This window comes from Micromonospora sp. NPDC005707 (genome assembly GCF_040631005.1).
Classification (GTDB): Bacteria; Actinomycetota; Actinomycetes; order Mycobacteriales; family Micromonosporaceae; genus Micromonospora.
Genome location: NZ_JBEXYR010000002.1, coordinates 392788 through 449793 on the forward strand (window position 1 = coordinate 392788; position 57006 = coordinate 449793).

The following is a 57006-nucleotide window of genomic DNA, read 5'->3' on the forward strand; positions in this document are numbered from 1 at the left end:
CAGCGAGCGGCCGTAGCACGCACCGCAGACGCCCAGCTTCGACTCGCAGGTGAGCACGCTGCGCACCCGCACCGTCTCCACCCCGGCCGCGACGATCGCGTCGACCAGGATGGAGTTGATGTCCTGCCCACGGTGGGCCACCACGGTGCCGTCCGGCCCCTTGATGTCGTCGGCCAGGGTCCGCGCGTGCACGCTGGTCTCGGCGTGCTCGTGCACGACCAGCTTGCCGTCGAGCCGCTCGCCGACCTGCATCGGGATGGCGCGGTCGGTGCCGCAGTCCTCCTCGCGGATGATGACGTCCTGCGACACGTCCACCAGACGACGGGTCAGGTAACCCGAGTCGGCGGTACGCAGGGCGGTGTCCGCGAGACCCTTGCGGGCGCCGTGCGTGGAGATGAAGTACTCCAGCACGGACAGACCCTCCCGGTAGGAGGCCTTGATCGGCCGCGGGATGATCTCACCCTTCGGGTTGGCCACCAGACCACGGATCGCCGCGATCTGCCGGAGCTGGAGCAGGTTACCGCGGGCACCCGAGTTGATCATCTTCCACAGCGGGTTCTCCTGCGGCAGCGCGGTGTCCATCTCCTTGGCGACCTCGTTGGTCGCCCGCGTCCAGATCTGGATGAGCTCGCCGCGGCGCTCCTCCGGGGTCATCAGACCACGCTGGTACTGCTTGTCGATCTGGTCGGCTTCCTTCTCGTACCGGGCCAGGATCTCCGCCTTGCGCGGCGGCGCGATGACGTCCTCCATGCCGATCGTCACGCCGGACCAGGTGGCCCAGTGGAAACCGGCCTCCTTGAGCCCGTCGAGGGTGGCCGCCAGGGCCACCTTCGGGAAGCGCTCGGCGAGGTCGTTGACGATCGCGGAGAGCTGGCCCTTGCGGATCTCGTAGTTCACGAAGCGGTAGCCCTGCGGCAGCGTCTCGTTGAACAGGACCCGGCCCAGCGTGGTCTCCACCGTCACCGGCTCGCCCTCGACCCAGCCCTCGGGCGCGACCCACGGCTCGGCGCCGGCGCCGTTGTCGACCCCGACGATGCCGCGCAGACGGATCTTGACCGGGGTCTGCAGGTGCAGCTCACGGTTGTCGTACGCCATCCGCGCCTCGGCGTCCGAGCTGAACGCCCGGCCCTCGCCCTGCCCACCGGGGGTGAGGTGGGTGAGGTGGTAGAGACCGATGACCATGTCCTGGGTGGGCATGGTGACCGGCTTGCCGTCGGCCGGCTTGAGGATGTTGTTCGACGACAGCATCAGGATCCGCGCCTCGGCCTGGGCCTCGGCGGACAGCGGCACGTGGACCGCCATCTGGTCACCGTCGAAGTCGGCGTTGAACGCGGTGCAGACCAGCGGGTGGATCTGGATGGCCTTGCCCTCGACCAGCTGCGGCTCGAAGGCCTGGATGCCCAGGCGGTGCAGGGTCGGCGCCCGGTTCAGCAGGACCGGGTGCTCGCCGATGACCTCTTCCAGCACGTCCCACACGACCGGCCGCTGCCGCTCGACCATCCGCTTGGCGGACTTGATGTTCTGCGCGTGGTTGAGGTCCACGAGCCGCTTCATCACGAACGGCTTGAACAGCTCCAGCGCCATCTGCTTGGGCAGGCCGCACTGGTGCAGCTTGAGCTTCGGGCCGACCACGATGACCGAACGGCCGGAGTAGTCGACGCGCTTGCCGAGCAGGTTCTGGCGGAACCGGCCCTGCTTGCCCTTGAGCATGTCGGAGAGCGACTTCAGCGGGCGGTTGCCCGGACCGGTGACCGGCCGGCCGCGACGGCCGTTGTCGAACAGCGCGTCGACGGCCTCCTGGAGCATCCGCTTCTCGTTGTTGACGATGATCTCGGGCGCGCCGAGGTCGATCAGCCGCTTGAGGCGGTTGTTCCGGTTGATCACCCGGCGGTACAGGTCGTTCAGGTCGGAGGTCGCGAAGCGGCCACCGTCCAGCTGCACCATCGGACGCAGGTCCGGCGGGATGACCGGGACGCAGTCCAGCACCATGCCGAGCGGCGAGTTGCGGGTGTTCTGGAACGCCGCCACGACCTTGAGCCGCTTGAGCGCCCGGATCTTCCGCTGGCCCTTGCCGGAGCGGATGGTCTCGCGCAGGTTCTCGGCCTCGGCCTCCAGGTCCATGTTCTGGACCAGTGCCTTGATGGCCTCGGCGCCCATGCTGCCGGTGAAGTACTCACCGAAGCGGTCGCGCAGCTCGCGGTAGAGCAGCTCGTCGGTGACCAGCTGCTTCGGCTCGAGCTTGCGGAAGGTGTCGAGGACCTCGTCGAGGCGGTCGATCTCGCGCTGGGCCCGGTCGCGGATCTGGCGCATCTCGCGCTCTCCGCCCTCCTTGACCTTGCGCCGGACATCCGCCTTCGCGCCCTCGGCCTCCAGCTCGGCCAGGTCGGCCTCGAGCTTGGCGGCCCGCTTCTCGATCTCCGAGTCGCGGCTGTTCTCGGCCTGCCGCTTCTCGGCCAGGATCTCGTTCTCGATGGTCGAGAGGTCGCGGTGACGCGCTTCGGCGTCCACGCTCGTCACGACGTACGAGGCGAAGTAGATGATCTTTTCGAGGTCCTTCGGGGCGAGGTCCAGCAGGTAGCCCAGCCGGCTCGGCACGCCCTTGAAGTACCAGATGTGGGTCACCGGAGCGGCCAGCTCGATGTGACCCATCCGCTCCCGGCGGACCTTGGAGCGGGTCACCTCGACGCCGCAGCGCTCGCAGATGATGCCCTTGAAGCGAACCCGCTTGTACTTACCGCAGTAGCACTCCCAGTCCCGCTGCGGACCGAAGATCTTCTCGCAGAAGAGCCCGTCCTTTTCCGGCTTCAGGGTGCGGTAGTTGATGGTCTCGGGCTTCTTGACCTCGCCGTGGGACCACTGACGGATGTCGTCGGCGGTGGCGAGACCGATGCGCAGCTCGTCGAAGAAGTTGACGTCGAGCACTATGTCCCCTATGTCGTCGTCTGTACTGCTTAGCTAACGGGTGAGGTCGGGAGCCGGCGAACCGGCTCCCGACCGCTCACCTCAGACCTCTTCGACCGAGCTCGGCTCGCGCCGGGACAGGTCGATGCCCAGCTCCTCCGCGGCCCGGAACACCTCGTCGTCGGTCTCACGCATCTCCAGGGCAACGCCGTCGCTGGAGAGCACCTCGACGTTGAGGCACAGCGACTGCAGCTCCTTGAGCAGCACCTTGAACGACTCCGGGATGCCCGGCTCGGGGATGTTCTCGCCCTTGACGATCGCCTCGTAGACCTTCACCCGGCCGAGGACGTCGTCGGACTTGATGGTCAGCAGCTCCTGCAGGGCGTAGGCGGCGCCGTACGCCTGCATGGCCCAGCACTCCATCTCACCGAAGCGCTGGCCACCGAACTGCGCCTTACCACCCAGCGGCTGCTGCGTGATCATCGAGTACGGGCCGGTCGACCGGGCGTGGATCTTGTCGTCGACCAGGTGGTTGAGCTTGAGGATGTAGACGTAGCCGACCGCGATCGGGTCCGGCAGCGGCTCGCCGGAGCGACCGTCGAACAGCTGCGCCTTGCCGGTGGCGCCGATCAGCTGCTTGCCGTCCCGGTTGGGCAGGGTCGACGACAGCAGACCGGAAATCTCCTCCTCGCGGGCACCGTCGAAGACCGGAGTGGCCACGTTGGTGTCCGGCTCGGACTCGTGCGCCTCGATCGAGCGGAGCTGGCGCTTCCACTCCTCGTCGTCGCCGTCCACGCTCCAGCCGGTCTTGGCCACCCACCCGAGGTGGGTCTCCAGGACCTGGCCGATGTTCATCCGGGACGGCACACCGAGCGGGTTCAGCACGATGTCGACCGGGGTGCCGTCCTCCAGGAACGGCATGTCCTCGATCGGCAGGATCTTGGAGATGACGCCCTTGTTGCCGTGGCGGCCCGCGAGCTTGTCACCGTCCTGGATCTTGCGCTTCTGGGCCACGTAGACCCGGACCAGCTCGTTCACGCCCGGGGGCAGCTCGTCGCCGTCCTCGCGCGAGAAGGTACGCACACCGATGACCGTGCCGGTCTCGCCGTGCGGCACCTTCAGCGAGGTGTCCCGGACCTCGCGCGCCTTCTCACCGAAGATCGCGCGGAGCAGCCGCTCCTCGGGGGTCAGCTCGGTCTCGCCCTTCGGGGTGACCTTGCCGACCAGGATGTCGCCGGGGACGACCTCGGCACCGATCCGGATGATGCCGCGCTCGTCGAGGTCGGCGAGCATCTCCTCGCTGACATTCGGGATGTCGCGGGTGATCTCCTCCGGGCCGAGCTTGGTGTCCCGGGCGTCGACCTCGTGCTCCTCGATGTGGATCGAGGTGAGCACGTCCTGCTGCACGAGGCGCTGCGACAGGATGATCGCGTCCTCGTAGTTGTGGCCCTCCCAGCACATGAACGCCACCAGCAGGTTGCGCCCGAGTGCCATCTCGCCCTCGTCGGTGCACGGACCGTCGGCGATGACCTGGCCGGCCTCGACGCGGTCGCCCTCGAAGACGACCGGCTTCTGGTTGACGCAGGAGCCGGCGTTGGAGCGGCGGAACTTGTGCAGCAGGTAGGTCCGGCGGTGGCCGTCGTCCTGGTGGACCGTGATGTAGTCCGCGCAGAGGTCCTCGACCACACCGCCGACCTCGGCGACGACGACGTCACCGGCGTCCACGGCCGCGCGGTACTCCATGCCCGTGCCGACCAGCGGCGCCTCGGCCTTGACCAGCGGCACCGCCTGGCGCTGCATGTTCGCACCCATGAGCGCGCGGTTGGCGTCGTCGTGCTCGAGGAACGGGATCATCGCGGTCGCGACCGAGGTCATCTGCCGCGGCGACACGTCCATGTAGTCGACGGCCCCCGGGGCCACGTCCTCGGTCTCGCCACCCTTACGGCGGACCAGGACACGGTCCTCGGCGAACGACCCGTCCGACTTCAGCGGGGCGTTGGCCTGCGCCTTGACGAACCGGTCCTCCTCGTCCGCGGTCAGGTAGTCGATCTGGTCGGTGACCCGACCGTCGATGACCTTCCGGTACGGCGTCTCGATGAAGCCGAACGGGTTGACCCGGGCGAAGGTGGAGAGCGCGCCGATCAGGCCGATGTTCGGGCCTTCCGGCGTCTCGATCGGGCACATCCGGCCGTAGTGGGACGGGTGCACGTCACGGACCTCGAAGCCGGCCCGCTCCCGGGACAGACCACCCGGGCCGAGCGCGCTCAGCCGGCGCCGGTGGGTCAGGCCCGCCAGCGGGTTGGTCTGGTCCATGAACTGGGACAGCTGAGACGTGCCGAAGAACTCCTTGATCGCCGCCACCACCGGGCGGATGTTGATCAGGGTCTGCGGCGTGATCGCCTCGACGTCCTGCGTGGTCATCCGCTCGCGGACGACCCGCTCCATCCGGGAGAGACCCACCCGGACCTGGTTCTGGATCAGCTCGCCCACGGTGCGCAGGCGCCGGTTGCCGAAGTGGTCGATGTCGTCGGCCTCGTAGCCGTCCTCACCGGCGTGCAGCCGGCAGAGGTATTCCACGGTGGCGACGATGTCGTCCTCGGTCAGCGTGCCTGTGGTGATCGGCACGTCCAGCTCGAGCTTCTTGTTGAACTTGTAACGACCGACCTTGGCGACGTCGTACCGCTTCGGGTTGAAGAAGAGGTTGTCGAGCAGGGTCTGGGCGTTCTCACGGGTCGGCGGCTCGCCAGGGCGGAGCTTCCGGTAGATGTCGAGCAGCGCCTCGTCCTGCCCGGCGATGTGGTCCTTCTCGAGCGTGGTCATCATCAGCTCGGACCAGCCGAACTTCTCGCGGATCTGCTCCGCGGACCACCCGATGGCCTTGAGCAGGACGGTGACGGCCTGCCGACGCTTGCGGTCGATGCGAACGCCGACCGTGTCGCGCTTGTCGATGTCGAACTCCAGCCAGGCACCCCGGCTCGGGATCACCTTGACGCTGGAGAGGTCGCGGTCGGAGGTCTTGTCCGGCTGCTTGTCGAAGTAGACGCCCGGCGAGCGGACGAGCTGGCTGACCACGACGCGCTCGGTGCCGTTGATGATGAAGGTGCCCTTCGGCGTCATCATCGGGAAGTCACCCATGAACACCGTCTGGCTCTTGATCTCGCCGGTGGTGTTGTTGGTGAACTCCGCGGTCACGAACAGCGGGGCGCAGTAGGTCAGGTCCTTCTCCTTGCACTCCTCGATCGAGGCCTTGACCTCGTCGAAGCGCGGAGCCGAGAAGGAGAGCGACATGGTGCCGGAGAAGTCCTCAATGGGACTGATCTCCTCGAGGATCTCCGCGAGACCCGAGCGTGCGTGCGGGTCGTCCGACGACCGGCCCTGCCAAGCCTCGTTGCCGACGAGCCAGTCGAAGGACTCGTTCTGGATGGCGAGGAGGTTGGGGACCTCGAGGTGTTCGGTAATCCGACCGAAAGAAACTCGGCGGGGCGCGAAAGCGCTCGACGTACGACTGGTCTTCGCAGGGCGGGAAGCTGCCAAGATGCGTCCTTCCGAGGACCGGTGCTGCAGAACGGCTGGTACGCGTGCACTCCAATGACCCCACCAGAATTATCCGTAAACGGACATTTCCGAGCAGGGGTCAAGTCGGAAGGCAGCGCAAACTAGCAGTGTAGCCGAGAGGCTAACCGCTGTCCAGCCCACCCCGCAGGTCATCGCGGAACTTGCCTCGGGACCTCGGAAAACCGGGTCAACCGGGCTGCTCGGAACGCGATGTCCCTGCCGGTCCGCTCGGGTGCAGCGGCGGTGGTGCTGCCGTTGCCTTACCCGAGAGGTGGCCGTTGCAAGCGCGGAAGGTCTTGCTGGTGTCAGCGTGCCTGTCAGCCGGGTGTCGCGTCAAGGGCCGGTTACCGCTCGGGGTGTCTTTCCCACCGACGGGCTACCGACAGGCGTTGCTGTGAAGCCGGTACGAGCAGCCTGGACGCCCTGCTCAGGCCGCTGCCACCGTTGGCACCAACCACAGCGGGCGGCGATCCGTTCCCGGATCACCGCCCACTGCGAACGCCGTGTGCCCCGGCTCACGTGAGCCGGACGCGCGTCAGGTCAAGCGCAAGGTCACTTGAGGGTGACCTTGGCGCCCTCGCCCTCGAGCTTGGCCTTGGCCTTCTCGGCGGTCTCCTTGTTGGCCTTCTCCAGGACGGCCTTCGGAGCGGCCTCGACCAGGTCCTTGGCCTCCTTGAGGCCCAGGCCGGTCAGCTCGCGCACGACCTTGATGACCTGGATCTTCTTGCCACCGTCGGCGTCGAGGATGACGTCGAACTCGTCCTTCTCCGGCTCGGCCTCGGCGGCCGGGCCCGCGGTGCCGCCGGCGGCGGCGACGGCGACCGGAGCCGCCGCGGTGACCTCGAAGGTCTCCTCGAACTGCTTCACGAACTCGGAGAGCTCGATCAGCGTCATCTCCTTGAACGCGTCGAGCAGCTCGTCGGTGCTGAGCTTCGCCATGTCTGGCGTCCTTTCTGAAAGTGAAAACTAAGAACGTGGGTGCGCCGGGTGGCCTCAGGCCGCCTCGGCGCCCTCCTTCTCGCGCTTGTCCTGCAGAGCGGCCGCCAGACGCGCGGTCTTGGCGAGCGGAGCCTGGAACAGGGCCGCGGCCTTGCTCAGGTTGCCCTTCATGGCGCCGGCCAGCTTCGCCAGCAGCACCTCGCGGGACTCCAGGTCGGCGAGCTTCGTGACCTCGGCCGCGGAAATGGCCTTGCCCTCGAAGACACCGCCCTTGATGACGAGCTTCGGGTTGGCCTTCGCGAACTCGCGAAGCCCCTTCGCCGCCTCGACGACGTCGCCCGAAACGAAAGTCAGCGCGGTAGGACCGGTGAACAGCTCGTCGAGGCCGGAGATGCCCGCCTCGGTCGCGGCACGCTTGGCCAGCGTGTTCTTCGCGACCGTGTAGCTGGTCTCCTTGCCGAGCGAGCGCCGCAGCTGCGTGAGCTGCGAAACCGTGAGCCCGCGGTACTCGGTCAGCACGGTCGCTCCCGCGTTGCGGAAGCTCTCGGTCAGCTCGGCGACGGCCGTGGCCTTGTCGGCCCGGATCGGCTTGTCCGCCATGTCCCTCCTCTCTCGTTGCTCGGAGCTGGTACGCCGGCGACGAGCAGGGCTCGCGACGGCGGCGGAGGCATCACGACAACGAGAAAAGCCCCGGCGCAGGGCGCACGGGGCGAGGGCTGGCGCGAGGGACGCGGTCGGCGGACCACGCACTGCACCGATTTTCGCTTGCCGCCCTGCGCGGGTCGCCCGTTGTCGCGGGACCTTCGACCGTGCCAGGGCACGGTGACCAGCGGTCTTTGGGTGGAACTACGCGCCTAGGTTACGCGACCCGTCCCGAACCGCCAAATCGCCCCCGGAGTGCGCCCGGTCACTCACGCGCGGCTCCGGCGCCCCCAGGCGTAGCCGGCGAGCGCCACGGCCGCCCAGGCCAGCGCCCAGGCCGTCAGGAACAGGCCGGTGGAAGCCGCCAGCGGGCCGGCCAGCGCCCGCGCGGTGGGCAGCACCGGCGGCACCAGCCAGGGCGCCACCGAGCGGGAGAGCCCGAGGACCAGCGCGGCCACCGCGCCGAGGGTGAGCACGACGACGCCGTAGCCGGCGCTCCGGGTGATCGCCCGGCTGGCCAGGGAGCCCAGCGCCACCGCCGCCGGCAGGGCCAGCAGGTGGGCCCAGAGGCCGAGCGCCAGCCCCTCGGCCAGCGGACGGTCCCCCGGCCCGGTCGGACCGGTCACCCCGCCGACCAGCCAGGGGAAGACCAGCGCGACGGCGATCGTGCCGAGGCCCGCCGCGGCCGCCGCGAGCAGGCCGGCGGCCCGCTCCCGGGCCGGGCCGACCACCACCCGGGCCAACCGGCGCTGCACGTCGGGCTCGACGTCGAGCAGGATCTTGGTCTGCCAGGCCAGCACCGGGAAGAGCACCACCGCCGAGACGCCGTAGGCCTCCGCCGGCTGGGCCCGGCCGCCGCCGTAGAGGACCCCGAGGGCCAGCAGGCCGGCCAGCACCGGGGCCAGCGCCCGCCCGGTACGCAGGAAGCCGGCCAGCCGCAGCCGGACCAGGGCGGTCACCGGGCCACCTCAGGAGCGGGACCGGCCACGCCGGGCACCGGGGCGTCGTCGGGAGCGAGACCGGGCACGCCGGGCAGCGGGGCCGGGTCCGGACCGGGGTCGGGCACACCGTGCACCACAGCTCCGTCCGGAGCGAGACCGGACGCTCCGGGCAGCGGGGCCGGGTCCGGAGGGAGGCCGGGCACACCGGGCACCGCAGCTCCGTCCGGAGCGAGAGCGGGCACGCCGGGCAGCTGGTCCGCGGCGGCGGACGGGGAGTCGGAACCGGGTCGCGTGGTGGAGGGCGGGGCGGCGTGGTCGCGTATCCGGAGGACGTGGTGGCCGTCGGCGCGCAACCGGGCGACGGCGGCCGCGACCCCGGCGGCCGGGACCGACAGCTCCACCACGACGGTGGCCGCGGCCCCGGACGGCGCCGCCTCGGTGACCGTGCCGTCGGCGACCGACCAGTGCCGGGCGCCGGGGAGCCGGACCGTCTCGCCGCGGTGGTCGCTGACCAGCACGGCGCCGCCCTCGGCCAGCACCTCGCCGATCACCTCGGGCACCAGCTCACGGGCGGCGGCGTCCAGCCCCTCCCAGGGCTCGTCGAGGACGAGCAGGCCGGGCGGGCGGAGCAGCGCCTGGGCGAGCCCGACCTTCTGCGCGGTGCCCTTGGACAGCTGGGGCAGCCGCACCCCGTGGAAGCGCGCCAGACCGAGCCGGTCGACCCAGCGCCGCACCGCCCCGTCGGCCTCCGCGCCCCGGAGGCCGGCCACGCGGGCCATCGCGGCGAGGTAGGCCCCCACGGTGAAGGGCTGGTCGGCGGGGAAGCGCTCGGGCACCCAGCCGACGGCCGCGGGTCGGTCGACCACCCGGCCCCGGGTCGGCCGGAGCACGCCGGCGGCGAGCTGGAGCAGGGTGGACTTGCCCACCCCGTTGCGCCCGAGCACCACCGCCACCTCGCCGGGGCCGATCGCCACGTCGGTCTGCCGCAGCACCCACGGGCCCCGCCGGTGGTACCGCAGCCAGACGCCTTCCAGCCGCATGCGCCGAGCCTGCCACACCGGACAGACGGACGGGGCCCCGCCACCGGTGGTGGCGGGGCCCCGTCAGGGCAGCAGTGCTCAGGCCTCGGTCGGGGCCTCGCTGAGGTTCTTCACCAGCTTCGGGTCGACCGGGACACCCGGGCCCATGGTGGTGGTGAGGGTGACCTTCTTCAGGAACGTGCCCTTGGCCGCGGACGGCTTCGAGCGCAGCACCTCGTCCAGCACCGCCGCGTAGTTGTCGATCAGCTGGGTCTCGGAGAACGAGGCCTTGCCGATGATCAGGTGGAGGTTGGAGTGCTTGTCCACCCGGAAGGTGATCTTACCGCCCTTGATGTCCGAGACGGCCTTGGTGACGTCCATGGTCACCGTGCCGGTCTTCGGGTTCGGCATGAGGCCGCGCGGGCCCAGGATCCGCGCGATCCGGCCGATCTTGGCCATCTGGTCCGGGGTGGCGATCGCCGCGTCGAAGTCCAGCCAACCGCCCTGGATACGGGCGACCAGCTCGTCGGTGCCCACCTCGTCCGCACCCGCGGCGGCGGCCTCTTCGGCCTTCGCGCCGGCGGCGAAGACGATCACGCGGGCGGTCTTACCGGTGCCGTGCGGCAGGTTGACCGTGCCGCGGACCATCTGGTCCGCCTTGCGGGGGTCGACGCCGAGGCGCATGGCGACCTCGACCGTGGCGTCGAACTTGACGTTGGTGGTCTCCTTGGCCAGCTTCACGGCCTCGGCGGGAGAGTAGAGCTTCGACCGGTCGATGACCTCGGCGGCCTTGCGGTAGCTCTTGCTGCGCTGCATTTCTCGTGACTCCTGTGGTCTATGGCGGGCCCGCGTCCTGCGCGGCCCTCCCACGAACTGATCCGGGTGGAGCGGTTGACCGAGGTCAGTCGGCGACGGTCAGGCCCATCGACCGGGCGGTGCCGGCGATGATCTTCTCAGCCTGGTCGATGTCGTTGGCGTTGAGGTCCGCCATCTTCTTCTCGGCGATCTCGCGCAGCTGGGCGCGGGTCACCGAGCCGACCTTCTGGGTGTGCGGGACGCCCGAGCCCTTCTGCACGCCGGCGGCCTTGATCAGCAGCCGGGCGGCGGGCGGGGTCTTCAGCACGAAGGTGAAGGTGCGGTCCTCGTAGACGCTGATCTCGGCGGGGACGATGTCGCCCCGCTGCGACTCGGTCTGCGCGTTGTAGGACTTGCAGAACTCCATGATGTTCACGCCGTGCTGGCCGAGCGCGGGGCCGACCGGCGGCGCCGGGGTGGCCTGGCCAGCCGGCAGCTGAAGCGTGAACGTCTTGACGAGCTTCTTCTTCGGAGGCATGTCTCTTCCTGGGGCTTGGAACTGGGATTTTCGCCGGCCCGCGGGCGCGCACGGTCAGCGCGGTGCGGACAGCCGACGTTCTAGGGTAGCGCAGCCTTGCGCCACCCTCCCCGCCGAGGTCCGGCGGACGGCGAAAAAGGCGCACCGGCGGCCGGCCGGAAGGCCCACCGCCGGTGCGGACGTGCGTCAGATCTTGGCGACCTGGTTGAAGTTGAGCTCGACCGGGGTCTCCCGGCCGAAGATCGACACCAGGACCTTGAGCTTCTGCTGGTCGGCGTTGATCTCGCTGATCGTCGCCGGCAGCGAGGCGAAGGCGCCGTCGGTGACGGTGACCGAGTCACCGACCTCGAAGTCGAGGACCCTGACCTCGGGCTTGGCCTTCTTCTGCTCGGTCTCGACCGCCGGGGCCAGCCACTTGAGCACCTCGTCGAGGCTCAGCGGCGCCGGACGGTCGGCCCGGTCGGTCGCGCCGACGAAGCCGGTGACCCCCGGGGTGTTCCGGACGCAGGAGTAGGACTCGGCGGTCAGCTCCATCCGGACCAGGATGTAGCCCGGGAAGACCTTCGCCTGGACCTGCGACCGCTTGCCGTTCTTGACCTCGACCTCTTCCCGGGTCGGCACCTCCACCTGGTAGATGAAGTCCTCCATGTCGAGGGAGGTGATCCGGGTCTCGAGGTTGGTCTTGACCTTGTTCTCGTAGCCGGCGTAGGAGTGCACCACGTACCAGTCGCCGGGGGCGTAGCGCAGCTTCTGGCGCAGCTCGGCGACCGGGTCGAAGTCCTCGTCCGGGGCGGGCTCGGTGGTCGGGAACTCCGGCTCGCTGGCGGCCTCGACCGACTCATCGTTGGCCGCCGTCGCGACCGTGGACTGCTCGTCCGTGGTCTCGGCGGTCTCGTCGTACTCAGGCACGCTCGCTCACTTCCGTCACTATCGCTGTCCGCAGGTCAGCTGGGGTTGCCGAAGACCCACAGCACCGCCTTCGCGAAGCCGTAGTCCAGGCCGGCCACGATCGCCAACATCACCGCGACGAAGGTGACCACCACGGCCGTGTAGGTCAGCAGCTCCTTGCGGGTCGGCCAGATGACCTTACGCAGTTCGGCCACGACCTCGCGGAAGAACCGCGCGATGCGGGCGAACAGCCCGATCCGCTCGGAGTCCTTCCGGGTCTTCCGGCCCTCGGTCGAATCGGCGCGGGCCCGCTTGCGGGTGGCGGTGCCGCCCCGGGAGACCGGCTCGTCCGCGTCGGTGGCGTCGTCGTCGGCCACGCCGTCGACAGTAGCGTCGTCGTTCAGACGCTCGTCGCCGTCGTCCTCGCCGCGCCGCTTGCTCTCGGCCACTTCGCCCTCCGTGCGGGATATCGGGTCGCACGCCGGGCGGCGTGCGCGGCGTGTGGTCACGCCGGCCGGACCAACCGTCCCGCGACGGGCCGCGGCCGGCGGACCGACCGGGAGGGCCCCGAATGCCTCGGAACCAACCCCGCCGATGCCACCACCACGGGCCGGGCGCCGCCGTGCGGCGGCGCGACCCACGGGAACGGTCAGGCCTGAGGCGCAGGGGTGACAGGACTTGAACCTGCAGCCTGCGGTTTTGGAGACCGCTGCTCTGCCAATTGAGCTACACCCCTGTGCGGCAACTCACCCCCACGCGGACACGATGTGCCGAGCAGGGGTCACTTGCCCCACGGCGGACCAGTGTACGGGTAGTCGTGCGACTTTCCCAACCGGTCCACCCCTCGCGCGTCGAACGGATCCTCAGCGAGGCGTCCGGATGACGGCCCGGGCCTGCGACAGCACCTTCTCCCCCAGGCACGTCGCGGTGATGTCGAGCCTGGTCAGGCCGTCCTCGGTGACCTCCTTGACCACCGCGGCGACCTCGACCTCGGTGCCCTCGTCGGTGTCCGGCACGACCACCGGACGGGTGAAGCGGACGTTGAAGTCGACCACCGCGTCCGGCGCACCGGCCCAGGTGGTCACCGCCCGCCCGACCAGGGCCATGGTGAACATGCCGTGGGCGATCACCCCGGGCAGGCCGACCTTGGTGGCCGTCCGGTCGCTCCAGTGGATCGGGTTGAAGTCGCCCGAGGCGCCCGCGTAGCGGACCAGGTCCGCGCGGGTCACCCGGAACGTCTGGGTGGGCAGTTCCATCTCTCAGGCCTCCCCGCGTACGACGATCTTGGACCAGACGGCGACCACCGGCTCGCCGGCGACGGTGCTCACGTCGGTGCGGGTGGTGAGGAAGCCGTGCCCGCCCCGGTTCGTGACCTCCTCGATGGTGTTCACACAGACCAGCTCGTCCCCGGCCACCACCGGCCGGGTGTACGCGAAGCGCTGGTCGCCGTGCACCACCCGGCTGTAGTCGACGCCCAGCGCCGGGTCCTCGACGATCTGCTGGCTGGCAGCCATGGTCACGATCACCGGAAAGGTCGGCGGGGCCACCACGTCGGGATGGCCGAGCGCCCGGGCGGCCGCCGGATCGTGGTGCGCCGGGTCGGTCGCGCCGATGGCGGCGGCGAACTCACGGATCTTTTCTCGGCCCACCTGGTAGGGGGCGGTCGGCGGATAGCTCCGGCCGACGAAGGACGGGTCCAGGGACATGCCGCGAACCTACACGGAAAGCACGAACGCCGATCCGTACGGTCGGGCGGCTCGGGAGCCGCCGTCCGTGCGGATCGGCGTTCGGAAGCTGTCTGCGGACCGGCCGGGCCGGCCGCGGGTCAGCGGGTCTCGCGGTGGATGGTGTGCTTGCCGTCCCGGGGGCAGAACTTCTTCAGCTCGATGCGGTCCGGGTCGTTGCGGCGGTTCTTGCGCGTGATGTAGTTGCGCTCCTTGCACTCCACACACGCCAAAGTGATCTTCGGCCGGACATCGGTCGCCTTCGCCACGGCGGAGTGCCTTCCTCGCTCACGGGTAACAACTACGGCGCATCAGACTACGCGCTGAATACGCGGACATGCAAAGTGGGCGCCTACGGCGCCCATCCCACCGACCACCGGGCGGGCCCGGAGGACGAGAGTAGCGGTGGCCGGACTTGAACCGGCGACACAGCGATTATGAGCCGCTTGCTCTGCCATCTGAGCTACACCGCCGTGGCGGGTCCAGCCGGACCCTCTGAGCCCCCTTACGGAATCGAACCGTAGACCTTCTCCTTACCATGGAGACGCTCTGCCGACTGAGCTAAGGGGGCCTACCCGATCACCCCGTGGGGTGTCGCGCAGAGGAAACAGTACACGACCCCGCCGTCGAGGTGAAATCGGATCCCCGGTTGTCGCGTTCCCGCAGCTCAGGGTACGACGCGCAGGCGCGGCAGCTCACCCGCCACGATCGTCTCCGGGTCGACCTGGGCGCCGAACCACGCCTCCAGCCGCTCGTACGGCAGGGGCCGGCTGAACAGGAAGCCCTGGCCGATCTCACAGCCGATGTCCTGGAGCAGCTCCAGCGTCAGCTCGCTCTCCACACCCTCGGCCACCACCGTCAGGCCGAACTGCTGCGAGAGCGTCACCACCGCGTTGACGATGGCCAGGTCACCCGGGTCGGTCGCCATCCCCTGCACGAACGAGCGGTCGACCTTGACCTCGTGCACGGGCAGCCGGCGCAGCTGGGCGAGGGACGAGTTGCCCGTGCCGAAGTCGTCCACCGAGAGCCGGACACCGAGCTCGCCGAGGCGCTTCAGGGTCGGAATGGGACGTTCGGTGCCGTCCAGCACCCCGGCCTCGGTGATCTCCAGGGTGAGCCGCTGCGGCGGCACACCGTATTCTTCGAGCAGGTCCCGCACCAGGGCCGGGAAGTGCTGGTCGGTGAGCGTCCGGGCGGCCAGGTTGACCGAGATGGCGAGCGCCTGCTCGCCGTGGCTCCAGTCGCGGCTGCGCCGCAGGCTCTCCCGCAGCACGAACTCGGTGAGGCGGCCGAGCTGGCCGGTGTGCTCGGCCACCGCCACGAAGTCGTCCGGGACCACCGTCCCGTGCGCCGGGTGCTCCCAACGGGCCAGGCACTCCACCCCGACCAGACGCCGGTCCCGCAGCGTGACCTTGGGCTGGAAGTAGACCTCCAGCTCGCCGTCGTCCAGCGCCCGGCGCAGGTCGCCGGCGAGGCCCAGCAGGCGCAGTGATCGGGACTCCAGGACCGGGCTGTAGAGCTGGACGCTGCCCGGCACCGACTTGGCGGCCGTGGCGGCCAGGTCGACCCGCTGGAGCAGGGTCACCGCGTCGCTGCCGTGGTCGGGGTGGACGGCCACCCCGACGGCGGTGTCGACGTCGAGGGTGAGCGCGTCGAAGACCATCTCGTCGCGGATCTGCTCGCGCAGCTGACCGGCCAGCTCCAGCGCCGCCTCGGTGCTCTCCAGCCGCAACGTCACCAGGAACTCGTCGCCGCCGGCCCGGCCGACCAGGGCGGAGGAGGGCGCGCTGGCGCGCAGCCGCTCGGCCACCTCGACCAGGACCTTGTCGCCGGCCGCGTGGCCGAGCGACTCGTTGACCTGGCGCAGCCGGTCGACGTCGAAGAGCAGCAGTGCCACCACCTCGCCGGGCGCCGCGATCCGGACCGCCTCGGCCACCGCCGCGGTGATCCGCCGGCGGTTCGGCAGCTTGGTGAGCGCGTCGTGCTCGGCGTCGTGCCGCAGCCGGTCGACCAGCCGGGAGTTCTCCAGGGCGACGGCGGCGTGCGCGGCGACGGTCTCCAGCAGCGGAACGTCGGTGCGGCCGAAGGAGTTGCTGGCACCGAGCCGGTTGGCCACCTCCAGGGTGCCGATGACCACGGACCCCGAGCGCAGCGGGACCGCGATGACGTCCTTCACCCGCTGCTCGGAGAGGGCGGTGCGCAGCTCCGCGTCGGACACCGGGCCCCGGCCGAGGACGAGCGTGTGACCCTCCCGCCGGACCCGCTCCCGCAGCGCGGGCGGGGTGGGAGCCACGTCGAGCAGCCCCGAGTCGGCGATCCGGGAGGTCAGCAGGACCTCGGGGTGCCGGCCCTGGGCGGGCAGCCAGAGGGTCGCGTATTCCGCCTGGAGCAGGGCCCGGACCCGGCCGAGCAGGGCGTCGGCGAGCGTGCCGTCCTGCCCGCTGCCGCTGACCGCCCGGCTCAGCTCGTACATGTCGGCGAGGGTCCGGTGCTGCCGGAAGAACTGCGTGTACGCCCGGTAGACCAGCGTCAGCGCGGTGATCAGCGCCGCGAGCAGGAGCAGCGACCACCAGGTGGAGGTGATCAGGATCAGGATGATCAGACCCGCGACGATGTTGATGGACGCGGAGAGGAGCGCCGACGGCGACCTGCGGAACGCGTCCCGGCCGGTCTGCCACCCCTGCAGCAGCGTGTAGACGCCGGCCACCGAGGTGATGCTGACCAGATTGACCATGATCGCGACGGTGAAGAGCGTCAGCCAAGTGCGGGGCCCGATCCCCTCGACCGGCGGGAGGGCCTGCAGCACCAGCACGGCGAGCGACGAGCCCGCGGCCGCGCGGGCGACGTTGAACCAGAGTTTGGTCATGCCCATCCGGTGCCACAGATGGGTGAGAGCCGCCGCCACGGTGTAGATGATCACGACCGTCAACGGGCGGGTCAGGTAGAACGCGAGAACCAGCGGGATCTCGGTGAGGGTGACGCCGAGTGACTGGCGCCGGACGGTGAAGTTGAGCACCGGCAGCCCGGCGGCCACCATGGCCATCAGCAGCAGGATCGCCAGCGGCCAGCCGCCGAACGGCTGGTCGTTGGCCAGCCCGGTGACCGTCGAGCAGACGACGGCGAAGAGAACCAGCGGAGCTGTGATCAGCCAGGCGTGGTCGTTCGAGCGCGAGCCCTTGGGGGGCTGTCCCGACATGCCGCCCCTTCCGTCGACCCGTCGTCCGGCTCAGCTCGGACCGTGACCGTCAGCGGGCGGCGGGCATGTTCCAGATGACGTCGGCGGTCTGCGCGTCTCCCAGCTCAGGGCCAGCGCCGATGAGGATGCCGCTCGCCACGGCGGCGATTGCCAGCAATGAGCCAAGCAGCCGGCCCAGCTTTCGACCAGACATGTCCGCTCTCCTGTCGGGGATCGTTCACAGGGATGGTGGAGGTTCCACGATCGTGCCACAGGGCCGGCACCCAGAAAAGTCGCGGGAGCAGCCCAGATCCGACCGTCGCCAAGGTTCCGCCGTTCGGTCCAGACCGCGGGGGACGCCTAGCCAGATCAGAGGTGTGACAGACCGTCGACCACTCCGTCCACTGCGGATTCCGACCTTCAACGCGAACCGATCAAGCCACCCCGAAAGCCCCGTTCACCCGCTGCGACGCCCGCGACAGCAATCCGTACACCCCGAAGGACGGTATCCACCCCGGGGCATAGACCACCATACCTTCCTCTCGCCGGAACGCCAGAGGATGATCCTGGTCAATTCCATCGAAATGCGCGCCGTCCCGGGCGATCGGTCGGGCATCCGACGGCGCTCGTGCGGTGACGCCGGCCGAGCGGGCCCGAAGCGGGACAAGTGGTCGGGTCAGGACTTCCGCAGCGGCCGGAACGCGGCCCGCACCTCGGTCGCGAACAGGTCGGGCTCCTCCCAGGCGGCGAAGTGGCCACCCTTGTCGACCTCGCTGAAGTACGTGAGGCCGGGATAGACCGCCTCGGCCCAGCTGCGCGGGGCAGCCCAGATCTCGCCGGGGAACGTCGTGAAGCCGACCGGGACCCCGACCGGCGGAGGACTCTGGCCGGCCGCACCGGCCGCGGCCCGGGCCCGCCCGGCTTCCCAGTACCACCGGGCGGCCGAGGCACCGGTGCCGGTCAGCCAGTACAGCGTGATGTTGTCGACGATGCTGTCCCGGGTGAGGTTGCCCGCGGGCTCGCCGTCGACGAACGCTCGGGAGATCTTGTAGTAGCTGTCCGTGTCGTGGTCGAGCATCCAGGCCGCCAGCCCGACGGGCGAATCCAGCAGGGAGTAGCCGATCGTCTGCGGCCGGGTGGACTGCTCCAGGAAGTAGCCGAAGCCGTCCGTCATGAACGTGTTGAGCCGGTCGTGCGCCGCGCGTTCCTGCTCGGACTCCCCCGGCAGTCGGTCCTTGATACCGATCGCCCCGGCCAGCAGATTGACGTGGATGCCGAGCAGGCCCTCGGGCGCCTGACGGCCCATCGCGTCCGTGACGGCGGCCCCCACGTCGCCACCCTGCGCGACGTAGCGCGGGTAGCCGAGGCGGGCCATCAGCTCCGCCCACGCGGCCGCCATGCGGCCGGAATCCCAGCCGGGCTCGGTCGGCTCGCCGGAGAAGCCGTAGCCGGGCAGGGACGGCAGCACCAGGTGGAACGCGTCCTCGGGAGTGCCGCCGTGCGCGGTCGGGTCGGTGAGCGGGCCGACGACCCCGAGCAGCTCGACGACCGAGCCGGGCCAGCCGTGCGTCATGATCAGCGGCAGGGCGTTCTCGTGCCGCGACCGCACGTGGATGAAGTGGATCCCGACGCCGTCGATGTCCGTCGTGTACTGCGGCAGGGCGTTCAGCTTCGCCTCGCACGCGCGCCAGTCGTACTCGGTCGACCAGTAGCGGGCTAGCTCCCGGACCGTCGCCAGCTGCACGCCCTGCGAGCGATCGGTGACCAGCTCACGAGTGGGCCAGCGGGTGTCCGCGATCCGGCGACGCAGGTCGGCGAGCGCTTCTTCCGGCGTGTCGAGCCGGAAGGGCCGGATGTCCTTGTCGTTGGGCATGGTCTCCCCCTGCCAGGTCACGTCGACCGACGCCGGGACGCCGGCGGCGCTGCCACACGCCGATCGTCGCACCGGTCCCGTGACCAGCGGACCGGAACGCGTTTTCGCACCGGCTCGCTGACCTCAGTCGTGGGCCTTCGCCTGTCGATATGAGTTGACCTGCTCGTCGCGCGGGCACAAGGCTGACCGGATGGGGACTGCCATCCGCAACATCGCGTTCGACTGCGCCGACCCGTACGAACTGGCGCACTTCTGGGGCAAGGTCTTCGACTGCCCGGTCGACGCGCAGTTCAAGCCCGACGACGAGGAGGTGGCCATCGAGCCGCCCGCCGGCGCCAGGCTCTACTTCCAGCGGGTACCGGAGCCGAAGACCGTCAAGAACCGTGTGCACATCTGCCTGCAGCCTGAGGTGCTCCGCGACCAGGAGGTCGAGCGTGTCCGCGCCCTCGGCGCCACCGTCGTCGCCGACCGGCGCGAACCGGACGGCAGCGGCTGGGTGGTGCTGGCCGACCCGGAGGGCAACGAGTTCTGCGTGCTGCGCAGCGACGCCGAGCGTGAGACGACCGCATAGGCGTCGCCGGCCTCAGGGTCGGTGGAACTCCGCGCGCCAGCGGAGGCCACCGTCCGGGGCCACGATCTCCTCGATCCGGGCCGGGGCCAGCGGGCCGGCGGCGAAGGCGTCGACCTCGGCCCGGGCCAGCGGCCAGGGCGGCCCCTCGACGACCTCGTCGTCCCGCCGGCCGGCCGCGATCGCCAGCAGCGTCCCGCCCGGCGCGACCAGCCGGCCGACCGCCGGGATCGCCCGCTGCCGCAGCTCGGCCGGCAGTGCCTGCACGTTCATGCTCTCCAGCACGAAATCGAACCCGCCCAGCCACTCGTGCGGCGGGTCGAGCAGGTCGGCGGTCTCGTAGCGGACCGGGGAGTCCGGGTGGCGGCGGCGCGCCGCCCGCACCGCCGTGGGCGAGATGTCGAAGGCGACGGTGGCGAAGCCGAGGCGGGCCAGATGTTCGGCGTCGCGGCCGAAGCCGCACCCGACGACCACGGCGCGCCGGCCGGCCCCGTCCGGCCGGGTCCGGTCGGTCCACTCGCTGAGCAGGGAGTGCGCCCGGTCGAGGTCCCACGGGACGACAGCCTCGCCCCGCTCGGCGTCGGCGTAGAGCTGCTCGAACCGGCCGGTCGGATCGCCCTCGGCGACGGCCGAAGACCGGTGGGTCAGATCGTTGTCGTGCACGTACGCCTCCTCGCCTCCGGGAAGCCCTGGACCCGTGGCGTCGAACCGGCGCGAAAGGCCTCACCGTGCTGGCCGCCCACCCTAGCCTCGATGCGTGCCCGGCACGGGCCCGACGAGACGGATGACCATGGGTGGGAACGGTCGTCAGGCCCCCGGCCACCCTTGACCTCGACCGGGGCGCCGCAGTCCTTGCGCCTATAGGGGGAATGGGGGCGGACCGGCGATCATCCCGAGGCGTCGCTGTGCTGATCGAGATCCGTCTCGTCCTCGTGCTCAAGCTCCGGCAGGCCCAGGTCCTCGCGGGCAGCCGCGGAAAACGCGCGTATGGCGGCCTTCACCTCCTCCATGTCAAAGGGGTTCGCCTCAAGGCCAGCGCCCACCCTGGCAGCTGCCCGCACGACCTCTGGTGGCGACAGGAACACCAGGGCGGCATGAATCTCGAAACACTCGGCGACCAGACCCTGTGCTTTCTTCGCCAAACGGGCCCGCTCACCGCCGTCAGGGCTCTCTGCGTGGTCCTGCGCCGCGTGCATTGCCTCGACGGCCTTGAACCGGAATTGTCCATAGGCAGCCCTGCGAGCCTCCTCGGCCCGATGCGCGTCCTCACGCTCGGCCTGAGCCTTGAAGATCCGATGGCTGTTGCGGCCTTGCAGCCATGCACCGAGACCGCCGCCGGCCAACGTTCCGGCAACCGGGATCGAAAGTTCCCACCAACGGGCCATCGGCACCTCCAGGCGTGCCGTTGCGTGCCCGATGACGCAGTCGATCAGGGGCAACGGCGGTCAACGGCAGCCGGAACGACAAAGGCCCTCGATCCACGTTTCCGCAGGTCAAGGGCCTTGCCATTCCCTGGTGGCGGGTAGAGGATTCGAACCTCTGTAGCTTTCGCGACGGATTTACAGTCCGCTCCCATTGGCCGCTCGGGCAACCCGCCAGGGCACCCCACCGCGTCGCGACGCGGCGGCGGAAGCAAGGATAGCGGTTGTCCCCCGGGCCGCCGCAAGCGGGTACCGTCAGGGGGTCCCACGCTGGTCAGTGAGGGACGGATCAGGACAGACCGCCGGACAGCAGGAGCATGATCATGGCAGCGAACCCGTCGTTCGACATCGTGAGCAAGGTCGACCGGCAGGAGGTCGACAACGCCCTCCGCCAGGCGGAGAAGGAGCTCTCGACGCGGTTCGACTTCCGCGGCACCGGCACCGAGATCTCCTGGTCGGGCGAGGAGGCGATCAGCCTCCAGGCGGAGACCGAGGAGCGGGTCCGGGCAGCGCTCGACGTCTTCAAGGAGAAGCTGATCAAGCGGAACATCTCGCTGAAGTCCCTCGACGCCGGGGATCCGCGTTCGTCGGGCAAGGTCTTCAAGATCGACGCCAAGGTGATCCAGGGCATCGACTCGGACAAGGCCAAGGCGATCAGCAAGAAGATCCGCGACGAGGGCCCGAAGGGCGTCCAGGCGCAGATCCAGGGCGACCAGCTCCGGGTCACCGGTAAGAAGAAGGACGACCTGCAGGCCGTCATCGCGCTGCTCAAGGGCGAGGACTTCGGCGTCGCCCTCCAGTTCACCAACTACCGGTAGGACTCGCCGGGCCGCCGCGGGGATCCACGTCCGGCGGCGGTCCGACGCACCGAGAGCGGGGAGCGGAGATGCCCTACGGCTACCTCGGGTCGATGAAGACCCGGGCGGGTTGCCGGGACGACGTGGTGGCGATCCTGTTGAGCGGCGTCGACGGGCTGCGCGAGGTCGGCTGCGAGCTGTACGTGGTGGGCGTCTCCGACCAGGACGACGTCACGATCTGGGTCACCGAGGTGTGGCGGAGCAAGGAACACCACGACGCCTCCCTGCGGCTTCCCGAGACGAGGGCCGCCATCGGCCGGGCCATGCCGATGCTCACCGGCGAGTTCACCAGTCAGGAACTCACGGTGGTCGGCGGGCTCGGCGTCTGAGCGCCGGTCGCGGTCAGCGCGCGAAGATCAGCAGCAGGATCACGGTCACGACCGCGCTGACCAGGATCGAGCCGAGACAGCCGACCCGGTTCGAGAAGAAGAGGAACATTCGGGGGCTTTACCCGCCCCCGCCGGTTTGATCCCCGCGGCTCAGGCCACGAGCGACTGCTCGGCGCGTACCGCGGTGGCTTCGGCGCGGGCGATCGGCCCGGCCGGCGGCGCGGCGACCGCGGCACCGACGGCGACCGCCGCCCCGGCGAAGAGGAAGGCCCACGGCACGCCGCCGGCGTGGTCGACGATGAGCCCGGCCACCGCTCCCCCGGCGGCGCTCGCCGCCACCGACATGGTCACCACCCAGGTGTACGCCTCGTTCAGCATGCCGGCCGGGGCGATCCGGCCGACCAGGGTGTTCTCCAGCGTCAGCGCGGGGGCGATGGTGGCGCCGCCGAGCACCAGCGCGACGCCGAGCGCGGCCGGGGTGGGCATCACGGCGAAGACGGCGAAGCTGGCCGCGACCGCGCCGAGCAGCCAGGCGAACTGGCGGGTCATGTTGGCGGCGGGCTTGCGTACCCCGAACCAGAAGCCGCCGAGGGCGCTGCCGATGCCCCAGACGGCGAGCAGCACGCCGGCGAGGCTCTCCGGGTCGTCGGCGGTGGCGTTCCCGGCGAAGGCCGGCACGATCACGCCGGCGGCGCCGAAGGCGATGCCGATGCTGGCGACGCAGAACAGCAGGGCCGGGAAGCCGCCGACCCGCAGCGGGCCGAGGCCCTTGGCGTGGTGCTCCCGGGGGTGCGGCCGCCAGCCGCGCATGACCCGGCCGAGTGCCACGGCGGTGGTGCCGGCCAGGGTGACCACGGCGGCGCCCACCAGCGCGGCGGCGGCGTCGGCGACCAGGACGAAGCCGGCCACCAGCAGCGGGCCGAGCACGAAGACGACCTCGAAGAGGGAGGTCTCGGCGGCGAGCGCGGTGTTGCGCAGCTGCGCCCGGCCGGTGGCGGGGGCCGTGAGGTCGTTCCAGGCGCCCCGGATGGCGGCCGTGAGCGGCGGGTACGTGGCACCGGCGACGCCGGCGGCCAGGTAGATCAGGGCGAGGCTTCCGGAGCCCGACCGGCTGGCGCCGAGCAGCCCGAAGAGGGCGAGCGGGTGGGCCACGGCGGTGGCCAGCAGCACCGGGGTGGGGCCGACCCGGTCGGCGACACGCCCGGCGATCGGGCTGAGCGCGGCGCCGGAGAGCGCGTAGATGCCGCCCGCGACGGCGGCGAGCGAGTACCGGCCGGTGACCTCGGCGACCACCAGCAGCAGCGCCAGCGGCGTCATGCCGATCCCGAGCCGGCCGATGACGCCGAGGATCAGCAGCATCGGGGCGCCGGGGATGCGCCAGACGCCCAGGTACTGGCGCAGTGCGGCCAAGGGTGCACCTCCGGGTACGGGAAAGGTAACGAGTGAATTCCCCTCCGACCCTAACGCCGCAGGCCGCCGTGGGGGTGGTCGCCTCGCTCACACAGGAGCGGCCGGGCGGGGCTGACCGGCCGGCGAAGAACGGGTAGGTTGCTGATCGAATCAGGTCCATGTCTCTCGCGGACTCCGCCCATCGCCGTACGGAGGGCCGATGACCGGCACCGTGGAACCGCTGCGGGTCGAGATCTACTCGCTGTACGCCGACGCCCGCCCCGCCGAGGCCGCCTCTCCCAGCCTGGGGGGCTCGCTCCCGGTGCGGGCCGTGCGGCAGTGCCCGCCGGTGGCCGTCGGGTCCGGTCTCGGCTGGTACGTCCACCCGCCCGCCGACTTCGCGCTGCGCTGGGACGGGCACGAGACCGAGTGGAGCCTGCTGGAGGAGAACGAGCCGGTCCGCTGGCGTTCGCTGGCCGGTGGATACGACGGCAAGCTGCCGGATGCCGCCGCCCATCTCGCGAAGGCGCCCGAGAAGTTCCGCGACGGCCTGGACATCTTCGACCGGTACGGCGGGGAGATCCCGTTCGTCGACGTCGACCCGCGGGCGGCGAACATGGTCGAGCTGGTGACCGGCGTGGTGGCCCGGACGTCGCCGGGTTGGTGCCTGCTGGCCCGCGGCGCGCCGAACTGGCCCGCTCCGGCGGGGCTTCAGGTCTACGAGGGCGTGGTGGAGACCGACTGGTACACCTCGCTCCTGCCCACCATCCTGCGGCTGACCGAGCCCGGCCGGGTGGTGCGCTTCTACCGCAGGCTCCCGCTGATGTGCCTGCAGCCGGTGCACCGCTCGGTGCTGGAGGCCGCCGGCCGGGCCGAGCTGGTGACCGGGCAGGGCCTCGGCGAGTGGCCGGACGACGTGTGGGAGGACTTCGTGGCGTTGCGCCGCCGCCGCCAGGACCCGGAGATCCGCAGCAGCTACCGCCGGGAGCAGGCGCGCCGGTTGCGCGAGCACGCCACCTACCAGCCGATCGGCGTGGACGAAGGGGACCGGCCGAGCTGATGACCGACGCCGACGAACGACTCGCGCCCCCGCCCGGCTACCGAGCCCTGTTCCGCCATCCGGTCGCCTCCCGGCTCGTCATCGCCCGCGGCATCTCCGAGCTGGGTGACTTCGTCGGGCTGGCCGCGCTGCTGCTGCTCGCGTACGACCAGACCCAGTCGGTGCTCGGCCCGGCCGCCGTGTACGCCGCCCGGACGCTGCCCGCCCTGCTGGTCGCCACCGTGTTCAGCGGCTGGCTGGACGTGCCGGCTCGGCGCACCATGCTGGTCGGGCTGTCGCTGGCCGGCGCGGCGCTGATCGCGGTGCCGACCGCCGTGCCCCGGCCGCTGCCGGCGATCGTCGCGGCCGGCCTCCTGGGCGCGGTCCGGGCCGCGTACTCCAGTGTCAACGTGGCGATCGCCGCCGAGGCGGTGGACGGCCCGCTGCGGCTGCCGCTGTTCGGCCTCTCCGCCTTCGCGAACCAGCTCGGCCAGGTGACCGGCCTGCTCGCGGGGGCCAGCGTGACCGTGGCGCTCGGCCCGCGGGCGGCGCTCCTGATTGACCTGGTGTCGTTCCTGCTGGCCGCGGTCGTCCTGGCCGGGCTTCCGGGCGGCCGCGGGGAGCGCCGGAAGGCCCGCCCGCCGGCCACCGCCGGCGTACGCATCATCGCCGGCCACCCGGTGCTGCGCGGCGTGGCTCTGCTCACCCTGGGCACGGTGCTCTCCGGGGCGTTGCCGGAGACCCTGGCTCCCGACCTGGCCGGCGGCGGGTGGCGACCGGTCGTGCTGGCCGCCTCGGCGCTCGGCGGCGCGGTCTTCGTGCTGGTGGCGGCGCGGCGGGCCTGGCTGGCCCGGGTGGCCGGTCAGGTGGCGGCGGCCGCCGCGCTGGCCGGTGCGTTGCTGCTCGCCGGCCTGCTCGCCGCGGTCCACGCCCCGGCCTGGGCGCTGGCGGGGGCGAACGCGCTGATCGGCGCGGGTGGCGGCTGGCTCATCGGGGCGCAGGCGACCTTCGCCCGGCTGGCGCCCAGGGACCGGATGGGACAGGTGGAGGCGACCATCGTGGCCGGGAACATCGTCGTCTCCGGCTGCGGGATCTTCCTGCTCGGCACCACCGCCGAGCTGTTCGGTCCGGCCACCGCGTACCTGGTCGCCGGGGTGCTGCTGCTCGGCGTCGTGCTCTTCGCCCGGCCCGACCGGCTGCCCGAAGCCACCTCCTGAGACGCGTCCGCCCGCGTCCGGCTGGACGCGGGCGGAGGCGGTCGGAGCGGGTCAGCGCTGGAACTGCACCGGCCCGGAGTTGCGGGCCAACTGCTCCAGCCGGGCCACCCGCTGCTCCATGGGCGGGTGGGTGGCGAACATGGCGGCGAGGCCGCCGCCCCGCTTGAACGGGTTGTCGATCATCAGGTGCGCGGTGCTGGTGAGCTGGCCCTGCGGCGGCAGCGGGCGGGCCTGCGTACCCAGGTGGATCTTGCGGAGGGCGCTGGCCAGGGCCAGCGGGTCGCGGCTCAGCTCGGCGCCGGACTGGTCGGCCTGGAACTCCCGGCTCCGGCTGATCGCGAGCTGGATCAGGGTGGCCGCGATCGGGCCGAGGATCAGGGTGAGCAGCAGCACCGCCGGGTTCGGGGCGTCCTCGTCGTCGGAGGAGCCCAGCGGGATGAACCAGGCGATGTTCGCCAGCGCGGTGATGATGCCGGCCAGGCCGGCCGCCACGCTGGAGATCAGGATGTCCCGGTTGTAGACGTGGGACAGCTCGTGGCCGATAACGCCCCGCAGCTCCCGGTAGTCGAGGATCTCGACGATCCCCTGGGTGACGCAGACGGCCGCGTGCTCCGGGTTACGCCCGGTGGCGAACGCGTTGGGCTGCGCCGTCGGGCTCACGTAGAGCCGGGGCATCGGCTTGCCCGCCTGGGTGGAGAGCTCCCGGACCATCCGGTACAGCTCGGGGAACTGTGCCTCGGTGACCGGTTGCGCCCGCATCGAGCGCAGGGCGAGCTTGTCGGACCAGAAGTAGGTCACGCCGTTCATCAGCAACGAGAGGACCACGGCGATGACGAGACCGCCGCTACCGCCGAACCAGTAGCCGACCGCGAGGATCAGCGAGGTCAACAGGCCGAGCAGCGCTGCGGTCTTGAGACGGTTGTGATGCACGATCGCTCCTTCGGTGCGCGGGCCGCGCGGGGCCCGCTGACCGGTTCAACAACACCGGTACCCGCCAACCATCCTGCTCATGGCTGAAAGTTGGCTGGGGATTCCTGTGAGCGCGCTGTGCCGGACGCCCACCAGGGGACGAACCCGTCAGCGGGCCGCCACGTCGAGCACCAGCTGCGGGGCGAACCCGAGCACCACGGCCAGCGCGGTGGCGACCCCGAGCGCGACCACCACGATCCGGGCCGGGCGGACCGCGACCCCGCCGGGAGCGGCGTAGAGGGTGGCGGCCAGGCGCAGGTAGTAGGCCAGGCCGAGCACCGCGTTCAGCGCCACCACGAGGGCCAGCCAGCCGGCGTGCCCGGCCAGCAGCGCGCGGACCACGGTCACCTTGGCGAACAGGCCGGCCAGGCCGGGTGGCAGCCCCGCCAGCCCGATGAGGGCCAGCGCGAACGCGCCGCCCACCCACGGGTGCCGGCGCGCCGCGCCGCGCAGGTCGGCCAGGGTGCCGCCGTCACCATCCGCCGGCCGCAGCGCCACCACCGCGGCGAACGCGGCCAGCTCCAGCAGCACGAAGAAGACGGTGTACGCGACGGCCGCGGCGTACGCCCCGGCGCGGGCGTCGGCGGTGCGCCCGGCGGCCAGCGCGAGCGCGCCCAGCGGGGCGAGGATGTAGCCGGCCTGGGCCACCGACGACCAGGCGAGCAGCCGGACCGTACGCCGCTGGCGCAGCGCCACGAGGTTGCCCACGGTCATGGTGAGCACCGCCAGCAGGGCCAGGACCGGGCCGGTCACGGTGGCCGGCAGCGCCCGCTGCACCACGGCGAGCAGCGCCACCACGCCACCCAGCTTCGAGGCGGTCGACAGGTATGCCGCCACGGGCAGGGGCGCGCCGTCGTAGGTGGCCGGCGCCCAGGCGTGGAACGGCACCGCGGCGACCTTGAACGCCAGCCCGGCCACCACCAGCGCCACGGCGACCGTGGTGAGCGGCAGGTCGAGCAGGCCGCCCCGGTCGGCGGCGAAGGCCGCGCCGAGCCGGTCGAGGTGGACGGTGCCGGTCACCGCGTAGAGCAGCGCCGCGCCGAGCAGGGTGACGGTGGTGGCCACCACGCTGACCACGAAGAAGGTCACCGCGGCCTCGGCCCCGGCCAGGCTGCCCCGGCGCAGCCCGACCAGCACGTAGAGCGGCAGGGTGAGCGTCTCCAGCGCCACGACCAGGGTGATCAGGTCGCCGGCCGCCCCGAGCACCACGCCGCCGGTCATCGCGCAGGCGAGCAGGAAGCAGTATTCCCCGACCGGGACGCCGCCGGCGCGCAGCAGCGGGCCGGAGAGCGCGAGCACGCCGAGGGTGAGCAGCGCGATGACCACCGCGACCAGCGCGGCCCGCCCGGTCCAGAGCCAGGAGCAGTCCGCCCCGACGCAGAACGTGCGGCGCTCGCCGGCCGCGCCGACCAGCGCCGCGCCGAGCGCCGTGCCCGCCGCGCCGAGGGCGGCCACGGTCACCGTGGCGGCGGCCCGCGCGGCCAGCAGGTCGACCAGGAGCACCAGCACGGCCGTGCCGGCGGCCAGGTAGGCCGGCAGCAGCGCCACGTTGTCCACGCTCTGCACGACGCTCATCTGGTCACCACTCCCACGAGGGCGTCGACCGCGCCGGACGCATAGGACAGGACCAGTGCCGGGGCCAGGCCGACGGCGAGGGCGAGCAGCACCAGGGGCGCCCAGGCGGTCAGCTCCGCCCCGGCCAGGCCCGGCGCGAGCGGGGCCACCGCCGGGCTGGGCCGCCCGTGGGTGACCCGGCGCAGCAACCGCAGGAGGTACGCGGCGGTCAGCGCCCCGCCCAGCGCGGCCAGCACCGCGAGGGTGGTCCACAGCCCGCCGCCCCGCCGGACGGCGGCCACCACGGCGAACGCCTCGCCCCAGAAGCCGGCCAGCCCGGGCAGCCCGAGCGAGGCGACCGCCGCGAAGCCGAGCAACCCGGCCAGCCGGGGCGCGGTCTCCCGCAGCCCCGACAGCTCGGCCAGCGACCCGGTGTGCGTCCGGTCCTTGACGGCCCCGGCCAGGAAGAACAGCAGCCCGGTGATCACGCCGTGGGCGATGTTGCCGATCAGCGCGGCCTGGAGGCCGGTGGCGGTGAGCGTGGCGACCCCGAGCAGCACGAAGCCCATGTGCCCGACGCTGGAGTAGGCGATGAGCCGCTTCAGCTCGTCCTGGGCGAGGCAGACCAGGCCGCCGACTCCGATCGCCGCGACGGCGAGCACGCCGAGCACCGGCGCGGCCCAGCGGGCGCCCTCCGGGGCCACCCCGACCGCCACCCGGATGAGCCCGTACGTGCCCATCTTGAGCAGCACCCCGGCCAGGATCACACTGCCGACCGTGGGTGCCTGGGTGTGCGCGTCGGGCAGCCAGGAGTGCAGCGGCCAGAGCGGGCTCTTCACGGCGAAGGCCAGCGCCAGCAGGGTGAACGCGGCGAGCTGGGTGCCCCGGGACAGCCCGGCGCCGCCGGTCAGCGTCACCAGGTCGGCGGTGCCCGCGGCGGCGACCACCACGTAGACGCCGACCAGCAGCAGCACCGAGCCGAAGAGGGTGTAGAGGGCGAACTTGCGGGCCGCCCGGCGCCGGTCCTCGCCGCCCCAGCCGGCGATGATCGCGTACATGGGCAGCAGGACGACCTCGAAGAACAGGAAGAACAGCACCAGGTCGAGGGCGAGGAAGGTGCCCAGGATGCCCACCTCGACCACCAGCAGCAGCGCCACCAGGGCCCGCCCGCTGCCGCCCCCGGCGGGCACCCGCCAGAGCGTGTAGCCGCAGCAGAGCAGGGTGAGCAGCGCGGTGAGCACCACCAGCGGCCAGGAGATGCCGTCCACCCCGAGGTGGAAGCGCAGGTCGAGGCCGGGCACCCAGGACACGTCCACCTGGTGCCAGGCCTGCACGGCCGGCCGGGGGCCGTAGCCGAACCAGCCGTGGTCGCCGCCGACCAGCGGCAGCGTGGCGAGCAGGGTCAGTGCGGCGGCGGCCGTGCCGACCACCCGGCCGGCCCGGTCGCCGGGGACGGCGGCGGCCGCGACCGCCCCCAGTGCGGGGATCGCGAGGACCGCGACCAGCAGGAACTGCCCGAACGTCATGAGGTCACTCCGATCAGGGCGACCGCGAGGCCGATCAGCAGCGCGCCGGCCAGCACCCCGGCCGCCGCGCGGGGCAGCGCGGCCCGGTGCAGCGCGGCCAGCCCGCCGCCCAGCTCGACCGCGGCCCGGCCGCTGCCCTCCACGAGGCCGTCCACCCCCAGCTCGTCACCGGTCCGCACGACCCGGGCCAGGGCGGTGGTCGGGCGTACGACGAGGGCCTGCTGGACGTCGTCGAGCCGGAACGCCCGGGCGAAGACCGGCCGCAGCGGACCCAGGTAGCGCGCCGGGTCGGCCGCCGGGTCGCGGCGCCAGCCGGCCCAGGCGACGCCCGCGCCGGCCAGCAGCAGCAGGAACGGCAGGACCAGGTTCGGCGCCAGGTGGACCAGCTCGACCGCCTCGCCGGAGGAGTCGGCGGGCACCCGCAGCCGGTCGGCGAACCACGGCGCGAAGGCGGCCAGGCCGAGCAGGGCGGCGGGCACCGCGAGCAGCAGCACCGGCCAGCGCAGCACGGCCGGCGGGTCGTGCGGGTGCGCCAGCGGGATCCGGGTCGCGCCGAAGAAGGTCCGCAGGAGCAGGCGGGTCGCGTACCAGGCGGTGACCGCGACGCCGAGCAGCCCGGCCAGCCAGACCAGCCAGCCCACCCAGGCCGGGGCCGGGCCGGCGCCGTCCAGCGCGGCGGCCTGCGCGGCGGCGAGCACCCCGTCCTTGCTCCAGAAGCCGGACAGCGGCGGCACCCCGGCCAGCGCGCCGAGGCCGATCAGCATGCACCAGAAGGTCACCGGCATGGCGGCGCGCAGCCCGCCCATCCGCGACATCAGGGTGGTCCCGACGGCGTGGATGACCACGCCGGCCGCGAGGAACAGCAGCGCCTTGAACGCGGCGTGGGTGAGCAGGTGGAACAGGGCCGCCGCGGGAGCGCCGACGGCGAGCGCGCCGGTCATGTAGCCGATCTGGGAGACCGTCGACCAGGCCAGGACCCGCTTGATGTCGTCCTGTGCGGTGGCCGCGAACGCGCCGAGCAGCAGGGTGACCGCCGCCATCACCCCGAGCACGGCGAGGGCAGCCGGGGCCTGCGCGAACAGCGGGAAGAGCCGGGCCACCGCGTAGACCCCGGCGGCGACCATGGTGGCCGCGTGGATGAGCGCGGAGATCGGGGTGGGGCCGGCCATGGCGTCCGGGAGCCAGGTGTGCAGCGGGAACTGCGCGCTCTTGCCGGCCACCCCGGCGAGCAGCAGCAGGCAGGCCGCCGTGAGCGTGCCGGTGGAGTAGTCGTGGGCCAGCACGTCGGCGATCCGGAAGCTGCCCGCGCCGACGCCGAGCAGCGCGATGCCGAGCAGGAAGCCGACGTCACCCACCCGGGTGACCAGGAACGCCTTCACGGCGGCGGCCGGCGCCTCGGGCAGCCGCCGGTCGTGGGCGATGAGCAGGTAGGAGCAGATGCCCATCACCTCCCAGCCGACCAGCAGCAGGATCAGGTCACCGGAGACCACCACGGTCAGCATCGCGGCCGTGAACAGGCTGATCTGGGCCGCGTAGGGCGGGTAGCGGTGGTCCACCTCGACGTCGTCGTGCGGGCCGCGCCGCAGGTAGCCGATCGAGTAGACCTGCACGGCCAGGGCCACCGCGGCCACCGCCACGGCGACCAGCACGGCCACGCCGTCCAGCCGGTAGCCGAGGGTGACCCTCAGCCCGCCCAGGTCGACCCAGTCGGTGCCGCCCTCGACCGGCCCGTCCACCCGGAGCAGCAGGCCCACCGCCGCCAGCAGCGCGAGCGCCGCGCCGGCCACGCCGAGCGCGACGGCCGCCCGCCGGGCCGGGCCCTCCCCGGTGGCCGCCCCGCGCGGCGACGGCGGCAGGAGGAGGCCGAGCAGGCCGGCGACCAGGGGTACGCCGGGCAGCGCCACCGCGAGCAGTCCGGTCACGTGTCCCCCTCGCCCCGGTCGGCGGCGACCCCGGCGGGCGCCTCGGTCAGCGGCACGTCGTCCACCGTGACGCTGGCCCGCAGCCGGTAGAGCTGGAGCACGATGGCCAGCCCCACGCCGATCTCGGCGGCGGCGAGCACGATCACGAAGAGCGCGAAGACCTGGCCGGAGTGCGGCAGCGCGGCCCGGACCGTGGTGTCGGCGGTGACGAGGATCAGGTTGACCGCGTTGAGCATCAGCTCGACGGCCATCAGCACGAGGACGGCGTTGCGGCGGCGCAGCACGCCGTAGACGCCGAGGCCGAACAGCAGCGCGGCGGTGACGTACGGGATGACCGGCCTCACGCGCGCCCGCCCTCGTCGGCGGCGACGACCGGGCGGGCCGGCTCGACGCCCCCGGCCGGCCCGGCGGCCGGGGCCGCGCCGGGGCGGCCGATGTCGGGTCGGGAGAGCACGATCGCGCCGACCAGGGCGGCGAGCAGCAGCACCGACAGCACCTCGAAGGGCAGCACCCAGGAGCGGAACACCTGCTCGCCGAGGCGCTCGGCGGTGCCCGCGGCGGGCAGGTCCACCCGGGACCAGCGGAACGCGTCGACCAGCAGCACGGCCAGCCCCAGGCCGCTGCCGGCGCCGATCAGCGCGGCCGGCCAGCCGGGCCGGTCGAGGTCGTCGGAGGGGCCGATCGGGGCCCGGGTCAGCATCACCGCGAACAGCAGCAGCACCACCACCGCGCCGACGTAGATGAGCACCTGCACCCAGGCCACCAGCTCGGCGCTCAGCACGAGATAGTCGCCGGCCAGCGCGCCCAGGCAGACCACCAGCCAGAGCCCGGCCCGGACCAGGTGCCGGGTGCCCACCACCAGCGCGCCCGCGCCCACGGCCACCGCGCCGAGGGCGAGCAGCAGCACGTCCGCACCCGTCATGACGGGTCGCCTCCGCCCTGCTCGGCGCCGGGTTCCGGGCGGGCCGGGGCCGGACGCGCGGCGGGGGCCGCGGCCTTGCGGGCGGCGGTGGTCTCCTCCTTCGAGGGGTCGCCGTGCGGGTCGTGGGCGGGCGGCGGCGGGACGGTGACCATCCACTCGCCGAGATGATCCTTGTCGTGCAGCAGGTCCTTGATGTCGTACTCGGCGTACTCGAACTCGGGCGACCAGTAGAGCGCGTCGAACGGGCAGACCTCGATGCAGATGCCGCAGTACATGCAGAGCGAGAAGTCGATGTCGAACTTGTCGAGCACGTTGCGCTGGCGGGGGCGGGCGGCGCCGGGCACCGCCACCTCCTCCTTGTGCGAGTCGATGTAGATGCACCAGTCCGGGCACTCGCGGGCGCAGAGCATGCAGACCGTGCAGTTCTCCTCCAGCAGCGCGATCACGCCACGGGAGCGGGGCGGCAGCTCGGGGACGACGTCCGGGTACTGCTGCGTGGTCGAGCGGCGGGTCATCGTCTTCAGCGTGACCGCCAGGCCCTTTACCAGCCCCTCGCCGGGCACGCCGCTGCGCTCACTCATGCCGCCCATCCTGCCCTGTGGCCCACCCGCGCGCGACCACCACCCGGCCGATCGCCCGCCGGCACACCGCCGGGCCGGTCAGGCGTCGGTGGCCGGCAGCGGCGGGAGCATCTCGACGCCGAGTTGCTGGAGGAGCTGGAACAGCTCGTTCACGCTCCACACGTCGACGATCCGGCCGGTCTCGTCGAAGCGGAGGAAGCTCGCCCCCGAGTAGCTGACCACCCGGCCGGTCGGCGGCACCGGACCGAACTGCCCGGCCTGGGTGCCGGCGGCCCGCCAGTGCACGGCCACCCGGTTGCCGGCGGCCACCACCTCAACGACCTTGTAACGCAGGTCCGGGAAGGACGCCCGCCGGTCGCGGTGCCAGGCCAGCGTGGCCTCCGGGCCGGTGCCGCCCAGCCCCGGGCAGGCCTCGGCGACGAGGTCGTACGCGCTCTCCTCGCGGCCGGCGTTCCACACGTCGGCGATGAAGCGTCGGGCCGCCGCCTCCACATCCGTCACCGCGGCAGCCTAGCCCCGGTCGTGCCGACTCGGCCTGCCGGAAGCCGGCGGAGCGACCATGATGGGACCGGACAGCGACATCCTCGGGAGGCCGCGTGGGCGGCAACGGCGACGAGATCCTCGACCGGACCGGCGGCAAGTACGTCGAGCCGGGCGGCGAGTTCACCCGGGACCAGCGGTACATCGCCACCCGGATCACCGCGGACGGTTCGAGCGGCTGGCCGGTGGAGCCGGGCCGCTACCGGCTGGCGGTCAGCCGGGCCTGCCCGTGGGCGAACCGGCTGATCATCGTCCGGCGGCTGCTCGGGCTGGAGGACGCCATCTCGATGGCGGTGGCCGGGCCCACCCACGACAAGCGCAGCTGGACCTTCGACCTCGACCCGGGCGGCCGGGACCCGGTGCTCGGCATCGAGCGGCTGGCCGACGCCTACTTCGCGCGCTTCCCCGGCTACGAGCGGGGCATCACCGTGCCGGCCATGGTGGACGTGCCGACCGGTCAGGTGGTCACCAACGACTACGCGCAGATGAGCCTGGACCTGTCGACGGAGTGGACCGCCCACCACCGGCCGGGCGCGCCGGAGCTCTACCCGGAGCGGCTGCGCGGCGAGATCGACGAGGTCAACGCGGCGGTCTTCGCGGACGTGAACAACGGCGTCTACCGGTGCGGCTTCGCCGGCAGCCAGGAGGCATACGAGCGGGCGTACCACCGGCTCTTCGACCGGCTGGACTGGCTGACCGAGCGGCTGACCGGGCAGCGCTTCCTGGTCGGTGACACGATCACCGAGGCGGACGTCCGGCTGTTCACCACGCTGGTCCGCTTCGACCCGGTCTACCACGGCCACTTCAAGTGCAACCGGCAGAAGCTGACCGAGATGCCGGTGCTCTGGGCGTACGCGCGGGACCTGTTCCAGACCCCGGGCTTCGGCGACACCGTCGACTTCGACCACATCAAGCGGCACTACTACGAGGTGCACCTGGACATCAACCCGACCGGGGTGGTGCCGCTCGGCCCGGACCTGGCGAACTGGCTCACCCCGCACGGGCGGGAGCAGCTCGGCGGCCGCCCGTTCGGCGACGGCACGCCGCCGCTGCCCGCGCCGCCGGACGAGCGGGTCGACCCGGAGCACACCCCGCTGCGCGACGCCGCCTGAACCCGCCCGTCCTCAGATCGCCAGGCGGACGGCGGCGGTCAGCACGAGCTGGGCCAGGGCCAGGGGGACGAGCACCAGCCAGCACAGGCGCTGGAGCTGGTCCTCGCGCAGCCGCGGGTAGCTCACCCGGAGCCAGATGATCACGAACGCGACGGCGAACACCTTGAGCAGGGTCCACAGCCAGCCGAGCTGGGCGTCGGCGAACGGGCCCTGCCAGCCGCCGAGGAAGAGCACCGTGGTCAGCGCGGCGATCACCACGATGCCCACGTACTCGGCGAGCAGGAAGAACGCGAAGCGCAGGCCGGTGTATTCGGTCATGTAGCCGAAGACCAGCTCGGAGTCGGCCACCGGCATGTCGAACGGGGGCCGGCGGATCTCGGCCAGCCCCGCCACGAAGAAGATCACCATGGCCGGCGCCTGCCAGAGCAGCCACCAGGGGCGCCACGCCTCCACGATGCCGGGCAGGCTGAGCGTGCCGGCCGCCATCGCCACCGAGGCGGCGGCCAGCACCAGCGGCAGCTCGTAGCCGAGCAGCTGGGCCGCCCCGCGCAGGCCGCCGAGGAGGCTGTACTTGTTGGCCGAGGCCCAGGCCGACATGAGCACCGCGAGCACCCCGATGCCGACCACGGCCAGCACGAAGAACAGGCCGATGTCCAGCGGCTGCCCGACCAGGTCGCCCGGACCGAGCGGGATGACCAGCAGGGCGAGCAGGTAGGGCACCAGGGCCACGGCCGGGGCCAGCCGGAACACCGGCCGGTCCGCCTCGCGCGGGGTGACGTCCTCCTTCTGCACAAACTTGATGCCGTCGGCGACGAGCTGCGCCCAGCCGTGGAAGCCGCCCGCGTACATCGGGCCGAGCCGGCCCTGCATGTGGGCCATCACCTTGTGCTCGGCCTGGCCCACGATCAGCGGCAGGGTGAGGAACGCGACGAGCACGCCCACCACCCGGAGGACCAGCTCCAACCAGTCCGGCATCAGGCCTTCCCCTCCTCGGCGTCGGTGCCCGGCGCCGGACGCTCCCCCGCCGGCTCCTGCCGCGCGGGACCCGCCGGCCGGTCGGGACCGGTGGACCGCTCCCCCGCCGGCTCCTGCCGCGCGGGACCCGCCGGCCGCTCGCCGGGCACCGGACGCCCGAGCGGGCCGGGCTCCTGCGGCGGAGGGGCGGGCTCCCGGCGGGCCGGACCGGTCGGCCGGCTCGCGGCGGGTTCGTCCGGTCCCGGACGCGCCGGACGCTCTCCCGGCGCGGGACGCTCGCTCGTGGGACGGGCCGGACGCTCGCCCGGTGCGGGGCGCGCCGGGCGTTCCCGGGTGGGGCGGGCCGGCGTACCCCCGCGGGGGCCCTCGCCCACCCTGGCCGCGCCGGCCGGCGTGGGCGTCGTCCCCCACTCCCCCGGCGCCGGGACGCCCGGCGGCCGGATCGGCCGGCGGCCGCCGCCGGCCTCCGACTCGCCGGGTTCCTTGGCGCCCGGCCACGGCTTGGCGACCCGGGAGGCGAGGACGAACTCCTTGCGCAGCGGGTGACCCTCGAACTCCGGCGGCAGCAGCAGCGGCCGCAGCTCGCCGTGCCCGTCGAAGCCGATGCCGAACATCTCGTGGGTCTCCCGCTCGTGCCAGGCCGCGCCGGGGAAGACGTCGACCACGGAGGCCACGACCGGCGTCTCCCGCGGCACCCGGGTGCGCAGCAGCAACCCGTGCCGGTGGCGGATCGACCAGAGGTGGGCCACCACGTCGAAGCCGTCGGCCAGCTCGTCGACGGCCGACAGCCAGTCGAAGAAGTCGCAGTCCAGCTCGGCGTCGTCGCGCGCCGCGCGCACCGCGTCGCGCCAGCTCGCCAGGGGTACGTCGACGGTGGCGCGGGCGTGGCCCTGACCGCCGGAGACCGACACGGTGGCCGCCACGGGCGCGAGCAGCGCGACCACCCGCCGGCCGACCTCTTCCGGAGTCATGCCGCTGATCCTAGGGCCGCCGGCCGGGAGGCGTGTCGGGCCGTCCGCGCTCCCCCGGGCCGGATCCGCCGCTTTGCCGGGCGAGCGGGCCCGCGGCGGGGAAGGATGAACATCGTGCGCGCTGTCACTGTGGCTCCCGGAGTTCGCGACTCGCTGCGCCTCGACGACGACTGGCCCGAGCCGGCCGCGGAGGAGGGCGCGATCCTGGTCCAGGCCGTCGCGGTCGGCATCTGCGGAACCGACCAGGAGATCATCGCGGGCGAGTACGGCGAGGCCCCGCCCGGCCAGGAGCGGCTGGTGCTCGGGCACGAGTCGCTCGGCCGGGTGCTGGAGGACCCGTCAGGCACCCTTCAGCCCGGTGACCTCGTGGCCGGGATCGTCCGGCACCCCGACCCGGTGCCCTGCCCGAACTGTGCCGTCGGCGAGTGGGACATGTGCCGCAACGGCCGCTACACCGAGCACGGGATCAAGGGGCTGCCCGGCTTCGCCCGGGAGCGCTGGCGGGTGCAGCCGAGGTTCGCCGTACGCCTGGACCCGGCGCTCGCCCCGGTCGGGATGCTGCTGGAGCCGACCAGCGTGCTGGCGAAGGCGTGGGACCACATCGAGCGCATCGGCAGCCGGGCCGTGTGGCAGCCGCAGAGCGTGCTGGTCACCGGGGCCGGCCCGATCGGGCTGCTGGCCGCCCTGCTGGGCATCCAGCGCGGGCTGTCGGTGCACGTGCTGGACCGGAACAAGACCGGTCCGAAGCCGGAGCTGGTCCGTGCGCTCGGCGCGACCTACCACACCACGACGGTCGCGGAGCTGGACTTCGCGCCGGACGTGGTGGTGGAGTGCACCGGCGCCCCGGTGGTGGTGCTGGACGCGATGACCAAGGCCGGGACCAACGGCATCGTCTGCCTGACCGGGGTGTCCAGCGGCGGCCGGACGATCGAACTCGACGCGGGGGCGCTGAACCGGGAGCTGGTGCTGGAGAACAACGTGGTCTTCGGCTCGGTGAACGCCAACCGGCGGCACTGGGAGCTGGCGGCGGAGGCGCTCGCCCGCGCCGACCAGTCCTGGCTCAGCTCGCTGATCACCCGCCGGGTGCCGCTCTCCTCGTACGCCGACGCCTACGCCTCCACGGGCGAGGACATCAAGGTGGTGCTCGACTTCGAGCAGTGAGGCGGGGCACCGGAGCGCGGGCTCCGGCGCCCCGCGACCTCAGATGCCGGGCAGCCGGCCGTTGCGGAACAGGTCCACGAAGAGCTGGTGGTCCTCGCGGGCCCGGATGCCGTAGGTGTGCGCGAAGTCGATCAGGTAGTCGACGAAGCGCTCCGCGTCGGCGTCCACGACCGCGACGATCGCCTCCTCGGTGGAGTAGTCCACCAGGTCGTGACTGGACTCGTCGTCGGCCACCGAGTGCATCCGGGCCACCGCCCGGCCCAGGTCGGTGAGCACTCCGGCGAGCTCCTCGGGCTCGTTGACGTCGGCCCAGTCGAGGTCGGCCGCGTACGGGGAGACCTCGGCGACGAGCTGCCCGGCCCCGTCCAGCTCGGTGAAGCCGAGCCACGGGTCGGCGTGCGCCTGCAACGCCCGCTGCGACTCGGCGGTCCGGTGCCCCTGGTGCCGGAAGTACGAGCGGACCCGCTCGTCGTCGATGTGCCGCGCCACCGCCGGCACCTGCGCCTGCTTCATGTAGATGACGACGTCGTTCTCCAGCGCCTGGGTGTGCCCCTCCAGCAGCAGGTTGTACGAGGGCAGCCCGGCGGAACCGATGCCCACCCCCTTGCGCAGCACGACGTCCTTGATGTTCGCGGCGACCGGGCGGAGCCGGGCGGTGGCCGTCGGCAGGGTGCCCAGGTAGTCCTGGAACGCGGCGCAGACCTGCTCCCGGGTCGCGGCGTCGACCTCGAAGACCCCGTCGACGAGGGAGAACCGGCGCTCGTAGTTGTCGATGGTGGTCTGCGTGGCGAGCAGGTCGACCCGGGTGTTCAGCCGGGCCTGCTGGAGCACCCGGCGCAGCACCCCGTCGGCGTTCTCCAGGGTGATCGAGCCGATGGCGTCGTCGCCGCCGGCCGCGATGGCCCGCAGCTCGGCCAGGTACGACCGGGCGAAGCCGGCCACCAGCTCCCCGATCACCCGGTCGGAGAGCGCCTTGGCGTAGCCGAGCAGGGCCACGCTGGCGGCGAAGCGCTTCAGGTCCCAGGAGAACGGCCCGACGTACGCCTCGTCGAAGTCGTTGACGTTGAACACGAGCTGCCCGGAGCCGTTCATGTAGGTGCCGAAGTTCTCCGCGTGCAGGTCGCCGTGGATCCACACCCGGCTGGTCCGGTCGTCGAGGAACCGGTCGCTGGCGAAGTCACCGCGCTGGTCGGCGTAGAAGAGCGAGGCGCTGCCCCGGTAGAAGGCGAACGGGGAGGCGGCCATCTTGCGGAACTTGCGGCGGAACGCCGCCGGGTCGATCGCCATCGACGCGCCGAACTCCGCGGAGAGCACGTCGACGATGAAGGCGGAACGCTTGTCCGCGGACTGGGTCATGATCGCAGGCTAGCCCCGCGCCGCCACCTCGCGGCTCAGCCGGCCGGGGGACGTACCGGTGGCGCGGTGAGGGATTCCACCGGCCGGGGGGTGCTCTCCGCGGGCCGGGGGTCGACCGGTGGGGCGAGCCGGTCCGGGCGCGGCACGCCGCCGACGCCGGACTGCTCGGCGGCGATCTTCTCCTGGAGGCGGAGGATGCCGTGCAGCAGCGCCTCCGGGCGGGGCGGGCACCCGGACACGTAGACGTCGACCGGGATGAGCTGGTCGACACCCTTGGTCACCGAGTAGGAGTCCCAGTACGGTCCGCCGCAGTTCGAGCAGGCGCCGAACGAGATCACGTACTTCGGTTCGGGCATCTGGTCGTAGAGCCGCTTGACGGCCGGGGCCATCTTGTCGGTGACCGTGCCGGAGACCACCATGAGGTCGGCCTGGCGGGGGCCGTGGGCGAACGGGATCACGCCGAGCCGCATGAAGTCGTGCCGGCCCATGCTGGTGGCGATGAACTCGATGGCACAGCAGGCCAGCCCGAAGTTGAACACCCAGAGCGAGTAGCGGCGGCCCCAGTTCAGCACGAACCGGATCGGCTCGCCGAGCACGGCCGGCACCTGCACCTCGGGCCTCCCTCGCAGATCCCCCTGACGTGACAGTCAATCACAGCACGACGGTGGCCTCACCAGGTCGGTCGTTGCAGCAGCCCGACGAACTCCACGAGCAGCCGCTCCCGCAGCCGGACCGGGGCCGCCTCGAGCAGGGTGTTCACCGCCGCCATCCGGTCCGCCGGCCCGGCGCCGAGCCCCAGGCCGGCGGCGAGCCCGACGATCAGGTCGGGGGTGAGCGCCTCCGGGGTGAGGCTGCCGGCCAGCGCCAGCAGCTCCGGCGGCAGCACGACCGGCCCGGCCGCCCGGGCGGCCGCCACGGCCTCGGCCAGCGCCGGGCCGAACTCGGCGACCCGCGGGGCCACCGCGGCGGTCACCGTGAGGTGCACGCTGGCCGGCAGGCCGGCGTACGCGAGTTGCGGCTGGGTGTGCCAGCCCCGGGCGGTCAGCTCGTCGACCAGCACGAACAGGTCCAGCCCCGGGTCGTCGGCGGTGAAGCAGACCACCGTCGACTCCGGCTCGGCCAGCAGCCGCAGCCCGTCGACCGCGCGGACCGCGTCGGCCAGCCCGGCGACCGCGTCCCGGGTCAGCGCGGCCAGCCGCAGGTAGCCGTCCTCGCCGAGGTGCCGCAGGGTGGCGTACGCGGCGGCGATCGGCCCACCCGATCGGGTCGAGGCGATCACCGGGTTGACCATCGTGTAGCCGGGCCAGTCGGCGTACGCGAAGAACTGCGGTGCGCGCAGCCCCGCGTCCCGGTGCAGCAGCACCGACACGCCCTTCGGGGCGTACGCGTACTTGTGCAGGTCGACCGAGATCGAGGTGACCCCGGGCACGGCGAAGTCGAACGGGGGCACCGGGGCGCCGAGCCGGCGCAGCCAGGGCAGCGTCCAGCCCCCGAAGCAGGCGTCCACGTGGCATCGCACCCCGGCCGCCGCCGCCACGGCCGCGATCTCCGCCACCGGGTCGACGACGCCGTGCGCGTACGACGGCGCGGAGGCGACCACGAGCACGGTCTCGGGCCGGATCGCGGCGGCCACGTCGGCGACCGCCGGGCGCAGGGTCGCCGGGTCCACGGGCACCGGGTCGAGGGCCACCCGCAGGTAGTGGGCCGCCTTGGCGAACGCGGCGTGCCCGCTGACCGGCACCACGATGCGCGGCTCCGCGAGGTCGGGCCGGGCGTCCCGGGCCGCCTTGACGGCCAGGATCAGCGACTCCGTGCCGCCGCTGGTGACGCTGCCGACCACGTCCGGCGCGGACGTGCCGGGGCCGCCGCCGAGCAGCCGGGCGGCCGCGCCGACGACCGCGTTCTCCATGGCCAGCAGGGACGGGAAGGCGGTCGGGTCCAGGCCGTTGACGTGGGCGCTCTCGGCGTGTGCGGCCTGCGCCAGCTCGTCCAGCCCGGCCACTCCGGGGTCGTAGACGTAGGCGAACAGCCGCCCGCCGTGCGTCGGGCGGTCGGCCGCCCGGAGGGCCCGGATCTCGTCGAGCACCCGTGCCGCGGGCACCCCCTCGACGGGCAGCGCGCCCGTACCTGCCGTGTCGGTCATCGTGCTCGGGGTTTCCTCTCGTGACGGTCCGGGCGGACGGACGCGCGTGCCTCAGGCCCGCGCCGCCGGCGCGACCCCGCCGGGTGCGGACGCGGCGGCCAGGTGGGCCGGGGTCAGGGTGTAGCCGCGCAGCAGCACCACCGGGGCGGCGACCAGCAGGGCCGGCAGGACGGTGAAGCCGAGCAGCACGCCGAGCCGGGCGGTCGCCGACTGAGCCGCCGCGACCCCGGTCGACGAGGAGACGTAGCCGGAGAGCTGGAGGACCAGGCCGTAGATGCCGGGGCCGAGGGCCAGGCCGAAGGTCTCCCCGGCGGTCCACAGCCCGGTGAACACGCCGGCCTGCCGCCGGCCGGTGCGGGCGGTGTCGTAGGCGATGCAGTCCGGCAGCATGGCCAGCGCGAAGACCTGCTGGCCGGCGTAGCCGACGCCGATGAGGGCGACCACGGCGTACACCCCGGCGGCCGGCAGCGCGGGGGACGCGACCAGGGCCAGCGCGCCGGCCGCGAAGATCAGCGAGGCGGCGATCAGCGAGGCGCGCTTGCCCAGCCGGGCGCCGGCCCGGGTCCACAGCGGCATGACCAGCAGCGCCGGGCCGACGAAGCAGGCGAAGAGCAGGGTCGGGCCGCTGTCCGGGGCGCGGAGTACCTGGCCGGCGAAGTACTTCACCCCGGCCAGCACGGTCGCCACGCCGGCGGACTGGATCACGAAGCAGACCAGCAGCACGCGGAACGGCCGGTTCCGGCCGGCGACCGCGAGCTGGGCGCGCAGGCTCGGCTCGCTCTCCCCCACCGTGCCGGCCGGCGCGGACCGGGTGCCGAGGAATGCGCCGATCGTGCCGGCCACGATGAGCGCCGCCACGAACAGGCCCATCCAGCGGTGCCCGGGCACGCCGTCACCGCCGGCGGTCACCACGGCCGGGGCCACCGCCCCGGAGACCAGGATGGCCAGCGCCAGCACCGCGATCCGCCAGCTCATCAGCCGGGTACGCTCCGCCGGGTCGTCGGTCAGCTCGGCGGGCATGGCCACGTAGGGCACCTGGAAGAAGGCGAACGCGGTCGCGGTGGCCAGGAACGCCACGGCCACGTACGTCCCGGCGGCCGGGCCGGACCCGAACGGCGCGGCGAAGATCGACGCGAAGAGCGCGGCCAGCGCCAGCCCGCCGCCGAGCAGCCAGGGCCGGCGTGCGCCCCAGCGGGACCGGGTCCGGTCGGAGATCCGCCCGGCGACCGGGTTGACGAGCACGTCCCACGCCTTCGGCAGGAGCACCAGCAGGGCGGCCACCCCGGCCGCGACGCCCAGCGTGTCGGTGAGGTACGGCAGCAGGAGCAGCCCGGGCACCGTGCCGAACGCGCCGGTGACCAGCGAGCCCAGCGCGTATCCGGCGTGCACCCGGCGAGGCAGGCTCCCGCCCGTTCCTGTCATGGAGCCGAATGCTACTCACGTTATGTCGGCGGTCACATCCCCTCGTCGGGCGACCACGCCGCCGCCATGTCCACGCCCGAGGGGCGCAGGGGACAGCCCTCGGCACGCAGCCGGGCCCGGGCCTCCACCTCGTGCCCCGGCGGCAGCCGGCCGGCCGAGTTCACCACCCGGTGCCACGGCACCCCGCCACCGTGCCGGGCCATGATCGAACCGACCAGCCGGGCCGACGCCCGCCCCGACCGCTCGGCGAGGGCGTCGGCCACCGCCCCGTACGACATCACCCGGCCCGGTGGGATCCGCTCGACCAGGTCCAGCACCGCCTCGACGTACTCGTCAGGTGTCACGGGCTGCCACGATATGGGAACGCGCCGGGGTGCGGCGGACCGCAGCGCGCAGAATGGTCCGGTGCGCGAAGCAGTCACCTCGGCCCGCCGGATCGTCGTCAAGATCGGCTCGTCCTCGCTGACCACCCCGGCGGGCGGCCTGGACGACACCCGCGTCGACGGGCTGGTCGACACGCTCGGCGCGCTCGCCGCCGCGGGGCGCGAGGTCGTACTGGTCTCCTCCGGTGCGATCGCCGCCGGCCTGGCCCCGCTCGGGCTGCCCCGGCGCCCCCGCGACCTGGCCACCCAGCAGGCCGCCGCCAGCGTCGGGCAGGGCCTGCTCATCGGCCGGTACGCGGCGGCCTTCGCCCGGCACCGGCTGACCGTCGGGCAGGTGCTGCTCACCGTCGACGACGTGACCCGGCGGGCGCACTACCGCAACGCGTACCGGACCCTGCGCAAGCTGCTCGACCTGCGGGCCGTGCCGATCGTCAACGAGAACGACACGGTCGCCACCGAGGAGATCCGGTTCGGCGACAACGACCGGCTCGCCGCGCTGGTGGCCGCCCTGGTCGACGCCGACCTGCTGGTGCTGCTGTCGGACGTGGACGCGCTGTGGACCGGTGACCCGACCCGCGCCGGCAGCACCCGGATCAGCGAGGTGCACGGCGAGGGCGACCTGGCCGGCGTCGACATCGGCGGCGCCGGGCGGGCCGGGGTGGGCACCGGCGGCATGGTCACCAAGGTCGAGGCGGCCCGGATAGCCACCGGCTTCGGCGTACCCGTGGTGCTCACCGCCGCGCCGCTGGCCGGGCCGGCGCTGGCCGGCGAGCCGGTCGGCACCTTCTTCCACCCGAGCAGCCGGCGCCCGGCCGCCCGGCTCTTCTGGCTGGCGCACGCCACCGCGCCGCGCGGCCGGCTGCACCTCGACCCCGGCGCCGTGCAGGCCGTGGTCGGGCGGCGCAAGTCCCTGCTCCCGGCCGGGATCACCGCGGTCGACGGCGCGTTCACGGCCGGGGACCCGGTGGACCTGGTCGACACCGAGGGCGCGCCGGTCGCCCGCGGGCTGGTCAACTACGACGCGGTCGAGCTGCCCGGGCTGCTCGGCCGCTCCACCTCGGAACTCGCCGCGGCGCTCGGCCCGGCGTACGAACGGGAGGTCGTCCACCGCGACGACCTCGTCCTGCTGTGAGGAGTACGCGATGAGTGTGGTGGAGCAGGCCCGCCGGGCCCGGGGCGCGGCGGAGGCCCTCGCGGTCGCCACCCGTACGGTCAAGGACGCCGCGCTGCACGCGATGGCCGACGCGCTCGTGGCGCGTACCCCCGAGATCCTGACCGCGAACGCGGCGGACCTGGCGGCCGGCCGGGAGGCCGGGCTGAGCGCGGCCGTGCTGGACCGGCTGGCCCTCGACGAGGCCCGGGTGGCCGGCATCGCCGACGCGCTGCGGCAGATGGCCGCGCTGCCCGACCCGGTCGGCGAGGTGGTCCGCGGCGCGACCCTGCCCAACGGGCTGGAGCTGCGCCAGGTCCGGGTGCCGTTCGGGGTGGTCGGCATCATCTACGAGGGCCGCCCCAACGTGACCGTCGACGCGGCCGGGATCTGCCTGAAGTCCGGCAACGCCGCGCTCCTGCGCGGTTCCTCCTCGGCGGCGCACTCCAACGCCGCCCTGGTCGCGGTGCTCCGCGACGCGGTCGCCGGAGCCGGCCTGCCGGCCGACGCGGTGCAGCTCCTCGACGCCAGCACCCGCGACTCGGTCAAGGAGCTGATGCGCGCCCGGGGCCTCGTCGACGTGCTGATCCCGCGCGGCGGCGCGTCGCTCATCCGGACCGTGGTCGAGGAGTCGACCGTGCCGGTGATCGAGACCGGGGTGGGCAACTGCCACGTCTACGTGGACGCCGCCGCCGACCTGGCCAAGGCCGTGGCGGTCACCCTGAACTCCAAGACGCAGCGCCTGTCCACCTGCAACACGGCCGAGTCCCTGCTGGTGCACGCGGGCGTCGCGGACGCCTTCCTGCCGGCCGTGCTGGCCGCCTTCGCCGACGCCGGGGTGACCGTGCACGGCGATGCGCGGGTCGCCGCCTACTCCGACGCGGTGGTGCCGGCCACCGACGAGGACTTCGACACCGAATACCTCTCCGCCGACATCTCGGTCGCCGTTGTCGACTCGCTGGACGCGGCGGTCGCGCACATCCGGCGGCACGGCACCGGCCACACCGAGGCGATCGTCACCGACTCCCAGCCGGCGGCCCGCGAGTTCGTGGCCCGGGTGGACGCGGCCGCGGTGATGGTGAACGCCTCCACCCGGTTCACCGACGGGGGCGAGTTCGGCTTCGGCGCCGAGATCGGCATCTCCACGCAGAAGCTGCACGCCCGCGGCCCGATGGGGCTGCCCGAGCTGACCAGCACCAAGTACGTGGTCACCGGCGACGGCCACCTGCGCTGAGCGGGCCGGCTCAGGCGGTGGGCGCGGCCGGCTCCGGTGGCGCCGACTCCGGTGGCGGAGCGGACGGCGGGGCCGGCCTCGGCAGCGGCACGACGGGCGGCAGGACCAGGTCGCCCGAGGGCGCCGGACGTGGCGCGGGCACCAGCGGCGGCGCGGCCGGCTGCGGCGCGACGAACGGCGCGCCGGAGACCGGAGCCTCCGGGGTGGTGGGGCGGCAGGCCCGGATCGCCCGCAGCGTGGTGTGCACGTCGAACTGGTGGCCGTCGTCGCTGTCCCAGCCGCCGTCGCTGCGCTGGGTCTCGGCGAGCCGCCGCCGGGCCGAGACGAGCAGCCACTGCTCCTCGCCCACGTCGACCCGGCGCAGCGTGGCGGCGAGCCAGGCCACGTCGGCCGGCGACATCTGCGGGATCCGCTCGGCCAGCACGGCCTGGATCCGGGCGGACTCGTAGTAGAGCTGCTGGCGGTGCAGCACGGCCGCGGCGAGCCAGCCGGCCGGGAGGAACGACGGCCAACTGCCGTCCGGCGCGAGCTGCGCGGCGAGCGCGTGGGCCGCCGCCTGCACCACACCGGCGTACGCCCCGCCGACCCGGTGGTCGAGCGGCCCGGCGGCGCGGGCGTCCAGCCCGGCCACGGTGAGCCAGAACCCGGCGTTGGCGGTGAGGAAGAGCCGGGCCTCCGGGTCGCCCGGGGTGGCCCACTCGGGGGCGAACCCGGCCAGCGACGGGTCCTCGTCCCAGCCGCCGTCGGCGAGCTGGCGGGCGGCCAGCCAGTCCAGGGCGTGCCGGGCGGCCGGGCGGCCCAGCGCCCCGAGGTCGTCCAGCTCGGACAGGCGGTAGCAGGTGGCGTCGACCGAGGCGACCTCGCCGTCGAGCACGGCCGGCCACCCACCGCCGGATGCCTGCCCGGCCTCGGCCGCGTCGAGCAGGTCGGGCGGCACCGGTGCGCCGGTGCGCAGCCGGGAGAGGCGGGCGCGGTCCACCGCGTCGCCGTGCGCCACGACGAAGCCGATCGCCGCGTCCAGATCCACCACGGCAGTCACGCTACCGGCGCAAACGTGGTTACGCCTCGGTAGCTCGGCCAGGGGTGGCCCGGCCCACCGGCGGTACGCGAAGGGCCCTCCCGGCACACCCGGGAGGGCCCTTCGACGTGACCTCAGTAGGCCGGCAGCGCCGGGTCGATCTGCTTGATCCAGGAGAGCACGCCGCCCTGGACGTGCACGGCGTCCTTGAAGCCGGCCGCCTTGAGCGCGGCGAGCGCCTCGGCGGAGCGGACACCGGACTTGCAGTGCAGCACGATCTGCTTGTCCTGCGGGAGCCTCGCCAGCGCCCCGCCCGAAATGATCTCGCCCTTGGGGATCAGGGTGGCGCCGGGGATCCGGACGATCTCGTACTCGGCCGGCTCGCGGACGTCGACCAGGAAGAAGTCCTTGCCGGCGTCCTGCCACTCCTTCAGCTCCAGGGCGGTGATGGTCGAGTCGACCACCGCCTCCTGCGCCTCGTCGGAGACCGCGCCGCAGAAGTCCTCGTAGTCCTCCAGCAGGTCGGTGACCGTCGGGTTCTCGCCGCAGAGCACGCAGTTCGGGTCCTTGCGGACCTTGATCTTGCGGTAGCTCATCTCCAGGGCGTCGTAGACCATCAGCCGGCCGACCAGCGGCTCGCCGATGCCGGCGAGCAGCTTGATCGCCTCGTTGACCTGGATCGACCCGATGGACGCGCAGAGCACGCCCAGCACGCCACCCTCGGCGCAGGACGGGACCATGCCGGGCGGCGGCGGCTCCGGGTAGAGGCAGCGGTAGCAGGGACCGTGCTCGGCCCAGAACACCGACGCCTGGCCGTCGAACCGGTAGATCGAACCCCAGACGTACGGTTTGCCGAGCAGCACCGCCGCGTCGTTGACCATGTAGCGGGTGGCGAAGTTGTCGGTGCCGTCGACGATCAGGTCGTAGCCGGAGAAGATCTCCCGGACGTTGTCCCGGTCCAGCGCGGTGTTGTGGATCTCCACGTTGACCAGCGGGTTGATCTCGCGGATCGAGGCGGCGGCGGACTCGGCCTTGGACCGGCCGACGTCGGACACGCCGTGGATGATCTGGCGCTGGAGGTTGGACTCGTCGACGGTGTCGAAGTCGATGATGCCGAGGGTGCCGACACCGGCGGCGGCGAGGTACATCAGGGCCGGCGAGCCGAGACCACCGGCGCCGACGCAGAGCACCCGGGCGTTCTTCAGCCGCTTCTGCCCCTCGACCCCCACGTCCGGGATGATCAGGTGGCGGGAGTAGCGGCGGATCTCGTCTACGGTCAGCTCGGCGGCGGGCTCGACGAGCGGGGGCAACGACACGGTGGACTCCCCGGGATCGGCGGTGGGACCGCGCCATTGTCGCTCGCCCCGGTGGGGATCGGCCATGATGAGGGCCACGTCGCCCGACATGCGGGAGCGGGAATAACTCAGACCCCGTCGGTCGGCTCGCCGGAGTAGCGAACCCCGTCGACGTACGGCCAGGCGTTCGCCACGCAGCCGTCCAGCCCGTACGTCTGCTGCTGCATCACCGGGGCGGCGGCGCCGGGCTCGGGGCAGGCCTGGTGCAGTTCGCCGAACTCGTGCCCGACCTCGTGGTTCACCACGTACGTCCGGTAGACGTCCAGCGGGGCGCCGTAGTCGGGCACCGCCTCCATCCACCGGGCCAGGTTGATGACCACCCGGCCGGGCAGCCGGCAGGAGGTGTACCGCTCGGTGCTCAGCCCGCCCTCGGCGCACATCCGCTCCGAGGTGGCCGGGGTGGCCAGGTAGATGGTGAAGTCGGCGACGGCCGCCTCGGGCACCCGCTGCACCCGCAGCTCGCCCGAGGCGATCCAGCTGCGCGGGTCGCCGAGCACCGCGTCCACGGTGGCGGCGAACTCGTCCACGTCCTGCCCGGCGTCCTGCTCGACCTCGACCCGGTAGCGGCGCAGCGGGCCGTCGTAACCGCGTACCGGCGAGCGGCCGTCGGCGGCGGCGAAGCTGCCCGGGCCGGCGGTGGGGTATCCGCCCGGCTCGGATCGGGGCCCGTCGCCGGCGCCGTTGGCCAGGGAGGGGTTGGCTGCGGCCAGCGGATGCCGGCCGGACAGGTGCACCAGCCCGCCCGGCCCGGCCAGCCGGGTCACCCCGGCCGCGCCGGCCACCGCGACGAGCAGCGCCACCAGGAGCAGCACGGCCCGCCGGCGGCGCCGCCGCATCCGGCGCAGGCCGGGACGGGCCGGCGGGGCGGTTCCCGGGTGGGCCGGCGGGCGGGCGAAGTCGAGCCGGGGCGGGCGGGGATCGTCAGGCGGGTCGTAAGGGGACGACGACGTCATGCCCTCAGCGTGCCACGTCAATTCGGGCAATTAGCCCTTTTTGCCGCTTCTCCCACGGAATACTTCTCATCGCCACGATCAGGTCTTTCAGACCGGCGGACCGGTGTACCGCTTCCCGTCCACGTACGGCCACGGATTCGGCCGGCAGCCGTTCAGGAAGAGCGTCTGCTGCTGCATCACCGGCGCCACCCGGCCCTTCCCCGGGCAGGCCTCGTGGTGGTGCCCCAACTGGTGACCGACCTCGTGGTTGATGACGTAGAGCCGGTAGGTGTCCAGCGGGAGCTTCGCCGCGACCAGGTGCGGCACCGAGATCCGCCACCGGTCCAGGTTGATCACCACCTTGCCGGTGACCCGGCAGGACGTGTACGGCACGCCGCCCACCCGGATGTCGATGCCACCGGCGCGGCAGAGGCGGCCCGCGGTGTCCCGGGTCGCCAGGTAGATCGTGAAGTCCGACCGGCTGCCCGGCCCGACCCGCTGCAGTCGCAGCTGGCCACTGTCCACCCAGCTCCCCGGCCCCGCCAGCGCCCGCTGCACGGCGTCACCGAAGGCGTGCGCGTCCTCCCCGGAGCCGTTCTCCACCGCCACCCGGAACCGGCGCAGCACGCCGGCCCGGCCCAGCACCCCGCCGGTCCGGTCGTCGTAGCCGAAGCTCCCCCGGCCGTGCGCGGGCACCGGACCGGGCATCCGCAGCACCGGCGTGCTCGGCACCGGATCCGGCGACGGTGAAGGCGACGACGACGGCGACGCGCTCGACGGCGCCGGCCCCCCGGCCGGCTGAGGTGGCTGGGTCGTCGAGCCGGAACTGACGAGCGCCTCGGCCCCGACCAACGGATGTTGCAGCGCGACCCCGATGCCGACCGCGGCGGCGACGAGGAAGGCGCAGATCACCACGGCGGACCGCCAGCGGCCGGCGGGCGGGGCGGTGGGCCGCGCGGCACGCGGACGGACGGAGGTGGGCATCCGGCTCAGCCTGCCATGTCGCGGCGCCGCCCGCTCTCCCCCGTTTCGGTGATCAGTGCCCTGGCCTGGGCATCCGGCCGTTCCCCACCCGGCGGCGACCCGTCGGGGGACGCCTCGGCGAGCAGCGCCAGCACCGCCCGTGCCACGGTCCGGGGCACCTCCAACTGGGCCACGTGCCCGACGCCGTCGAGCGACAGCAGGCGGCTGTCCGGGATCACCCGGGCGGCCTGCGGCGCCACCCGCACGTCGACGAGGCGGTCCTGCCGCCCGCCCACCACGAGCGTCGGCACCCGCACCCGCGCCGCCAGCCGCCACAGCGACCCCGACCCGGGCAGGTACGACCGCAGGAAGCTGGAGACCAGGCCACGGAAGGTGCGGACGTAGGCGGCGGCGTAGTGGGCCGCCTCGTAGCGGATCCGGATCTCCTCGATCGCCTCCTGCCGGCGCTGCTCGCTGATCCGGGTCAGGTCGGCGATGCACGCCTCCATCACCTGCTCAGCCATCACCTCGGGGGCGACCTGGGCCAGCCGCCAGGCGGCCAGCCGCTCGCCCCGGGGGATCGCCAGCAGTGGCAGCATCCGGCCCTGCAGCGAGCGCCGGAAGTCCAGGAACGGCAGGGCCGGGGAGATCAGGGTCAGCGTCCGGACCAGGTCCGGACGCAGCGCCGCCACCCGGACGCAGACGGCGCCGCCGAGCGAGTTGCCGAACAGGTGCACCGGCCCCCGGTCGCTGTGCTCGATCCACCGCACCACCCGGTCGGCGAACGACGGCACCGTGTAGCGCCGGCCCGGCTCGCTGCGCCCGAAACCCGGCAGGTCGATCGCCTCGCCGTCGAGCCGGTCGGCGAGCAGGCCGGCCAGGTCCGTCCAGTTCTGTGACGAGCCGCCGAGGCCGTGCACGTACAGCGCCGGCTCCGCGCCACGGGCGGTGGCCGGGGTGTCGCGCACGTACGTCACCGTGCCGTCGAGACGGACGTTGCGGCCGGGCCAGGGCGGCGGGACGTGGTGCGCGGGCAGGAGGTGCTCCGGCCAGAGGGCGGCGGGCTTCATGGCTCCAGTCTTCCCGGACCGGCGCGGCCCGACACCGGCTCAGGCGAGCAGCGCCTCCAGCCGGCGGTTCACCGCGGCCAGGGTGGCCCGGACCACGGCCTGCCGGGGATCCCCGGCGACCAGGGCGGAACCGGCGAGCTGCTCCACCCAGCCGTCGCAGACCAGCAGCACCACCACGGTCGCCACCTCGCAGTTGCCGAACGGGACCACGGCGGTGTGCTCGACGAAGCACCGCCCCCGGTCCCCGGGCGACGCGGCCTGGCCGAGCAGTTCGTCCACCGCGGCGGCCGCGGCGACCGCGCAGAGCCGCAGCACGTAGCCGTCGACGGCCGGCCCGGTGGAGTGCCCCTCCGCCGTGCGGTCCCTGGCGAGCAGGCGGACCTCCACGGTGGCGTCGAGGCCGAAGGTGCTGACCTGGACGTGGTCGATCACCACTCGGGGCCCCGGCAGCCCGCCGGTGTCCAGCGGTCGCGACGGCGCGGTCTCCGTCGTGCTCATCTGCCCGCCGGAGTACGACGTGCCGAGCGTGGCCGGGCTGCCGGTGGCCGTGCCGGCCGGGGCGGTGGCGAGCGAGGACTCCTCCACGGCGGCCCGGCCCCGGTGGCCGCCGGCCTGCCGGCGGCGGCGCGGCGGCTCGGCCCCCGGGTCGGCGCCCTCGGCCGGCGCCTCGGCGAGCCGGCCGGCGCGCGCCTCGGGCGCCGCGAACCGACCCTCGCCGGACCGGTTCTCGGCCGGCCGGTTCGGGCCGGACCTCGGACCGGCCGGGTCCCCGGCCGGTCGGGACCGCGGGCCGGTCAGGTCCTCCGCCGGGCCGGACCGCGCGCCGGTCACGTCCTGGGCCGGACGGGGCTCAAGGCCGGCCACGTCCTCCGCCGGACGGGACTGGCGGCCGGCCACGTCCTCCGCCGGACGGGACTGGGAGGCGGACCAGGCCGCGGCCGGCACCTCCTCGGCCGGGCGGGACTGCGGAGCCGACCAGGCCGAGCCCGGCACCTCCTCGGCCGGGCGGGACTGCGGGCCGGACCGGGCCGGGCCGGGCAGGTCCTCGGCCGGGCGGGGCTCGGCGGGACGGTCGGCGCGCGGCTGGGCCGACCGGCGGCGCACCGGGGGCGGCGGGGTCGCCGGGGCGCCGGGCAGGTTCTGCGGGGCGGCGGCCAGCCCCATGCGCTCCTGGAGCAGCCGGGCGACCACCCGGCTCACCTCGGCCGGGTCCGCACCGTCGGCGAGGTCCAGCCGGAGGCTGTGCGCCCCGGCCGGGGTGCGGCGCAGCGCCGCGTCCCGGACGCCGGCCACCTCGCGGACGGCGTCGAGGATCGCGTTGACGTCGAAGCCCTCCGGCCGCTCGCGCAGCGGCGCCGGTTCGTCGTCCCGGCGCAGGTGGGTGGCGATGCGGGCGAGTTCCGGGGTCTCGGCGGGTGGTTCCACGGCGGGTGGCTCCGGCACGACGGGCACATCCGGCTCGGCGGGGACGCGCTGCGGCAGCACCGGAGTGAGCTCGGCCGCCTCGGCGGCCGGCGGCGGCTCCGGGGCGGACCGGCGGGCCGCGTAGGGAGGTGCGCTCGTCGGGGCGGGCGCGGGCGCGCGGTCGACGGGGGCGGGCGGCGGGCCGGCCGGCAACCGCTCCGCGCCGCCCGGCAGCCGGTACGGCCTGGCCTCCCGCTCCTCGGCGGCGCGGACGGGCGGCGCGGGCGGGTAGCCGGTGGGTGGCGGGCCGGTGGGCGCCTCGTGGGGCACGGGCGGCGCGCTGGTCGGGGTGGTGTGCGGGGGTGCGCTGAACGGAGCCACGGGCACGGGCGGTCCGGCCCAGGTGGGCCGGTCGGGGATCTCCCGGGCGGCCGGCTCGTGCCCGGGGCGGGACTCGGGCACCTCGGACGGCCGGGACGGCTCGGAGCGCGGCGCCTCGTAGCCCGCGGGCGACTCGGCCCGGACCGGCTCGTAGGGGCGGACCGGCTCCGGTCGGGGCGGGTCGTAGCCGGCGGGCGGCTCGACCCGGGCCGGCTCGTAGGGCCGGACCGGCTCGGGCGCCCACTCCTCGCGGGCGGCCCGGCGGCCGACCGGCTCGTCCTCGCGGGCGGCGCGGCGGCCGGCGGGCTCCTCCTCGCCGGCCGGGCGGCCGGTCGACTCGTCCTCGCGCGCCCACGGCGGCGCCCAGCCCCCGCCCCAGCTCTGGCGGTTCCAGGCCGGGCCGGACCACGGCGGTTCCCCGGCCGGCCCGGCGCCCCGCTCGTCGGCCGCGGCGCGCGGCTGCTCGGCGGCGGGCCGTCGCTCCGGGGCACCGGCGTCCGGGCCGGCGGGCGGGGCCGAGGTCGGCCGGTCGGCCCAGCCACGGGAGAGCGACGGCGCCTCGGCCGGGGGCTGGTCCGCCGGGAAGTGGTCGGCCCGGCCGGCGGCCGGCGGCGCCTCAGCGGGAGGCTGCTCCGGCGGACGGCGGTCAGCCCAGCCACGGGAGAGCGACGGTGCGGATTCGGACCGTTCGGCGGTCGGCGCGTGGAAGCCGGGGGGCACCTCGAAGCCGGAGGCGGTGGCGCCGACCGGGGGCACCTGGAGGGCCGGCGGCCCGGAGGTCGGGCCGCTCTCCGCCCAGCGCGCGGCGCGCCCCGGCGACGGGTCGTCGGGGGCGTGCCGGGAGGCACCGGGATCCGCCTCGGCGGTCGGCTGCTCGACCGCGGGCGCGGGCCGCTGGGCCGGCACGATGAGCCGGTCGGCGCCGGTCTCCCGGCGCGGCTCGTCCGCGGGCGGGGCACTCACCGGCGCCTCGCGGGTCACGGGCGGCTCCTCCCCGGCGTGGTGCACGCCGTTGACGTGGCGGCCGTTGACCCGCCCGGGCGGCTCCTCGGCGGTCAGCCCGGGCAGTGGGGCCGGGAGGTCGCCGTGCCGGGGGGACGAGGCGCCCCAGCCGGTGGTGAGGTCGGCGCGGGGCCAGCTGCCGGGCGCCGGAGCGCCGCGGGCCCAGCCGGTCGCCGGGGGCGCCCACCCGCTGCCGGCGCGGGCCAGGTCGTCCTGCTGACCCGTGCCGTCGCCGTGCTCTCCCGGGGTGGCGGCTCCGGGTTGCCCTGATTCACTCACCGCGCGCTCCTTGGTCGCCCCCGCTGAGGCTACCGTGTGGTGACAGTGGCGATAAGTTACAGCGGCGGGCCAATTCCGCGACGGGTTCACCAACCCGGACCGGTTCGGGTGATAAGTGCCGGCTCGTACAGAGAAACTCGGAGGTTCCCATGACCGCTGTGGGGAACGGTGCGCAGACCGCCGGCCGGCCCACCCGCCTGCCCCGCTCGGCGCGGCGCAAGCAGCTGCTCGCCGCAGCTCAGCAGGTGTTCGTCGCGCAGGGCTACCACGCCGCCGCGATGGACGACATCGCCGAGCGGGCGGGTGTCTCCAAGCCCGTGCTCTACCAGCACTTCCCGGGGAAGATGGAGCTCTACCTGGCGCTGCTGGACACGCACTGTGACGCCATCGTGGCGAAGGTGCACGACGCGATGCGCGGCACCAACGACAACAAGGAACGGGTCGGCGCCTCGGTGCGCGCGTACTTCGACTTCGTCGACCACGAGAGCGAGGCGTTCCGGCTCGTCTTCGAGTCGGACCTGCGCAACGACCCGGCCGTGCGGCAGCGCGTGGAGCGGGTCGAGCAGGGCTGCATCGCGGCGATCACCGACACCATCATCTCGGACACCGGGGTGAGCCGGGCGCACGCCGAGCTGCTCGCCTCCGGCCTGGTCGGCGCCGCCGAGACCGCCGCCCAGTTCTGGCTGGCCGGCGGCCGTCAGGTGCCCAAGGCCGAGGCTGAGGCGCTGGTCGCGGCCCTGTCCTGGCGGGGCATCGCCAGCTTCCCGCTGCAAGGTGAGTCAGCCTGAACATCGGGCCGCCAGATCGGATAGCCTTCCCACGGTGGCTTTTTCGCCCCAGTTGAGGAGGCACAGTGGAGGTCAAGATCGGCGTGCAGTACGCGCCGCGGGAGCTGGTCCTGGAGAGCGCTCAGTCGCCGGCCGAGATCGAGCAGATCGTGACCGACGCCGTCGCCAAGGGTGAGGGCACCCTCTCCCTGACCGACGAGAAGGGCCGGCGGGTCATCGTGCCGGTCACGAAGGTCGCCTACGTCGAGATCGCGGAGGCCTCGCCCCGCGCGGTCGGGTTCACCGTCCGCTGATACCGGTCGGCCCGCCTCCGCGGGCCGCCATCCCCGGCCGGCCCGCCGTGGCGGGAAGCCCGTCACGGCGGCGCCCGGCGTTCAGTTGTTCAGCCCCGCGGCGGTCATCCGGGCGGTGTGCGCGTCGGTCAGCCGGCGGAAGAGCGCCGGCACGTCCACGCCCTCCCGGGAGATCAGCGCCGTGAGCGCGCCCCGGTCGGCGGCCGCGACCCGGCCCGCCTGGGAGAGCGCCTCGCCGACCAGCCGCCGGGCCCACATGGAGAGCCGGTTGGCCACCCGGGGTTCGGCCTCGATGGCGGCCCGGATCTCGGCGGCGGCGAACCCGGCGTACCGCGAGTCGTGCAGCACGTCGAGGATCAGGCGCTGGTCCGGCCCGTCGAGGCCGCCGGCGATCCCGCGCAGGAAGTCGTCGCTGATGGCGTCGCCCACGTACGCCTTGGTCACCGCCTCCAGCCAGTCCTTCGGCTCGGTCGAGTCGTGGTAGGCATGCAACGCCTCGACGTAGGGACCCATGGCCTCGTCGGGGGTCACGCCGAGCGCGGTGATCCGGTCGGCGATCCACCGGTAGTGCGCGATCTCGGCGGCGGCCATCTCGCTCAGCGCGGCCCGGCGGCGCAGGTCGGGGGCGAGGCGGGCGTCGGCGGCCAGCCGGTCGAAGGCGAGCAGTTCGCCGTAGGCGACGAGGCCGAGCAGGTCGACCAGGGCGGGGTCGGGGGCGGACACGAGCGCAGGCTACCGCCCGCACGCAAGGACGCCTTAAGGTGACCCAGGTCACACCGATCACCCCCGGGCGCGGTGCCGTCACCCGGAATCAGGACGGCTCCGAGGCAGTTCAGGTAGGATGAGACAGTTGCCGTGGGCACCGATTCGTTCAGCTCGGCTGATCAGCACCGGTCCCCGGCGCGCGTGCGGCCCGGTCCGGCTCGGCGAAACCGCCGCCGACCGTGTGGCCCGCGCCATACCGTTCGCGCCCTGAGGACATGACGGGGCGCACCACGAGAGGGCACCCCCAAATCCATATGAGCGAGCAGATCCAGGGCCACGAGCTGGCCCCCACCGCTCCGGTCCGTCCGGAGGCTCCCACCTTCGCCGAACTCGGCGCCCGCCAGGAGACCGTCGAGGCGCTGGCCGCCGCCGGGATCACCCGCGCCTTCGCCATCCAGGAGTACGCGCTGCCGATCGGGCTGCGCGGCGTCGACCTGATCGGTCAGGCGCCGACCGGCACCGGCAAGACCCTCGGCTTCGGCATCCCGCTGCTGGAGCGCGTCTTCGCGCCCTCCGAGGGCAGCGACGGCGTGCCGCAGGCGCTGGTCGTCGTCCCCACCCGCGAGCTGGGCCTCCAGGTCGCCAAGGACCTCGACGCCGCGGGCCGCACCCGGGGCGTCCGGGTGCTGCCGATCTACGGCGGCGTCGCGTACGAGCCGCAGATCGACGCGCTGCGCAAGGGCGTCGAGATCCTGGTCGGCACCCCCGGCCGCCTGCTGGACCTCGCCAAGCAGAAGCACCTCCGGCTCGACCGGGTGCACGCGCTGGTGCTCGACGAGGCCGACCGGATGCTCGACCTGGGCTTCCTCGACGACGTCGAGAAGATCCTGGCGATGCTGCCGGAGGACCGGCAGACCATGCTCTTCTCGGCCACCATGCCGGACCCGATCGTCGCGCTGTCCCGGCGCTTCCTGCGCCGGCCGGTGACGATCCACGCCGGGCACACCGCCGAAACCGGCCCGTCGCCGCAGACCCAGCAGCTGGTCTACCGCACCCACTCGATGAACAAGGTCGAGATCGTGGCG

At 73.3% G+C, this 57006-nt stretch carries 51 protein-coding genes, 4 tRNA genes and 2 pseudogenes (2 of these 57 cut by a window edge); 12 read left to right on the plus strand and 45 right to left on the minus strand.

Annotated elements, in window-relative coordinates; translation table 11 throughout:
* The 19 genes from ABZ452_RS04405 to ABZ452_RS04495 all read right to left on the minus strand — a co-directional run.
* On the minus strand, positions 1–2922 hold the 5' portion of the coding sequence (locus ABZ452_RS04405; RefSeq protein WP_357938794.1) for a DNA-directed RNA polymerase subunit beta'. 966 nt of this gene lie to the left of the window's left edge; 2922 of the gene's 3888 nt are visible here — the first part of the coding sequence; it begins with the start codon at positions 2920–2922; the stop codon falls past the left edge of the window.
* An 81-nt stretch (positions 2923–3003) separates the two neighbouring features.
* Complete coding sequence (locus ABZ452_RS04410) at positions 3004–6435, minus strand: DNA-directed RNA polymerase subunit beta (RefSeq protein ID WP_357938796.1); 3432 nt, start codon at positions 6433–6435, stop codon at positions 3004–3006.
* Between the two features lie 573 nt (positions 6436–7008).
* On the minus strand, positions 7009–7395 hold the full coding sequence (gene rplL / locus ABZ452_RS04415; protein WP_357938798.1) for a 50S ribosomal protein L7/L12: 387 nt from the start codon (positions 7393–7395) through the stop codon (positions 7009–7011).
* A gap of 54 nt (positions 7396–7449) precedes the next feature.
* On the minus strand, positions 7450–7995 hold the full coding sequence (gene rplJ, locus ABZ452_RS04420; RefSeq protein WP_091198320.1) for a 50S ribosomal protein L10: 546 nt from the start codon (positions 7993–7995) through the stop codon (positions 7450–7452).
* Positions 7996–8306: 311 nt separating this feature from the next.
* Positions 8307–8996, minus strand: a complete 690-nt coding sequence (locus ABZ452_RS04425; protein WP_357938801.1) for a hypothetical protein — start codon at positions 8994–8996, stop codon at positions 8307–8309.
* Positions 8993–10018, minus strand: coding sequence for an ATP-binding cassette domain-containing protein (locus ABZ452_RS04430; RefSeq protein ID WP_357938803.1), 1026 nt, complete (start codon positions 10016–10018; stop codon positions 8993–8995). The genes ABZ452_RS04425 and ABZ452_RS04430 overlap by 4 nt, the downstream gene beginning before the upstream one ends.
* Before the next feature lie 78 nt (positions 10019–10096).
* A complete protein-coding gene (gene rplA, locus ABZ452_RS04435; RefSeq protein ID WP_357938805.1) occupies positions 10097–10813 on the minus strand; it encodes a 50S ribosomal protein L1 in 717 nt (238 codons plus the stop codon).
* An 85-nt stretch (positions 10814–10898) separates the two neighbouring features.
* A complete protein-coding gene (gene rplK, locus ABZ452_RS04440; protein WP_091570017.1) occupies positions 10899–11330 on the minus strand; it encodes a 50S ribosomal protein L11 in 432 nt (143 codons plus the stop codon).
* 186 nt (positions 11331–11516) lie between these two features.
* Positions 11517–12239 carry a transcription termination/antitermination protein NusG gene (nusG, locus tag ABZ452_RS04445; protein WP_357938807.1) on the minus strand — a complete coding sequence of 241 codons (723 nt, stop codon included), beginning with the start codon at positions 12237–12239 and terminating at the stop codon, positions 11517–11519.
* Between the two features lie 35 nt (positions 12240–12274).
* Complete coding sequence (gene secE / locus ABZ452_RS04450; protein WP_357938809.1) at positions 12275–12667, minus strand: preprotein translocase subunit SecE; 393 nt, start codon at positions 12665–12667, stop codon at positions 12275–12277.
* A gap of 214 nt (positions 12668–12881) precedes the next feature.
* Positions 12882–12954 (minus strand) — tRNA-Trp (locus ABZ452_RS04455).
* A 127-nt stretch (positions 12955–13081) separates the two neighbouring features.
* A complete protein-coding gene (locus tag ABZ452_RS04460) occupies positions 13082–13474 on the minus strand; it encodes a MaoC/PaaZ C-terminal domain-containing protein (protein ID WP_357938811.1) in 393 nt (130 codons plus the stop codon).
* Between the two features lie 3 nt (positions 13475–13477).
* A complete protein-coding gene (locus ABZ452_RS04465; protein ID WP_357938813.1) occupies positions 13478–13924 on the minus strand; it encodes a MaoC family dehydratase N-terminal domain-containing protein in 447 nt (148 codons plus the stop codon).
* A gap of 119 nt (positions 13925–14043) precedes the next feature.
* Positions 14044–14211, minus strand: a complete 168-nt coding sequence (gene rpmG, locus ABZ452_RS04470) for a 50S ribosomal protein L33 (protein ID WP_067301359.1) — start codon at positions 14209–14211, stop codon at positions 14044–14046.
* 131 nt (positions 14212–14342) lie between these two features.
* Positions 14343–14415: transfer RNA gene (locus tag ABZ452_RS04475), tRNA-Met, on the minus strand.
* A gap of 25 nt (positions 14416–14440) precedes the next feature.
* A tRNA-Thr gene (locus ABZ452_RS04480) sits at positions 14441–14513 on the minus strand.
* Positions 14514–14609: 96 nt separating this feature from the next.
* Positions 14610–17138, minus strand: coding sequence for a bifunctional diguanylate cyclase/phosphodiesterase (locus ABZ452_RS04485; RefSeq protein WP_357938815.1), 2529 nt, complete (start codon positions 17136–17138; stop codon positions 14610–14612).
* A 49-nt stretch (positions 17139–17187) separates the two neighbouring features.
* On the minus strand, positions 17188–17331 hold the full coding sequence (locus ABZ452_RS04490; RefSeq protein ID WP_192579813.1) for a hypothetical protein: 144 nt from the start codon (positions 17329–17331) through the stop codon (positions 17188–17190).
* Between the two features lie 462 nt (positions 17332–17793).
* Positions 17794–18990: an epoxide hydrolase family protein gene (locus tag ABZ452_RS04495; protein ID WP_357938817.1), complete on the minus strand. Its 1197-nt coding sequence runs from the start codon at positions 18988–18990 to the stop codon at positions 17794–17796.
* A 190-nt stretch (positions 18991–19180) separates the two neighbouring features.
* Here ABZ452_RS04495 and ABZ452_RS04500 point away from each other — a divergent pair, with 190 nt between their 5' ends.
* A complete protein-coding gene (locus ABZ452_RS04500; protein WP_357938819.1) occupies positions 19181–19561 on the plus strand; it encodes a VOC family protein in 381 nt (126 codons plus the stop codon).
* A 12-nt stretch (positions 19562–19573) separates the two neighbouring features.
* On the opposite strand, the gene ABZ452_RS04505 is transcribed toward ABZ452_RS04500, so the two are convergent.
* From ABZ452_RS04505 to ABZ452_RS04515, 3 genes are all read right to left on the minus strand, one after another.
* Positions 19574–20221, minus strand: a complete 648-nt coding sequence (locus ABZ452_RS04505; RefSeq protein WP_357938821.1) for a methyltransferase domain-containing protein — start codon at positions 20219–20221, stop codon at positions 19574–19576.
* 224 nt (positions 20222–20445) lie between these two features.
* Positions 20446–20997 (minus strand): hypothetical protein, encoded by a 552-nt coding sequence (locus ABZ452_RS04510; protein WP_357938823.1) that lies wholly within the window; start codon positions 20995–20997, stop codon positions 20446–20448.
* A 74-nt stretch (positions 20998–21071) separates the two neighbouring features.
* Positions 21072–21155, minus strand: a tRNA-Tyr gene (locus ABZ452_RS04515).
* A 147-nt stretch (positions 21156–21302) separates the two neighbouring features.
* On the opposite strand from ABZ452_RS04515, the gene ABZ452_RS04520 reads away from it, so the two are divergent.
* Both ABZ452_RS04520 and ABZ452_RS04525 read left to right on the plus strand, forming a co-directional pair.
* Positions 21303–21797 (plus strand): YajQ family cyclic di-GMP-binding protein, encoded by a 495-nt coding sequence (locus tag ABZ452_RS04520; protein ID WP_357938825.1) that lies wholly within the window; start codon positions 21303–21305, stop codon positions 21795–21797.
* A gap of 68 nt (positions 21798–21865) precedes the next feature.
* On the plus strand, positions 21866–22165 hold the full coding sequence (locus ABZ452_RS04525) for an antibiotic biosynthesis monooxygenase (RefSeq protein WP_357938827.1): 300 nt from the start codon (positions 21866–21868) through the stop codon (positions 22163–22165).
* A 150-nt stretch (positions 22166–22315) separates the two neighbouring features.
* Here ABZ452_RS04525 and ABZ452_RS04530 read toward each other — a convergent pair whose 3' ends face one another.
* On the minus strand, positions 22316–23575 hold the full coding sequence (locus ABZ452_RS04530; RefSeq protein WP_357938829.1) for an MFS transporter: 1260 nt from the start codon (positions 23573–23575) through the stop codon (positions 22316–22318).
* Between the two features lie 199 nt (positions 23576–23774).
* On the opposite strand from ABZ452_RS04530, the gene ABZ452_RS04535 reads away from it, so the two are divergent.
* The gene (locus ABZ452_RS04535; RefSeq protein WP_357938831.1) at positions 23775–24614 is read left to right on the plus strand and encodes a DUF6065 family protein; all 840 of its coding nucleotides are present in this window, start codon (positions 23775–23777) and stop codon (positions 24612–24614) included.
* Positions 24614–25810, plus strand: coding sequence for an MFS transporter (locus ABZ452_RS04540; protein WP_357938833.1), 1197 nt, complete (start codon positions 24614–24616; stop codon positions 25808–25810). The genes ABZ452_RS04535 and ABZ452_RS04540 overlap by 1 nt, the downstream gene beginning before the upstream one ends.
* Positions 25811–25861: 51 nt before the next feature.
* Here the strand turns inward: ABZ452_RS04540 and htpX are convergent, their stop codons facing one another.
* The 8 genes from htpX to ABZ452_RS04580 form a co-directional block, all read right to left on the minus strand.
* Positions 25862–26740: a zinc metalloprotease HtpX gene (gene htpX, locus ABZ452_RS04545; protein WP_357938835.1), complete on the minus strand. Its 879-nt coding sequence runs from the start codon at positions 26738–26740 to the stop codon at positions 25862–25864.
* Positions 26741–26887: 147 nt separating this feature from the next.
* Complete coding sequence (locus ABZ452_RS04550; protein WP_357938837.1) at positions 26888–28354, minus strand: proton-conducting transporter membrane subunit; 1467 nt, start codon at positions 28352–28354, stop codon at positions 26888–26890.
* Positions 28351–29859 (minus strand): NADH-quinone oxidoreductase subunit M, encoded by a 1509-nt coding sequence (locus ABZ452_RS04555; RefSeq protein ID WP_357938839.1) that lies wholly within the window; start codon positions 29857–29859, stop codon positions 28351–28353. Before ABZ452_RS04555 ends, ABZ452_RS04550 begins: the two co-directional genes overlap by 4 nt.
* Positions 29856–31781, minus strand: coding sequence for an NADH-quinone oxidoreductase subunit L (locus tag ABZ452_RS04560; protein WP_357938841.1), 1926 nt, complete (start codon positions 31779–31781; stop codon positions 29856–29858). The genes ABZ452_RS04555 and ABZ452_RS04560 overlap by 4 nt, the downstream gene beginning before the upstream one ends.
* Positions 31778–32125, minus strand: coding sequence for an NADH-quinone oxidoreductase subunit NuoK (gene nuoK, locus ABZ452_RS04565; protein WP_357938843.1), 348 nt, complete (start codon positions 32123–32125; stop codon positions 31778–31780). Before nuoK ends, ABZ452_RS04560 begins: the two co-directional genes overlap by 4 nt.
* Complete coding sequence (locus ABZ452_RS04570) at positions 32122–32703, minus strand: NADH-quinone oxidoreductase subunit J (RefSeq protein WP_357938845.1); 582 nt, start codon at positions 32701–32703, stop codon at positions 32122–32124. The genes nuoK and ABZ452_RS04570 overlap by 4 nt, the downstream gene beginning before the upstream one ends.
* On the minus strand, positions 32700–33293 hold the full coding sequence (locus ABZ452_RS04575) for an NADH-quinone oxidoreductase subunit I (protein ID WP_357938847.1): 594 nt from the start codon (positions 33291–33293) through the stop codon (positions 32700–32702). The genes ABZ452_RS04570 and ABZ452_RS04575 overlap by 4 nt, the downstream gene beginning before the upstream one ends.
* A gap of 69 nt (positions 33294–33362) precedes the next feature.
* Entirely contained in the window at positions 33363–33785 is a 423-nt protein-coding gene (locus tag ABZ452_RS04580; RefSeq protein ID WP_357938849.1) for an ester cyclase, read from the minus strand.
* A 95-nt stretch (positions 33786–33880) separates the two neighbouring features.
* On the opposite strand from ABZ452_RS04580, the gene ABZ452_RS04585 reads away from it, so the two are divergent.
* Positions 33881–34936 carry a glutathione S-transferase C-terminal domain-containing protein gene (locus tag ABZ452_RS04585; protein WP_357938851.1) on the plus strand — a complete coding sequence of 352 codons (1056 nt, stop codon included), beginning with the start codon at positions 33881–33883 and terminating at the stop codon, positions 34934–34936.
* A gap of 12 nt (positions 34937–34948) precedes the next feature.
* Here ABZ452_RS04585 and nuoH read toward each other — a convergent pair whose 3' ends face one another.
* Both nuoH and ABZ452_RS04595 read right to left on the minus strand, forming a co-directional pair.
* Positions 34949–35911 (minus strand): NADH-quinone oxidoreductase subunit NuoH, encoded by a 963-nt coding sequence (gene nuoH / locus ABZ452_RS04590; RefSeq protein WP_357938853.1) that lies wholly within the window; start codon positions 35909–35911, stop codon positions 34949–34951.
* A 404-nt stretch (positions 35912–36315) separates the two neighbouring features.
* Positions 36316–36882, minus strand: a pseudogene (locus ABZ452_RS04595) (NADH-quinone oxidoreductase subunit C); the annotation flags it as partial.
* Between the two features lie 114 nt (positions 36883–36996).
* Here ABZ452_RS04595 and ABZ452_RS04600 point away from each other — a divergent pair.
* On the plus strand, positions 36997–38043 hold the full coding sequence (locus tag ABZ452_RS04600; protein ID WP_357938855.1) for a glucose 1-dehydrogenase: 1047 nt from the start codon (positions 36997–36999) through the stop codon (positions 38041–38043).
* Positions 38044–38082: 39 nt separating this feature from the next.
* On the opposite strand, the gene ABZ452_RS04605 is transcribed toward ABZ452_RS04600, so the two are convergent.
* From ABZ452_RS04605 to ABZ452_RS04625, 5 genes are read right to left on the minus strand one after another with little or no spacing between them, the layout of a single operon-like run.
* Positions 38083–39399, minus strand: coding sequence for a DUF2252 domain-containing protein (locus ABZ452_RS04605; protein WP_357938857.1), 1317 nt, complete (start codon positions 39397–39399; stop codon positions 38083–38085).
* Between the two features lie 35 nt (positions 39400–39434).
* Entirely contained in the window at positions 39435–40010 is a 576-nt protein-coding gene (locus tag ABZ452_RS04610) for an NADH-quinone oxidoreductase subunit B family protein (protein ID WP_357938859.1), read from the minus strand.
* Between the two features lie 59 nt (positions 40011–40069).
* Entirely contained in the window at positions 40070–41542 is a 1473-nt protein-coding gene (locus tag ABZ452_RS04615; RefSeq protein WP_357938861.1) for an aminotransferase class V-fold PLP-dependent enzyme, read from the minus strand.
* 51 nt (positions 41543–41593) lie between these two features.
* Positions 41594–42964 carry an MFS transporter gene (locus tag ABZ452_RS04620; protein WP_357938863.1) on the minus strand — a complete coding sequence of 457 codons (1371 nt, stop codon included), beginning with the start codon at positions 42962–42964 and terminating at the stop codon, positions 41594–41596.
* A 32-nt stretch (positions 42965–42996) separates the two neighbouring features.
* Positions 42997–43308 (minus strand): MGMT family protein, encoded by a 312-nt coding sequence (locus ABZ452_RS04625; RefSeq protein WP_357938865.1) that lies wholly within the window; start codon positions 43306–43308, stop codon positions 42997–42999.
* A 13-nt stretch (positions 43309–43321) separates the two neighbouring features.
* On the opposite strand from ABZ452_RS04625, the gene proB reads away from it, so the two are divergent.
* Positions 43322–44479 carry a glutamate 5-kinase gene (proB, locus tag ABZ452_RS04630; RefSeq protein ID WP_357938867.1) on the plus strand — a complete coding sequence of 386 codons (1158 nt, stop codon included), beginning with the start codon at positions 43322–43324 and terminating at the stop codon, positions 44477–44479.
* Between the two features lie 10 nt (positions 44480–44489).
* Positions 44490–45731, plus strand: a complete 1242-nt coding sequence (locus tag ABZ452_RS04635) for a glutamate-5-semialdehyde dehydrogenase (protein WP_357938869.1) — start codon at positions 44490–44492, stop codon at positions 45729–45731.
* Between the two features lie 211 nt (positions 45732–45942).
* Here the strand turns inward: ABZ452_RS04635 and ABZ452_RS04640 are convergent.
* The 6 genes and pseudogenes from ABZ452_RS04640 to ABZ452_RS04665 form a co-directional block, all read right to left on the minus strand.
* Positions 45943–46812, minus strand: a pseudogene (locus tag ABZ452_RS04640) (hypothetical protein); the annotation flags it as partial.
* A 71-nt stretch (positions 46813–46883) separates the two neighbouring features.
* Entirely contained in the window at positions 46884–48131 is a 1248-nt protein-coding gene (moeZ, locus tag ABZ452_RS04645) for an adenylyltransferase/sulfurtransferase MoeZ (protein WP_357939103.1), read from the minus strand.
* Positions 48132–48172: 41 nt separating this feature from the next.
* Complete coding sequence (locus tag ABZ452_RS04650; protein ID WP_357938871.1) at positions 48173–49057, minus strand: DUF3152 domain-containing protein; 885 nt, start codon at positions 49055–49057, stop codon at positions 48173–48175.
* 87 nt (positions 49058–49144) lie between these two features.
* Entirely contained in the window at positions 49145–50020 is an 876-nt protein-coding gene (locus ABZ452_RS04655; protein WP_357938873.1) for a DUF3152 domain-containing protein, read from the minus strand.
* Positions 50021–50025: 5 nt separating this feature from the next.
* The gene (locus ABZ452_RS04660; RefSeq protein ID WP_357938875.1) at positions 50026–51069 is read right to left on the minus strand and encodes an alpha/beta hydrolase; all 1044 of its coding nucleotides are present in this window, start codon (positions 51067–51069) and stop codon (positions 50026–50028) included.
* Positions 51070–51108: 39 nt separating this feature from the next.
* On the minus strand, positions 51109–54135 hold the full coding sequence (locus ABZ452_RS04665) for a hypothetical protein (RefSeq protein ID WP_357938877.1): 3027 nt from the start codon (positions 54133–54135) through the stop codon (positions 51109–51111).
* 149 nt (positions 54136–54284) lie between these two features.
* On the opposite strand from ABZ452_RS04665, the gene ABZ452_RS04670 reads away from it, so the two are divergent.
* Together ABZ452_RS04670 and ABZ452_RS04675 are read left to right on the plus strand one after the other, a co-directional pair.
* Positions 54285–54923, plus strand: coding sequence for a TetR/AcrR family transcriptional regulator (locus tag ABZ452_RS04670; RefSeq protein WP_262282994.1), 639 nt, complete (start codon positions 54285–54287; stop codon positions 54921–54923).
* Between the two features lie 65 nt (positions 54924–54988).
* The gene (locus ABZ452_RS04675) at positions 54989–55216 is read left to right on the plus strand and encodes a DUF3107 domain-containing protein (protein WP_091317774.1); all 228 of its coding nucleotides are present in this window, start codon (positions 54989–54991) and stop codon (positions 55214–55216) included.
* Positions 55217–55297: 81 nt separating this feature from the next.
* Here the strand turns inward: ABZ452_RS04675 and ABZ452_RS04680 are convergent, their stop codons facing one another.
* Positions 55298–55939: a ferritin-like fold-containing protein gene (locus ABZ452_RS04680; RefSeq protein ID WP_357938879.1), complete on the minus strand. Its 642-nt coding sequence runs from the start codon at positions 55937–55939 to the stop codon at positions 55298–55300.
* A 296-nt stretch (positions 55940–56235) separates the two neighbouring features.
* Between ABZ452_RS04680 and ABZ452_RS04685 the strand changes: the two genes are divergently transcribed.
* Positions 56236–57006, plus strand: the 5' end (the start) of a protein-coding gene (locus ABZ452_RS04685; protein WP_357938881.1) for a DEAD/DEAH box helicase. The gene runs 918 nt beyond the window's last position; only the first 771 of its 1689 coding nucleotides appear in the window; its start codon is at positions 56236–56238; its stop codon lies beyond the right edge, outside the window.

Coding starts and splice junctions, on each gene's coding strand:
- rplL (WP_357938798.1), bottom strand. CDS start 7,395: ATGGCGAAGCTCAGCACCGACGAGCTGCTCGACGCGTTCAAGGAGATG.
- rplJ (WP_091198320.1), bottom strand. CDS start 7,995: ATGGCGGACAAGCCGATCCGGGCCGACAAGGCCACGGCCGTCGCCGAG.
- ABZ452_RS04430 (WP_357938803.1), bottom strand. CDS start 10,018: ATGCGGCTGGAAGGCGTCTGGCTGCGGTACCACCGGCGGGGCCCGTGG.
- rplA (WP_357938805.1), bottom strand. CDS start 10,813: ATGCAGCGCAGCAAGAGCTACCGCAAGGCCGCCGAGGTCATCGACCGG.
- rplK (WP_091570017.1), bottom strand. CDS start 11,330: ATGCCTCCGAAGAAGAAGCTCGTCAAGACGTTCACGCTTCAGCTGCCG.
- ABZ452_RS04460 (WP_357938811.1), bottom strand. CDS start 13,474: ATGGAACTGCCCACCCAGACGTTCCGGGTGACCCGCGCGGACCTGGTC.
- ABZ452_RS04465 (WP_357938813.1), bottom strand. CDS start 13,924: ATGTCCCTGGACCCGTCCTTCGTCGGCCGGAGCTATCCGCCGACCGCC.
- ABZ452_RS04485 (WP_357938815.1), bottom strand. CDS start 17,138: ATGTCGGGACAGCCCCCCAAGGGCTCGCGCTCGAACGACCACGCCTGG.
- ABZ452_RS04490 (WP_192579813.1), bottom strand. CDS start 17,331: ATGTCTGGTCGAAAGCTGGGCCGGCTGCTTGGCTCATTGCTGGCAATC.
- ABZ452_RS04495 (WP_357938817.1), bottom strand. CDS start 18,990: ATGCCCAACGACAAGGACATCCGGCCCTTCCGGCTCGACACGCCGGAA.
- ABZ452_RS04500 (WP_357938819.1), top strand. CDS start 19,181: ATGGGGACTGCCATCCGCAACATCGCGTTCGACTGCGCCGACCCGTAC.
- ABZ452_RS04520 (WP_357938825.1), top strand. CDS start 21,303: ATGGCAGCGAACCCGTCGTTCGACATCGTGAGCAAGGTCGACCGGCAG.
- ABZ452_RS04525 (WP_357938827.1), top strand. CDS start 21,866: ATGCCCTACGGCTACCTCGGGTCGATGAAGACCCGGGCGGGTTGCCGG.
- ABZ452_RS04535 (WP_357938831.1), top strand. CDS start 23,775: ATGACCGGCACCGTGGAACCGCTGCGGGTCGAGATCTACTCGCTGTAC.
- ABZ452_RS04540 (WP_357938833.1), top strand. CDS start 24,614: ATGACCGACGCCGACGAACGACTCGCGCCCCCGCCCGGCTACCGAGCC.
- ABZ452_RS04550 (WP_357938837.1), bottom strand. CDS start 28,354: ATGAGCGTCGTGCAGAGCGTGGACAACGTGGCGCTGCTGCCGGCCTAC.
- ABZ452_RS04555 (WP_357938839.1), bottom strand. CDS start 29,859: ATGACGTTCGGGCAGTTCCTGCTGGTCGCGGTCCTCGCGATCCCCGCA.
- ABZ452_RS04570 (WP_357938845.1), bottom strand. CDS start 32,703: ATGACGGGTGCGGACGTGCTGCTGCTCGCCCTCGGCGCGGTGGCCGTG.
- ABZ452_RS04575 (WP_357938847.1), bottom strand. CDS start 33,293: ATGGGCGGCATGAGTGAGCGCAGCGGCGTGCCCGGCGAGGGGCTGGTA.
- nuoH (WP_357938853.1), bottom strand. CDS start 35,911: ATGCCGGACTGGTTGGAGCTGGTCCTCCGGGTGGTGGGCGTGCTCGTC.
- ABZ452_RS04605 (WP_357938857.1), bottom strand. CDS start 39,399: ATGACCCAGTCCGCGGACAAGCGTTCCGCCTTCATCGTCGACGTGCTC.
- ABZ452_RS04615 (WP_357938861.1), bottom strand. CDS start 41,542: ATGACCGACACGGCAGGTACGGGCGCGCTGCCCGTCGAGGGGGTGCCC.
- ABZ452_RS04620 (WP_357938863.1), bottom strand. CDS start 42,964: ATGACAGGAACGGGCGGGAGCCTGCCTCGCCGGGTGCACGCCGGATAC.
- proB (WP_357938867.1), top strand. CDS start 43,322: ATGGGAACGCGCCGGGGTGCGGCGGACCGCAGCGCGCAGAATGGTCCG.
- ABZ452_RS04635 (WP_357938869.1), top strand. CDS start 44,490: ATGAGTGTGGTGGAGCAGGCCCGCCGGGCCCGGGGCGCGGCGGAGGCC.
- moeZ (WP_357939103.1), bottom strand. CDS start 48,131: ATGGCCGATCCCCACCGGGGCGAGCGACAATGGCGCGGTCCCACCGCC.
- ABZ452_RS04650 (WP_357938871.1), bottom strand. CDS start 49,057: ATGACGTCGTCGTCCCCTTACGACCCGCCTGACGATCCCCGCCCGCCC.
- ABZ452_RS04655 (WP_357938873.1), bottom strand. CDS start 50,020: ATGCCCACCTCCGTCCGTCCGCGTGCCGCGCGGCCCACCGCCCCGCCC.
- ABZ452_RS04660 (WP_357938875.1), bottom strand. CDS start 51,069: ATGAAGCCCGCCGCCCTCTGGCCGGAGCACCTCCTGCCCGCGCACCAC.
- ABZ452_RS04670 (WP_262282994.1), top strand. CDS start 54,285: ATGACCGCTGTGGGGAACGGTGCGCAGACCGCCGGCCGGCCCACCCGC.